This window comes from Shewanella sp. cp20 (assembly GCF_000832025.1).
Classification (GTDB): domain Bacteria; phylum Pseudomonadota; class Gammaproteobacteria; order Enterobacterales; family Shewanellaceae; genus Shewanella.
Window position 1 is genome coordinate 1 of record NZ_JPII01000027.1, and the last position, 57,671, is coordinate 57,671.

Genomic DNA, 57,671 nt, shown 5'->3' on the forward strand with positions numbered 1-57,671 from the left:
TATCTCCACATTTCGGCAACTTCGATGGGGATCTGTTGTAGCCACAACCGGCATTTGCAGCAAGTAAGTAAAAGTTTACTCTGACCCGACTATTCCTAAATACTGTAACCACGCATACGCTTTGTTTCTTGAACACCGATTAGAAATGGGCTTTTTAGACTCATGATTACTTCACCCCCCCCTAGTGAACTGTTTATTTATACAGTGTTATTTGGTATTTCCGAATATCAAGGAAAATAGTGAAATAATTTTGCGCGTTTTTACACGTACTAATCCGTATAATTCATTTTTATCAATCAGTTATGTGTTGACCACTTGAGATAATAGGTTTGGAAAACGCGCATGCGCGTTTTTGCAGATGGATTACTTATATGAAAAGCGGCAAAATGCTGATAAGTTCATTACATACAGATAGTTAACTGTGCGCGTTTTCACTGGTCCAACGAGGTAAACGCGCATGCGCACTAATAAGCTGTCATACGCAATCACATAGAATCGAGATCGTAGTACATCTATGAAAGTTACTTTAAAGAATATTAAGAAAATTAAAGAGTTGGAATTCAGAATACCAGACAGAGGGGTTTATCTTGTCACAGGGTTAAATGGTTCAGGAAAAACCAGCTTGCTAGCGGCTCTTTTCAGAATCGGCTCAAGACATGCATTCCAAAGATATTACAGAACAAGTACTTTTGAAAGCCGATTGGATTCGTTTGAGAATTCAAGAGTTATCTATGAAATAAATAATGAAGAAGTTAGCTATAAGTATGGTGGTCAAAGGTGGAGAGCTACACCGAGCAGAAATTCAGGACTATTCTCTCAATTCCCCTATGCGACAGTAAGATTTGTAGAAGCAAATGGAAACAGGGTAGAACCATTTGCTGATGAAATAAGATATAGATCTGTTAGATCCGCTCCTGCCGAAGTTACCGGCTTTATGTCATATGTTCTAAGTGACACTAAATGGGACAACCTCAAATATGTTAATACCCGCCGCGGAGTAGGAAGTGAAGCATATTTAATTCCTTACAGGAAAAACAACCAAACACATTACTACTCAGAAAAGAATTTTAGCTTAGGTGAGCTTTGCGTACTGAGATTAGCCTGTAGCCTTTCAAATATTGAAGATAACAGCCTAATCCTGATTGACGAGATTGAAATGGCTCTACATCCTCAAGCACAAGTGAGGCTACTTGAAAAGGTTGAAGAGATTTCACAGTCTAAAAGACTGACAACTCTTTTCTCCACACACTCTGCAACCTTAATTAAGAATATAAAAAGAAAGAACATAATTTTCTTGCAAGAAGAAACTCCAAGCAAATTCAAAAGTATAACCAATGTCTATCCTGCACGGGTTCTTGGCGAAATAGCATTTGATGATGAACCAAGTACTGATTTCATATTTCTTGTTGAGGATAAGCAAGCAAAAATCCTACTTGAACAAATGCTGGGGTTCTATAACTCAATAACAAATAATGAAAGTTCATTTCTACCGTTATATCGGGTTGTTCCTATAGGAGGCTTTGTCCAAGTCTTGGAATTATTAAATTCTTCATCACAAATATTCCCAGATCATGTCAAAAGATTTTCATTTTTAGATTTAGATGTTAAAACCGAGTCTCTTGCAACTGCTCAGAGAGAAAACAATCAGACTTTGCTCAGTCTCTTTAATCATTCCCAGGCTAAAGTTAAATATCTACCCTGCACCCCTGAGTGCGGTCTTGTTGAAATGATAGAAAATGCAGATGCACAACTAATAAGAACGATAAATGGGTTGTTTTCAGGGGCAGGAATTAACTTAAGAAGAATAATATCATCTCGCGAATACAATCTTCTAAACAAGCAGAATATAAGAGATAAAGCAAAAGATAGAATAAAACATATAGTTTCTTCTATAGAGGCTAGTACAGGGGTAGGGCAAACAGATATTTATCGCTCTCTCTATAAAACTTACTGTTTTGAGAAATACGGTAATTCAATACCAGAAATAAAGCGTTTATTTGGTCAGGTGTTCAATGCCAGGTAGCGTATAACAAGTGATTGTGGTGTTTAGTCAATATATTTATCCGTTTTTTACGCACCACAGCTCCTCGCTTTTAAGCATGGTATTCAAGATCACGATGAGCTTTCGCATGCAGGCGATCAGTGCTACTTTCGGCATTTTGCGATTGAAGTCGGATTCGTAACAGTTGGCTCGGTTCCGCTTCGCTTCACATTATAGCCAACAATTACTCACCGCTTAAGGCGGCGTTAGAAGGCAACGGATGATCTACGAACCTACTGTATCAATTGTTGAAACAGGTTTTGTCTCTGATCGAACAACGATCGTGGAGGAAGTGAAGCTTTCTGAGAATGGTCTAGAGATCACTGTGGATTCAAATAAATGGACTGTGAAAGTGCATTTTGATGCCATATATGGGTTTCGAGTATTAGATGAAGGTGACCTTGGCGAATTCTGGTCTGAATGTAACTTACTGAAAGGATGGTGTTTCAAAGTGCTTCGTGGTGGTTGGAGTGAACTTGAGAAAACGAGAGAGCATTTCGTATCAGGGAGGTTATATGATTCGCTTGAGTTCTTGATCATTGGTTTAAATGAGTGTGTATCTGTCTTAGCTAGTGACTCACCGACAATTTCAGTGATACAGCCTTCTAACAAGCAAATTCATCCGACGCCAAACAGCTGCTGATTAGGGCGTTGCGCCCGATCACTAATGATACTTATAAATGAAAAGTTGGGTCAGAGTTAAGTTTGTTCTAGCTAGTGAGGTTGCAGGTAGAAGCTACGACAATTCCCCATCGAAGTTGCCGAAATGCGTAGATGAAAATGCCGTATAGCCATCACGGATGATGGCTAAGGCTCGGGGGGACAGGGAGTCCCATCCGAGTCGTTAGGCGATTTTCATTGAAGCATGAGGAGCAACAACTTCGTCTGGGGCGCTGGGGGATTTCCAAAAGGGGAACAAGCGATTTTCCCCTTTTGGTCGGGTGTGGGTTGAAGACCCACGACTTTCATCTCCAAACGAAGTTTGGAAAATCAGTCTTCGGCCGTAAGGCCGCATTCTTAGCATCAGCCACCCAAACGAAGTTTGAACATCTCCCCTTGGCATCAGCCCTTCAAACGCAGCTTGAAACCCCCTCCCGGTCGTTAGACCGCATCTTAAACCATTGTTAACTGACAATGGCATCCCAAATCGCTAGAATAACCCCAGATTATTCCTATCCAGAGCCAACCCCAATGCATGTACATATCTTAGGGATCTGCGGCACCTTCATGGGTGGTCTCGCACTCCTTGCTCGCGCTAACGGTCACAAGGTCACGGGCAGCGATGCCAACGTCTATCCGCCTATGAGCACTCAGCTCGAAGAGCAGGGGATCGAGCTGATCCAGGGTTTCGACCCGAGTCAGCTGGGACAAAACGAGGACGATGCGCCGGATCTGGTGGTGATAGGCAACGCCATGAGTCGTGGCAATCCCTGTGTCGAGGCGGTGCTCAATCGTGGCCTGAGATACACCTCAGGGCCCCAGTTTCTGGCCGAACATATTCTGACCAACCGCTGGGTGTTGGCGGTGTCGGGCACCCATGGCAAGACATCGACCTCTAGCATGCTGGCGTGGATTCTAGAAGACTGTGGCTATGCCCCTGGCTTTCTGATCGGCGGCGTACCGCAAAACTTTGGCGTGTCGGCGCGCCTGGGCGACTCGCCGTTTTTCGTGGTGGAGGCCGACGAGTATGACAGCGCCTTCTTCGATAAGCGCTCCAAGTTTGTCCACTATCAGCCGCGCACCCTGGTGATCAATAACCTGGAGTTCGATCACGCCGATATCTTCGACGATCTAAAAGCGATCCAACGTCAGTTTAATCACCTAATACGCACGGTACCGGGTCAGGGCAAGATCATCTGGCCGTCGGCGAGTGATGCGGTGCGCGAGGTGATCGACATGGGCTGCTGGAGCGAGCAGGAAACCTTTAACCTAATGGCGGGGAGCCCAGGCTGGTACAGCGAGCTCTTGAGTGAGGATGGCCATAGATTCGAGCTGTTTTTCGATGGCGAGTCTCAGGGCGTGCTCGACTGGTCCCTTATCGGTCAGCACAACGTGGAGAACGCCACCATGGCGATCGCCGCTGCCCGTCACGTGGGGGTTAAGCCTGAGGCAGCTATCGAGGCGCTGAGTCGTTTCGCGCCGCCAAAGCGGCGCATGGAGCTGATTGGCATGGTCAATGACATTGCCGTGTACGATGACTTCGCCCATCACCCCACCGCGATTGCCACCACGCTACAGGGCTGCCGCGCCAAGGTGGGCGATGGCCGTATCCTGGTGGTGCTCGAGCCTCGCTCTAACACCATGAAGCGCGGCGTGCATAAGGATACCCTGGCGGGATCTATGGCGCTGGCCGATGCTGCCTACCTGTATCAGGCGGACAACATCGACTGGGACGTGGAGGCGGCGATGGCCCAGGCCGAGTTGCCCGTGACTGTGCTATACCAGATAGATGAACTGGCAGACACGGTCGCTGGCGTGGCTAAGCCGGGCGACACCATCATCGTCATGAGCAACGGCGGCTTCGGTGGCCTGCATGGCAAGTTGCTGGCTAAGCTGGAACAGAACAAGGCGTGAGTCTAGCCGGTTAGGCTTAGACTCGGGTCTTCAACGAAGAGAGTGATATGAATTATCCCAAGCGGGCCAAGGCGATCAGCCTGGCCTGGACCGGAGCCAGCGGGGCTCCATATGGACTTAAGTTATTGCAGTGTTTGCTGATGGCGGATTATCAGGTGTTTCTGATGATCTCCAGCGCGGCGCGTGTGGTGCTGGCTACCGAACACGGCTTGCAGCTTAGCGCTAATGGCGACAAGGCTAAGGAGCAACTGCTGGCGCTGTTTGCCGAGCAGGGGCTAAAGCCAACAGGTGAGCTGCATGTGCTGGGTAAAGAGGAGTGGTTCTCGCCACCTGCCTCTGGCTCGGCGGCGCCCAAACAGATGGTGATCTGCCCCTGCAGCACGGGCACCTTGGCGGCGGTGGCCACCGGCATGAGTAATAGCCTGCTGGAGCGCGCCGCCGATGTGGTGCTCAAGGAGCGTGGCCAGCTGATCTTAGTGCCCAGAGAAACCCCCTTTAGCAGCATACACTTAGAGCATATGCTGTCACTTTCGCGCCTGGGCGCCACCATAATGCCGGCGGCGCCGGGCTTTTATCATGATCCCAAATCGATTGAAGATCTGGTAGACTTCATGGTCGCTCGGATTTTAGACCATCTGGGTGTCGACCACGGGTTAACCAAGCGTTGGGGCTATGATAAGCACAGTGCCGACAACCGCGACAATTAAGACAATTTTGAGAAGAGTATGAAACACACTACCGAAGTGATGATCTCGGCAGATGAGATTGAGCAACAACTGGATATCCTGGCAGCGCAGATCAATGCCCACTACGCCAACAGCGAACGCCTGCTGATGGTTGGCCTGCTAAAAGGGTCTGTGGTCTTTATGGCCGACCTTTGCCGCCGCATCAAGGGTCACGTTGAGATCGATTTCATGTCGGTATCCAGCTACGGCAATGCCATGACCAGCTCGCGCGACGTGAAGATCCTGAAAGATGTGCAGTCGGATATCGAAGGCCGCGACGTGTTGATCGTCGAAGATCTGATCGACTCGGGCAACACACTGAACAAGGTGCGTGAGATGCTCATGCTGCGCGAGCCTAAGAGCCTGGCCCTCTGTACCTTGCTCGACAAGCCAGAGCGCCGCGAGGTTGATGTACCGGTAGACTTTATCGGCTTCACCATTCCCGATGAGTTTATCGTCGGCTATGGTATCGACTATGCCGAACAGTATCGTAACCTGCCTTACATAGCGAAAGTCGTACCCTTAGATTAATCGCGCCTTAGTTAAGATCTTAAACTCCTGCCCTGTGCGGGAGTTTTTATTTTTAAATGTGATAACGGAAGTGACTAATGACCAAAGAGCCATATGCTTTAGTTATCGACTCGCTCAGAAAAACCTACAAGGGCGGCGTCGAAGCGGTAAAGGGGATCAGCCTTAAGGTCGAGGCGGGGGATTTCTTTGCCCTGCTTGGGCCCAACGGTGCGGGTAAGTCCACCACCATAGGGGTGATCTGCTCCCTGGTGCAGAAGAGTGGCGGCAAGGTGAAGGTGTTCGAACACGATATCGACACCCAGCTGGAGCTGGCCAAGATGTCCATCGGCCTGGTGCCCCAGGAGTTCAACTTCAACCAGTTTGAGACGGTGCAGCAGATAGTGGTCAACCAGGCCGGCTATTTCGGCGTCTCCCGCGAGGTGGCCTTCGAGCGTGCCAAGAAGTACCTGAGCCAACTCGACCTATGGGATAAGCGTAACAGCCCGTCTCGCGCCCTCTCGGGCGGCATGAAGCGCCGTCTGATGATTGCCCGTGCCCTGATGCACGAACCCAAGCTGCTGATCCTGGATGAGCCTACCGCCGGGGTGGATATCGAACTCAGACGCTCCATGTGGACCTTCCTGACGGATCTCAACCGCCAGGGGGTGACCATCATCTTGACCACCCACTACCTGGAAGAGGCCGAGATGCTGTGCCGCAACATAGGCATCATCGACAAGGGCGAGCTGGTGGAGTGTACAAGCATGAAATCCCTGCTTAGCCGTCTCAACATGGAGACCTTCGTGTTCGACCTTAAGGCCGATATCCCTGAGCCGCCAAGCCTCGAGGGGATCACTTGCCGCCTGACCGACCCGCACACCTTAGAGGTGGATGTGGAGAAGGCCCATAGCATCAACAGCGTGTTTGCCCAGCTGAGCGAGCAGGGGATAGAGGTGTTGTCGATGCGTAACAAGGCTAACCGTCTGGAGGAGCTGTTTGTGGAGTTGGTGGAACAAGGTAAGGGAGGGGCTAAAGCATGAACATGAAGCAGGTCTATTTTACCGCCTTTAAGAGCATATTGATCAAGGAGGTGACGCGTTTCACCCGTATCTGGGTGCAGACCCTGGTGCCGCCGGCGATCTCTATGACCCTGTATTTTTTGATCTTCGGTAATCTGGTGGGTAAGCGCATCGGTGAGATGGGCGGCGTCAGCTACATGGAGTTTATCGCCCCCGGTCTCATCATGATGTCGGTGATAACCGCCTCCTATTCCAACGTGGCGTCATCCTTTTTCAGCGCCAAGTTTCAGCGCAACCTGGAGGAGCTGATCGTCGCGCCCGTGCCTCACTATGTGATGATTGCCGGTTACGTGGGCGGCGGCGTGGCTCGCGGCCTGTGTGTGGGTACCATAGTGACCCTGGTGGCGATGTTCTTCGTGGATATCAGCCTGCATCATGCCGGACTGGTGGCCCTGACCGTGCTGTTGACCTCTATCCTGTTCGCCCTTGGCGGCCTCATCAATGCGGTGTTTGCCAAGAGCTATGACGACATCAGCATAGTGCCCACCTTCGTGCTGACACCGCTGACCTACTTAGGCGGGGTCTTCTATTCGCTGACCCTGCTACCCAGCTTCTGGCAGGGGGTGTCGCAGCTTAACCCTGTGGTCTATATGATCAACGTGTTCCGCTATGGCTTCTTAGGGTATGCCGACATAGGCATTGGCCTGTCGATTGCCGTCATGGTGGGCTTCTGCGCCGGCCTCTGGCTGCTGGCCTATTACCTGATCAGCCGCGGCATAGGGCTAAGAACCTAATTATTTATTACGATTGGTATAAATCGCCTCACAAAAGTGGGGCTTTTTTTATGCCCGCGCGGCGCTACTGAGCTTCGAGGTAGCGCACCATATCGAACAGCTGAGTCAGGCTGTCTGCGCCTATCTTGGCGCTGCAGAAATGACCATTTTGGCAGGCGTAGTCGCTAACCCATTTGACGATCTCCGACAGGGGGACTTGTTCACCCGAGGGCAGTAAGTCGCCATTCTGGCAGCGATAACTCACGCCCTGGCTGTCGATAAGCAGCAGGGATTGGCCACGCAGATGCTCGCGCTCATCGAGCCAGGCTTGCTGGCTATCTAGCAGCATCAACTGCTTATCGTTGGCGAGCTTGAGCAGTAAGGGCCAGTGGATCATCAGATTTGGGTCTGCTCGGGGGCCATCTGAACCTCGGGATGGTTCTGGTCGCAGCCCAGGTGGAAGTAGGCGCCGGGCTTGTCCTCTATGCCGTGGGCTAGGCCGAAGGCGTAGCCTTTGACATAGATAAACAGGTACAGGGCGGCGTCTTTATCGTCGTCATAGGCGTTAAGTGTCTGTCGCAGCGCTTGGTTAACCTGGTCTTGGTCTATGGTAAAGCCCATGTCGATGGCGAGCTTGGCACATACCAGAGGCGCAATCACCTCGCTCTGCGTCGTCAGGTATTGGGCGTGGTCGATGAAGCTGTCGACATTGATCTCTCTGGGGTCATCGGCAGGCGTGAAGAAGGTTTGGCGCAGATAGAATCCCAGCAGAAGCAGGCCGATGATGAGCAGGCTCAACTGGGTCTTGTTCATGGTGGCCTCGCGACTTAAGTTAGTGCTGCATGACTGAGGTCAATGCGGCAAGGCTTTCATCAAAGCTTTACGGCTCATGTTAGTGTTGCACAACCTGGGGCGCGCCCCTGTCGGCCTGCTCCCTCTGCTCTTCCTGCTCCGGCGCCGTGATGCGCCGCTTATGTTGTTTTAGCATGAACATGGCGTCCTTGTTGAGCTTTATCAGGCCGTCGAAGTAGCTGTTCATCTCGTCGACTTTGGCGAGAAACTCGGGGTCGTCCTTGGCCTGTTTCTGCCAGTAGCGCTTGCGATCTAGCTTCTGTTTCTCGCTGGCCCTTAAGATCTCATAATAGCTGTTTTCCTGCTTGAGGCGGTAGACTTCCGCATCGATCAGCTGTAACAGCTTTTCCTGGGACAGGGTGCGCTTGTTGAGGAGCGCCTGCAGGGGGTCGAGCTTCTCCTTGGGCTTATCGCTGTCTATCTCAGTCGTGATGCCGAGTTGGTACTGGATATGGTGTTGCTTAAACTCTTTCGGACAGGAGGTCTGGCTGAAGACCACCTTATCGCCCTTGATACACTTATAGATGCTGCTGGCGTGACTCAGGCCGGGAAGCAGCAGGAGTGCGATGGCTAAGAGCAGTTTTCCCATGGAGCGATAATTCCTCTATCTGCGTCGAGTCTTGGGGTGGCGGCATCAATTGGGTGAGCGTCGCCGCGACGAGTGATTTCCCTGATTCCTTGTTCATGTCGGCAAGCCCTGGCTTCTATAGGCTCTGGCGAATACAGGCTATGGTTCATATCTTCAGCCTGTGTGCCACTGGCATGGACAGCTATTACTATGGCGCAACTCCTGGAATAACACCAGTATTTTGCATGACTTAGGTGGTTTTCACGGGTTTTTCAGAGGCGTAGAGATAAAAAACCGCGATGTGAGCGAATGTCACACCGCGGAGTTTGCTTGGGTGGGGTTATCTAAACCTTAAATCGGTTGCTGCTCCCCTAGCGGCTACACTCTTCCAGCAGGTAGGCCAGGTGGCGATAGGAGATGCCGCTGTGCTGGGTCAGACCCACTTCGCACATACGGTTGGCGTAGTAGCCCTCCTTGATGTCCACAGGGATCAGCTTCTTGATGTTGCGCAGGGCGCTGGCGTTGATCTCTGGCTTGTATAAGCCCTTCTCGCCGGCGTAACCACAACATTCAATTCCTTCCGGCAGCTTAACGCCATTACTACACGCATCGGCCAGGGCCTGCATCTTAGGCTCAAGCTTCATCTTGCGGGCGCTACAGCCCAGGTGGAGCGCCACATTAACCTTCTTGGTGAAGGTGAGCTTAGGCAAGATCTTGTCGTGCATAAATTCGACCAGATCGGTGATCTCCACCTTAGGGTTACCCGTCAGGGTACGGTAGGTACAAGAGAGGGCATCTACCACCACGGGCACCTTACCGTTGTCGCTCAGTGCGCTGAGGGCGTCGATCAGCTCATCACGCTTGGCATCGGCATTCTTGAAGTCACCCTTAGATTCCCACATCTGGCCGCAGCACAGGTGACGGGTATTATCCGGGGTCACTACATTGTAACCGGCGCGCTCCAGCAGGGTGACCACGACTTCAGGCAGGGTGCGGTTGTCGGGATCTTTCGGCGTCGGGCCGAAGGTGCGACCGCCACAGGCAGGGAAGTAGACTATTGTCTCCTTGTCTGGCGAGGCAGGGCTAGGCTTAGGCAGCTTGCCGCCCTTGGCAAAGTCCGGATTCCAGTAAGGCACCTCTTTAGACACCATGCGACCCACCTTCATCAGGCCGTTGGTGACGCTGTCGCCTGTGACCTTGTGGATGATGTTGAGCACGTCGAAGCCTGTGCTGATCACCTGGTTGACGGCGCCGAAGTGTTTGGCCTGGAAGTCCAACACCTTCTGCTCGGTCGTGGTGATGTAAGGGGTTCTCAGCTTACGTACCAGCTGACCCATGCTGTTGTCCACCGGACAGGCGATGGTACAGAGCTGACAGGCGGCGCAGGTGTCGACCACGTCATACTTGGCGGCGGCACGCATCTCTTCGGCGGCCTGCTTGTCGCCAGAGGCCTCCAGGCGCGCGATTTCACGCAGGGTGGCGATACGCTGACGCGGAGTAAAGTTAAGCGCCGAGGTCGGGCAGGTCTTCTCACAGAAGCCACACTCGATACATCTGTCCACATAGTCATCGACCACAGGGCAAGGCTTGATGTTCTTCACGTGCACGTTGGCATCGTCGTTGAGGATCACGCCTGGGTTAAGCAGGCCCTGGGGATCGAAGATCTGCTTGATGCGCTTCATCAGGGTGTAGGCATCGGCGCCCCATTCCATCTCGACGAAAGGCGCTACCGCGCGGCCTGTGCCGTGCTCGGCCTTCATGGAGCCGTCGTACTTGTCGATCACCATCTCGGCCACGTCTTGCATGAAGCCGTGGAAGCGCTCGATATCAGCCTGTGAGGCGAAGGTCGGTGTGATGATGAAGTGGAAGTTACCCGCCAGCGCATGGCCGTAGATCACCCCTTCTGGGTAGCCATGCTTGTGGAACAGCGCGGTCAGGTCGGTCGCCGCATTGGCCAGATGTTCCAGCTCGAAGGCCACGTCTTCGATGATCACCGAGGTGCCCTTTGGACGCTCACCGCCGATGATGGGGAAGAGGCCAGAGCGCATCGCCCAGTACTTGCTGTAGACCTCTGGGTCACGGCTGAAGCTGATAGGGCGCTCGGTTTCGATATGGGCCAGCTTGGCGATCACATCCTGGGTGTAGGCATCCAGGGTCGTCTCGTCGTTGGCGCGGGATTCGATCAGCAAGATGGCGGCGCCTTCCGGCAGCTCGCTCAACCAGTCTGGCATCCCTTTCTTGCCGGTCACCGCCTTGATAGACGCCCAGTCCAGCAGCTCGGCGGCCGCTACGCTGTCGCATTTGATCGGTGGAATGGCGCGGGCTGCATCTTCCATGTTGAAGAATACCGCCATGGCCGAGGCCTTGAACTTGGCCTCATCGACCGTGTTGTAGGTGACCTCTTCGACGAAGGCCAAGGTGCCCTCGGCGCCGACGATCAGGTGGTTGATCAGCTCGAAAGGATCCTCAAAGTCTACCAGGGCGTTAATGCTGTAGCCGGTGGTATTCTTGATGGAGTATTTCTTGCGAATACGGTCGGCCAGTACCGGATTGCTGCTGGTGAGCTGTGCCAGTTCGGTGAGCTCCTGCAGCAGTTGCTTGTGTGACGCGCGAAACGCTTCCTTTGAGCGCTCACAGCCAGTGTCCAGACGGGTACCGTCGGCAAACAGTAACTTGGCCGAAGCGATGGTCTGGTAGCTGTTTTGAGCCGTACCACAGCACATGCCCGAGGCGTTGTTAGACACGATGCCGCCAACCATGGCCGAGGCCAGGGTAGCCGGATCCGGCCCTATCTTCTTGTTGAACGGCTTGAGCGCCATGTTGGCATCGCTGCCGATGACGGCTGCGCCTAACGAAATTTGGTTGTGATCTTCGCTGACGGCGATCTTTCTAAAACCGTCGTGGCCGAGGATCAACAAGATGCCTTCGCCGATGGCCTGGCCTGACAGACTGGTGCCTGCGGCGCGGAAAGTGACCGGGGCGTTATGGGCGCGGGCGACCTCTAAGGTGTCGCGGGCATCTTCGAGGGTTTCGGCGTGGACCACTACCTCTGGCACGATACGGAAGTAGCTGGCGTCGGTTGACCAGGCGAAACGACGTACCGCATCGTCCGATACCGCTTCTACACCAAGTTTTGCACGTAAATCTGCGACTACTGCTGAATAATTAATCGACATAACATTACTCTTTTAATTGACCCACAAAAAGGCGGGTTCATCACGTCCGCCTTTCTCGAGTTATCTGTTATAGACCGCCCCACAGGGTAGCGATAGTGCCTGCAATCAAGGCATAACCGAGCGCAACGGGCATGGTTTTACGGATAATTTCTGATTCGCGGCCTGCCATACCCACCACGGTAGCGGCGGCGACCACGTTCATGACACACATCATGTTACCTGCGTTGGCACCTATGCCTTGTAGGGCCAGGACTAACGCGTGGTTCATGCCGATGTTGTCGGCCACACTGTACTGCAGGCCTGAGAACATCATGTTAGAGAAGGTAGCCGAGCCTGATAGGAAGGCACCGAAGATACCCACTATGGGTGACATCCAGGCCCAGATGGCGCCCATAGAACCGGCCAGCATGTCGGCCAGGGCAACAGGCATAGACTGTAGGCCCGCCTCGTTGGTGCCAGAGTTCAGGAAGATCTTCACCATAGGCACAGAGGCGCCCAGGGAGATGATGGTCGGCAGCATAGACTTGCAAGAGACGGTGATCGACTCCTTGATGGCTGGCGACTTCATCTTGAAGAGCACGAAGCCCAGGATACACACCAGCACGAAGAAGGCGCCAGGGGCATACAGGGTCGCGAAACCGGCTTTTAGCTCGGTACCCAGCAGGTTAGTCCAGCTGATGTTAAAGCTGGTGAGCCAGGACTTGAGCGGCGCCACGGTGCGAGACAGTACCAGTAGGCCGGCCATTATGATGTAAGGCGTCCAGGCGGCAACCTGAGAGAACTGTGCCTTGGTTTCAATCTTGGCCTGAGTCTGGTTGTCGTTTTCGGCGAAATCGTTCCAAGGGGTCTTAGGTAGCAGCAGACCCTTGCGCGCCACTGGGATCACCAGGGCCATACCGACTAGTGCACCGATAACCGATGGGAACTCAGGACCGGCGAAGTAGTTGATAAGCCAAGCGGGTACGGTAAAGGCGAGACCGGCGAACAGGGCAAACTTCCAAATTGCCAGACCCTCTTTGAAGGACTTGTTACGGCCGAAGAAGCCGGTGAGAACAGAAACCAGTACCAGTGGGATCAGGGTACCCGTGAGCAGATCGATAGTGATCATATGCAGGGCGATAAACTGGGCATAGTCGGCGAAGCTGGTGCCGTGCTGGGCAATCTGGTCGGCAGCCATGCTGACACCACCCTGCATCAGACCCTGTTCCATACCGAAGAGCACCGGCAGACCGATGGCGCCGAAGGAGACGCTGGTGGAGTCGGCGATCAGGGCAACCACAGCGGCGGCCACTGGCGGCACGCCTAGCAGTACCAGCAGCGGCGCGCCGATGGCGGCCGGGGTACCGAAACCGGCAGAGCCTTCGATAAACGAACCAAATAACCAACAGATGATGATCACCTGCACGCGGGCATCACCACTGATGTTGGTAAAGCCGGCGCGGATGGTGTCCATGGCACCCGAGTATTTCAGGGTGTTCAACAGGAACACGGCACCGAAGATGATGCTGAGTGGGGTCAGGGCCGAGAGTAGGCCTTCTACCACTGAGGCACCTAAGATGGTGGTATCCATCTGCCAGATAAAGACGGCGGCAAGGCCTGTCATTACCATGGAGATGGGCATGGCGCGAGATGCTGGCATCTTGAGTAGCACCAAAAATAGCATAACGCTGATTACAGGCGTCAAACTGGCGAGTAGTTGAAGTAGGGTCATGATTGCCTCTTACTGTCTTTACTTGGTTATTTTAGTTGTTGTTGATGCTGACTCGTCCGTTGCAGCATCTTGTGTTGTCGGAAGCTATTCCCAAATGGAATCCTTTCATCCTTGATGCGTAATAAACGCTAATTCACCAAATGCAAATATGATCTAGATCATTATGTGCCGATTATGTGAGATGGGGTTAGATGGGTGTGAACTTTGTCTGACCACTTAAACTGAAAGTGTGATCGATATCACTGGTCGGAGCGGGCTTTTATAACCTTTTGAAAGTTACATGACGTTTTTTAGCTGAAAATGGGATTTTACTAAGAGTTATTACTCTAATTTGGTCTCAAAAGTGGAAATATCTGATCGGATAATTTCAGTTTAGAATCTAATCAGTTAGTGGTGGAAATTTGGCTTTAGTGATCCAGATCACCTTGTGAAACCTCTGTTGGAGCCTGTCATTTTTGGTAAATAGGTATTACCAATTAATTTCAGTAGGTTAGCCAGAATGAATGCCGATTCGCTTGAAATGCATGTAAATGAATTGCAGGGGATCTGGATCCAGGTCACTTTATTGGCTTTCGCTCAAATAAGTAATTTTATTTCTGAAAATCATGGCATTTTCGGGCGGCAGGCCGATCGACTTTGGTGCATTACCAGGGACTTAGCTGGCAAGGTTTAGATCAAATTGCGATGTTTTAGGGCAAATCTCAGGATGAAAAATGCGCTAAATATGAAAAATCGCTTCCCCGTTGCTGAGTCGGAGAAGCGGTTTTTAGGCGCGAACGTCCCTAAGTTTAGGGACGCTCGAAGGTTAAGTTATCAATAAGGCGTGTGCTGCCCATAAAGGCGGCGGCCAAGATCACCAGCTGCTTGTCGTCGTCGCTGGCTTCGCGCAGATCGGCGGCGTTGCGCACCGACAGGTAATCAGGCTTAAACCCAGCCTGGTGCAACTGCTCCTGAGCCTGCTGCACTACATTAGGGATGGCTTGACCCTGGGCGATCGCCTCGGCCATCTCATCCAGGGTGCGCTTAAGCTGAGCCGCCTGCTGCTTCTGAGACTCGCTGAGGTAGCCATTGCGTGAACTCATGGCCAGGCCAGAGCTCTCACGAATGGTATCGATACCGACGATCTCGATAGGCAGAGACAGATCTTCCACCATGGCCTTGATCACCATCAGCTGCTGGAAGTCCTTCTTGCCGAACAGGGCCACGTCTGGCTGCACTATGTTGAACAGCTTACAGACTATGGTGGCGACGCCGCGAAAGTGCCCAGGGCGACTGGCGCCGCACAGCTCTTCCGACAGGCCCGGCACCTCGACAAAGGTCTGCTTATCCATCCCCTTGGGATAGATGATGGCTGGTGTCGGGGTAAACAACAGCTCGGCACCGGCGGCCTCGAGGGCGGCCTGATCGGCGGCCAAGGTGCGTGGATAGGCATCCAGATCTTCGTTCTGTCCAAACTGCATAGGGTTAACGAAGATGGAGACCACCACGTGATCGGCGCGTTTAAGCGCCTCGGTAACCAGGGTGATATGCCCCTGGTGCAGATTGCCCATGGTGGGCACGAATGCCACTGTCTCGCCGGCTTGTTTCCACTGACGCACCTGAGTGCGGATCGCGGCGATATCTTGGGTGGTGTACATGTTACAGCAACCTTTCTTAGCTAAATGTATGCTCGGCGGCGGGGAAGACGCCAGTGTCGACCTCTTCGATATAGGCGCGAATGGCGCTGCGGATCTCGCCAGTCTGGGCCAGATAGTTCTTCGAGAAGCGTGGGATGTAGCCGCTGGAGATCCCCAGTACGTCGTGCATCACCAAGATCTGACCGTCGGTGTCGGCGCCTGCGCCAATGCCGATAACCGGAATGGTGAGGGCCTCTGTGATGCTCTTTGCCAGCGCAGCCGGGATACATTCGACCACCAATAGCTGGGCACCGGCCGCCTCGATCGCCTTGGCTTCATCTATGATGCGCTGGGCGTTGTCGGCGTCACGGCCCTGTACCTTGAAGCCGCCGAAGACATGCACAGATTGCGGCGTGAGTCCCAGGTGGGCACATACGGGAATGCCGCGCTCGGTCAGCTTAGTGACGGTTTCCAGCAGCCAGTGGCCGCCTTCGAGTTTCACCATATTGGCGCCAGCCTGCATCAGGGCGGTGGCATTGGTCATCGCCTGCTCTGGGGTAGCGTAGCTCATGAAGGGCATGTCGGCGATCAGCAGTGAACGCTTGATGCCACGACGCACACAACGCGTGTGGTAGGCGATATCTTCGACTGTGACCGGCAGGGTGTCGTCGTGTCCTTGCAATACCATGCCTAACGAGTCGCCCACCAGTAGGACGTCGATCCCTTCGCTGTCGAAGGCGCCCGCAAAGCTGGCATCATAGGCGGTGAGTGCAGTGAACTTCTTACCTTCCTGCTTGAATTTCAGCAGGGTAGAGCTGGTTATCTTAGACATAATGCTGGTCTTAACTTTGATTTAAAAAAGGGTTCTGCCTGGGCAGTAGTGTGCTTTATAAGCTAACTGGGGCCTAAGTTCAATGATCCGGGCCGAGTTGTTGAACTTGCCTCTTAAGTTCCTCGGTGATCAGTGAGCTGAGTTGGGTTCCGCAGGGGAGAGTGAGCGTTGGTGCCAGATCTGACAGGGGAATTAATACGAAGCTACGGCTCTTCATGCCGTAGTGAGGCACCTTGAGGCGGGGGATATCCAGCTGCCAGTCGCCATAGAGGAGCAGGTCGAGATCTAAGGTTCTGGCCCCCCAGCGTACCTGGCGTACCCGGCCCTGCTCATTTTCGATCGCCTGCAGCGCATCGAGTAGCGCCAGCGGTGCGAGCGTGGTGGTAAAGCGGGCCACGGCGTTGAGGTAGTCGGGCTGGGGCACATCGCCCATGGGGGCGCTCTGGTAATAGGGGGAGACGCTCACCTGTCCGTCGCTTGCCAGGGCCTTCAGTGCCTGGCAGGCCTGATCCAGTTGGGCTTTAGGGGACGCGAGATTGGCCCCCAATGCGACATAGACGGTTAGCATTATTCGGCTTTCGGTGTCTTCTTTGGGCTGCGACGACGGCGGTTATTGCGGTTGCGGCTACCCTTGTTGGTGCTGCGGGCGATGACGCTGCGCTGCTCTTCGCTGCCCTCGACGAAGCTCTTCCACCAGGCGGCCGTCTTGGCCAGGTTACCACCTTCGGCTTCCGCCCTCAGCAATAGCAGATCATAGGCGGCGCGGAACTTAGGATGCTCGATAAACTTGAAGGCACGTGTGCCCTGGTTTCGCTCGAATCTCAGTTGCAGCTGCCAGATATCCTTGGCCGGGGTGCTGAAGCGACGGGGAATGCTGATGGTGCGGCACTGCTGCTCCATCACATCGCCCATGGCGGCGTAGAAGGCGTCGTATTGGCTCAGGCCACTCTCCAGGGCGATATCGTCGGCCCGTTGGCTGAGGGGGTACCAGAGCATGGCGGCGTAGAAGAAGGCCGGTGTGACCGACTTATCTTGCTGTACCCGCTCGTCTGTGTTGCGCATGATCGCCTTGATCATCTTGTGGCTCGGCCCCTTGGGATCTTCTTCCAGCAGGTTATCCACTAGGGGAAAGAGGGGGGCAAACAGGCCAAAGTCGCGCATCATGGCGAAGTTATTTTGTGCCTGACCGGCGAAGAAGAGTTTGAGTACCTCTTCATACATGCGGGCGGCGGGAATATCCTTCAGCAGGGGGGCCAGCTCGGGGATCGGCTCGGCCGCGGCCTTGTCTATGTTCATCCCCAGCTTAGTGGCGAAACGTACGGCGCGCAGCATACGCACGGGATCTTCGCGGTAGCGTTTCTGTGGGTCACCGATGAGGCGCAGGGTGCGAGACTCGAGATCTTGCAGGCCTCCGCCATAGCTGTGGATGGAGAAGTCGCTGATATCGTAATAGAGGGCGTTGACCGTGAAGTCGCGGCGCTCGGCGTCTTCATCTATGGTGCCGTAGACGTTGTCGCGCAGCAGGCGACCCTCGGCGTTGATCTTAGAGATCTTTTCGCCGCTGTCCACGTGATGGCCCCTCAGGGTCGCGACTTCGATGACGTCGCGGCCGAAGACGATATGGGCCAGACGGAATCTGCGTCCCACTAGGCGGCAGTTACGAAATAGCTTCTTAATCTCTTCCGGCGTGGCGTTGGTGACCACGTCGAAATCCTTGGGCTCTAGACCGAGGAGGATGTCGCGCACGCCGCCGCCCACCAAATAGGCCTTAAAGCCAGATTTGTGTAGACGATAGAGTACCTTAATAGCGTTTTCGCTAATGTGCTTGCGAGAGATTGCATGATGTTTACGTGCAACTATCTCCAGGCTTAGTCCCTCTGGTGTGGTTTCTGTGGTGTTTTGATTGTCTTCAAAAAGCTGCTTACAGAATTGACTAATACGGCGAAAAATAGGACACCTCGAACTTGGATCTTGAGTCAGGGTTAAAATTAGGCCGCTATCATAACTCAATTATGGGTTAAAGAGTATACCCGGACTTAGCCTGTCAAATCGGGTTTCGTGACGGCGGTTTGGTTTATGGCCTTAGCGGACTTAAGCGCCTGGCGGAAGTATGATCTCCTGCTGGCGCGGGATTCGGCTCAGGTCAAACTGGCTGACGGCCTGGGCCAGCATGGTCTCGACCCTGTCGGGGTCGCAGGGGGGCTGCCCGAGGAAGGCGAGCGCCGCATTGATGCTGGCCTGTGGCGCCTTAAGGTCGATGGCCGGGGCGTGATTCTGTTTCGAGAGTTTCATCCCAGGCTGGGCGCAGGCCAGCGGCAGGTGCAGCCACTTAGGCGTGTGTTCGCCAAAGAGGCTAAACAGAGTCGCCTGTCGGGCGCTGGAGGTGAGCAGGTCGGCGCCGCGCACCACCTCGGTAATGCCCTGAAAGGCATCGTCCATCACCACGGCCAGCTGGTAGGCGTAGAGGCCGTCGCGGCGCTTGATGATGAAGTCCTCTGCGGCAAACGCAGGTTCTACCTCTATTGCACCCAGTAGCTCATCGTTAAAGCGGGCGATGGCCAGGGTATTGCGAATACGTATGGCCCCCGGGTCGTGTTTCGGCGTGCGCTTCGCACAGCGGCCATCATAGGTGCCGCCCATCGCCTGGATCTGTTTGCGAGTGCATTGACAGTAGTAGGCCTTGTCCTGTGTCAGCAGGTTATCGAGGCGCGCCTGATAGGCCTCTAGGCGATCACTCTGATAGAGCACGGCGCCATCCCAATGCAGGCCATAGGCCTCTAGGGTCTTGAGGATGAGGTCGCTGGCGCCAGCTACCTCTCTGGGCGGGTCGATATCTTCGATACGCACCAGCCACTGACCCTGCTCGGCGCGGGCACGCAAATAGCTGCCAAGTGCGGCGATAAGGGAGCCAAAGTGCAGCGGCCCGGAGGGCGAGGGGGCGAAGCGGCCGATATAGGCCTTGTCGTCTAGCTTAGGGTGATTGGGGGAGAGGGTTGGGTCTGCTTGGGGGCTCACGGCAAAACCTTTGTTAACACTATCTATATCGCTGGTTGGGGCGACTGGATACAAAAAAGCGGGGCTAAGCCCCGCTTCTCGCCAGATTAACCGGCCATCTGTTTCTCTTTGATCTCGGCGAGCGTCTTACAGTCGATACAAAGGTCGGCCGTCGGACGGGCTTCGAGACGGCGGATACCGATTTCGATACCGCATGAATCACAGAAACCGAAATCGTCGTCTTCGATCTTCTGCAATGTCTTTTCAATCTTCTTGATCAGCTTACGCTCTCTGTCACGGGCGCGTAGTTCAAGACTGAACTCCTCTTCCTGAGCCGCACGGTCGACAGGGTCTGGGAAGTTAGCCGCTTCATCTTGCATATGATTCAGGGTGCGATCCACTTCTTCACGGAGCTGACTACGCCAAGCATCGAGAATCTTTTTGAAGTGACCCAGTTGAGCGGTATTCATATATTCCTCACCCGGTTTTTCCTGGTAAGGATCTACACCTGCGATAGCGAGCACGCCAAGTTTTTTAGTGCCTTCAGGCATAACGCATCTCCTGTTAATCATTTGCGTTGTAGGGCGTCTTTTATTAAAGGCCGATATCTATATCAGAATCTGATATACCACGCAAATTTTTTAAGCTGCCATGAGTTTATCTTTTGACTATGTCCTCTATTACGTATTAATTCAACTTTTACCGTCTATTTACAACTTGACAGGGCAGGATTTAATCAGCCTGGCGGCGCTGGGCGATAGTTCGCAGCGGTAGGCGAGAATTTCAACCCCCGCCTGGTGCGCCTGAGCGAGCAGATCGGCGTAGTCCGGATCGATGTGACGGGCGGCGGCCACGGAGGTAATGCCTGTGTGTTGCACCACAAATAGCAGCACCGCCCTGTGGCCTAGCTTGACCATCTCCATCAGCTCGCGCAGGTGTTTCTGACCACGTGTGGTCACCGCGTCCGGGAAATAGCCCTGACCCTGCTCTAATAAGGTACAACTTTTGACTTCTATATAGCAGGCGGGTTTGTCCTCGCTCTCCAGCAGGAGATCGATACGGCTGTTCTCGCTGCCATATTTGACCTCGCGCCGCAGGTTGTCGTAGCCGGTCAGTTCGCTTATCACTCCAGCTTCAATCGCCTCGGCCGCCAGGGCGTTGGCCCTTCCCGTGTTGATCCCTATGATGTGGCCCTCATTGGAGGCCGCCTGCTCCCAGGTGTGGGCATACTTACGTTTGGGATTATCTGAGGTCGAGAACCAGACGGGCTCGCCGGGAAACAGGCAATTGCGCATCGAGCCTGTGTTGGGGCAGTGGATGGTGATCTCCGAGCCGTCGCTGAGCTGTACGTCGGCGAGGAAGCGCTTATAGCGTCTGAGTAACTTTCCCTGTTCAAATGCGGGGGTAAAAATCATCTTTTTGACCTTGTTGTTCTGCTTATATGTCTTTGGCTACGTCTTGGCTGAGCTTGGGGTTGAGCTTGGGGTTGAGCTTGGGCCTGTCTTGGGCCGGTTTGGGGCTCTAGTGTCTGAGACAGCCTGTTGAGATACGCCGATGCTTAGCGCACGGATTCTACCTTATTAGGCGGCGCGCTGTCGCGGCGCGCTTTTAGGCTTAAGTGTGAGTAGGTTAGATAAAGCAGGGCGATTGGCGTTATACTTGGCTGCATTATTAGGCAGACCCACTAGGGCCTGTTGATCTTTTCCGTTTGTTTTTGCAGCTGTTTGAAGGTGATTTATACAAGGCAGAGCCTGTGTCGTGTAGTCTTCTACACAAACTGGCGATAACGCCGTAGAAATGGCCTACAAACGCTGCCCAACGGGTTCATCTAAACGCGCGCTGCACTTTATGAAAGGCTTCCTGCCTTTCACCGCAGGCGGTCAGCGACGCTGTTAGAAATCGTTCCAGACGATTTCTTTGTTGTTCGCCATTCACATAGAGTAACTATGCTTCATGGCTCTCGCCTCGTGCAAAACGCGTTTAGATTGAACAAAAATTAAACTTGAAAGATTAACAGGCCCTAGGGCCTAGCCACTCTCTGTACTGACAAGGAACAATTATGAGCGACGTGATGAAGATTTATCTGACCGAGGACGCCCCAGCGGCCCATTGGGGCAGCGCAGATGTGACCTTTACGGCGGGCCAAGCCAATATCCATCTGCAGGCGGGGGATCAGCTGCGCCAGGTGCAGCAGGCGGCACGTAAGCTGCGCGGTCAGGGGATCAACGAGGTGGCGCTCGAGGGCGAGCTGTGGGATCTTCACTCTCAGTGGGCCTTCGCCCAGGGATTTGCCACCGCCAAACAGATCGGCAAGATTGCCTGGTCCGGCGATGACGCCATCAAGAAGGTGCTGGATGACAGACGCGATAGCGCGGCCTTCGCCCGACAGTTGATCAACGAGACCCCAGAAAACCTGGCCCCGGTGACTCTGGCAAATCAGGCGGCCCAGTGGCTGACTAAAGTGGGCGGCGACAAGGTGAGCTACCGCATCATCGAAGGAGAAGCCCTGCTGGAAGAAAAGTGGATCGGTATTCACTCTGTCGGTCGTGGCAGCGAGCGTCCACCCGCGCTGCTCGAGCTGGATTATAACCCGCTGGGTGAAGACGCGCCCGTGTCTGCGGCGCTGGTCGGTAAGGGGATCACCTTCGACTCTGGCGGTTACAGCATCAAGGCCTCGGAAGGCATGCTGGGCATGAAGTGTGACATGGGCGGCGCGGCGACCGTGACCGCGGCCCTGGGACTGGCTATCAAGTCTGGCCTGAACAAGCGTATCAAGCTGTTCCTCTGTTGCGCCGAGAACCTGATCAGCGGCCGTGCCTACAAGCTGGGGGATATCCTCACCTATAAGAATGGTGTCTCGGTCGAGGTGGTAAACACGGATGCCGAGGGGCGTCTGGTGCTGGCCGATGGTCTGCAGGCTGCCTGTGAAACCGGTGCGCCTCTAGTGATCGATGCGGCGACCCTGACCGGCGCCGCGGTGATGGCGGTCGGCACGTCATACAACGCCATCTTCTCTCCTAGCCGAGAGCTGATCAGCCGCACCCAAGAGAAGGCGTCGGCCGTGGCCGAGCAGGTATGGCCGCTGCCACTGGAGCCTTGGCATAAAGAGATGTGTCCATCTGCCTATGCCGATACCGCTAATAGCCGCCCTGTTAAGGGTGGCGGAGCGGGTGGCGCCTCTAACGCCGCCGGTTTCCTCTGGCGTTTCGTGTCCGATGATACTCAGTGGCTGCACATGGATCTGGCCTCAGCCTTTGCCGATACGGCGAATGGCCTGTGGGCTGCCGGGGCAACCGCCCACGGCGTGCTGACTATCGCCGAGCTGTTGCAAGATTAAGCCCAAACCTTAGCTGCTACAGGAGTGAGCAAAGGTAAATTGAAAAAACGCGCCCCTGGCGCGTTTTTTTATGTCTAGGTGGGCCCCGTCTTATTCGGATTGGCGAAGTGGCCAGGAGGCCAATACCTTATATTGCACGCCCTGCTCGCTGCTTTGGGAGTGATAGAGATGCAGGGCGTTGCCGCTGAGGGTGAGGGAGGGCGCCTTGAACTCGGGTAGCACCTTGGCCTTGCGCATGAGGGTGATATGGGGCGTAAAGCTGTGCTCGCTGGTGTGCAGCCCCAGCTGCTGGGCCAGCCCTTGGCATAGATCGAACAGGCTGATGAGCCGGGGATCCCGCGCCACGCCCTTGAGACAGATAATCTTAGGCTTAAGCCAATGGTCCAGGGTGTTGAGAGTCACCTCGAATGTCGGCAGACGGCGTTGATGGGCGAGCCTGTCTAGGGTGTCGCATAGGGCCTCTTGTTGGTCCTCGCTGCACTGGCCGAGGAAGGCCAGGGTCATGTGCAGATTGTCTCTGGGAACTAGGCGTCCCTGCTTGTCTAAGCTCGCCTGTAGCCGGGTCAGCTGCGCCAGTTGTGCGGCATTGGGCGCGATGGCGAGAAAGAGTCGTTTCATTGGGTGTCCCCTGGTTGCCGATAAAGGTTAAAGTGTGTTACAAAAATGCTACGAGTCGAGCTTTCTACTGGCTTGATTTTTAAGCGACTTATTTTGCTGGTGTCGCTGTAAAAGCGAAATATAACCTATAGTCACTCACAGCTAGCCGTTACAACTTTAATCATAAGGTAATCCTATGATTTCTGACTATAATCAGTGTTTGTATCAGGTTAGCCAATCTAAGGACTAGATAGTATATGTCATCCGATACGCAACAGGGCCCCCTATCGCTAGAGCAGACGCTTGCTTACTTATGCGAACACGATCTGGAAGAGGAGCTGCAGCTTATCCTGCAGCAACTTGCCGCCAGCAATCAGTGTGATGGCCTGTTTCTGTTACGTATCGGCAAGGGACGTCTGCCCGTGCAGATCGAAGCCATGTACCAGTCCGACGCCTCTATTTTCAGTAAGCGCGACGCCGAGATGTTGCTCAGTCGGGTCGCCAATAACCGTCACCTGCATTCCTACACCTCCCTGCGCGAACCCGCCATAGTCGAAGATGTGGCCGCGATCATCGATGATGAGGACAGCCGTCTGCGCCTCAACCAGGCCAAGATCCGCAGCGTGTTACTCTTGCCGGTAGGCGGTGAGAGACACTATATCTTCGGCGCCTATCGTTATGACTGTGACGGTAAATGGCCCGAGGCTATTCGCCATAATCTGCTGCTGGCCGGCAGTATGCTGGGGCTGGCACAGGAGGCGGCACGTCAGCGTTTAAATGCCAAGAGCAACGAGCTGGTCTGTATCGAGCATCTCTATCGCCTGCCAATTCCCTGCGTGCATATCGGCGTGGATGACAGGGTGATTCGTTACAATCAGAGTGCGGCCGAGATGCTGCGTGTGGAGACGCTGCAGAAGGTGGAGAGCCTGGTGCCCAAGCGGGAGCAGAAGCGTCTGCTCGAGACCATGGCCCTGGTGAGAGATCAGCTGCTGGAGCAATCCAGCTGCGAGGTACCGCTGAAATATGCCCTGGACGATGACTTGTCCAAGGTGACATTTCTCTGCCTGTCCGGTGAGGATGGCCCCATTCTCATGCTGGTGGAGCCGGTGGGCGAGCCAGCAATGGAGAGCGAAGAGCGCAGCGTTTCGCTTAATTTCGACTCGCTGACCGGGCTGCCCAATCGCGCCTACTTCGAGGCCCTGTATGATCTGGCCAATCCCTGTCAGTGCGAGCGCTCTACCTTTGTCGGTTTCATCAACCTGGACAGGTTTCAGGTGGTCAATAATGTCAGCGGTCACAGGGCCGGCGATCAGCTCTTGTGCCAGCTCGCCGCCCGCCTGAGTCAGCTGGTGCGCAAGGAAGATGTTATCGCCCGTCTCAGCGGCGATGAATTTGGCATCTTGATGCCCAATATCGATGCGCAGAGTGCCGAGCAGGTCGCCGAGCGTATCTGTCATGCGATGGCTAACCATGAGTTTTGCTGGGAGGGGCGCCGCCATAGCGTGAGCGTCAGCATGGGGATGGCCCGCTGCGAGAGCGAGGTCGACTCTGTCTCGGATCTGTTGCGCCGTGCCGGTGCCGCCTGTCGTCTGGTCAAGGAGAAGGGCGGTAACGCCTGGTACTTCTATAGTGCCCAGGATCCCGTGGTCGAGAAACTCAATACCGAGATGAACGCCTCGGTGGATATCGTCGGTGCCCTGGCGAATGACAGGTTTGAACTCTTCTATCAGCCCATAGAGCCTCTGAATGTTAACGACGACGGGCTGCACTTTGAGATCTTGCTGCGCATGCGATCACCCGAGGGGGAGCTGATCCCGCCGGGGATCTTCCTGCCCGCCGCCGAGCGTTTTAACCTGGCGTCCAAGCTGGATCGCTGGGTGATCGATAAGCTGCTGCGTTGGGGCAGCGAACACCTGGCGCTATGGCAATCTCTCTCCATGGTGTCGGTGAACCTGTCGGCGCTCTCTATCAGCGACAGTGAGTTTATCAACTGGCTGGAGATGCGCCTGCTGGGCGAGCCCGAGCTGGTGAGTAAGCTCTGTTTCGAGATCACCGAGACGGCGGCGGTGAGCCAACTGGATCATGCCACCGGGCTAATCAATACGGTGAAGCCACTTGGCTGTAAGCTGGCGCTGGATGACTTTGGCTCAGGGTTCTCCAGCTTTGCCTATCTTAAGTTGCTCAATGTCGATTATGTGAAGATTGACGGCCAGTTCATTCAGCACCTGTGTGAGGATCGCGCCGACCAGGCCATCGTCTCCGCCATCTGTCAGCTCGGCCGTGACATGGAGTTTGAGATAGTGGCCGAGTTTGTCGAGTCGCTCGAAATCGCCAAACACCTGCTTAAACTGGGCGTCGAGTTTGGCCAGGGCTATGGCATAGCCTGTCCCGCGCCGCTGGCGACCCTGACCTCGGGTGAGGGACTGCACTGGTATCGCGAGCTGGAAGGTTAAGAGATGTTAACCTAAGGCAAGGCCTAAGCGGGGACTCCTCTGTTTAGCTTTGGCCTCATCTTTAGTAAACTGTCGCCAGTTTTTGCCGATTGAACACCGCCCTTGAATCAAGTAGCCCAACCTGTACCCAATGCTGTCCCTATCCAGTCACTCCTTGGCGAGATTAAGCAGGCGCTGGCAGATAACGCCCAGCTGATCCTGCAGGCGCCTACCGGCGCCGGTAAGTCGACCGCGCTGCCGCTGGCCATGCTAGATTGGCCTGAGATTGAGGGCAAGATCCTCATGCTCGAGCCAAGGCGTATCGCGGCCCGTAGCGTGGCGCATTTTATTGCGGCCAGGCGGGGTGAGGCCGTAGGTCAGTCTGTGGGTTTTCGGGTACGTGGCGAGTCGAGCGTTAGCGCCAAGACGCGTCTCGAGGTGGTGACCGAAGGGGTATTGACGCGGATGATCCAGCAAGACCCTGAGCTTAACGGTTATGGGCTTGTCATCTTCGATGAGATCCATGAGCGTCATCTCACCACAGATCTTGGCCTGGCACTGGCGCTGGAGGTGCAGGCCTCGTTTCGCGAAGATCTTAAAATTCTGGCGATGTCGGCCACCCTGGACGGTTTGCCGTTAAAAGCGCTGATGCCCGAGGCGGCGAGCCTGGTGAGTGAGGGGCGAAGCTTCCCGGTGAGTCTGAGTTACCGTCCTGCTGCCCATCAGGACTGGCTGCTGCACATGGCCAAGGTGATCGTCGAGGCGGTAGGCGAACATCAAGAGGGCTCCTTGCTGGCCTTTCTACCCGGACAGCGAGAGATAGCGCGGCTACAGACCCTGTTATCGGAACGGCTCGATGCTAAGCAATTTTTAATTACGCCGCTTTATGGCGCCCTGCCGCCGGCTCAGCAAGACAGCGCCATCGCGCCGCCACCGCCGGGGATGCGTAAGCTGGTGCTCGCCACCAACGTGGCCGAGTCGAGTCTGACCATTCAAGATATCCGCCTGGTGGTGGACGCGGGCTTTAAGCGTCAGGCCAGTTTCAATCCCAAGACGGCGGTGAGCCGCCTGTCACTCAAGCGAATCAGCCAGTCGTCGGCGGCGCAGCGCAGCGGCCGCGCAGGGCGTCTGAGTGAAGGCCACTGCATTCGCCTCTGGCCGCAGCAGGAGCATGAGCGTCTGCTCAAGGCCGATGAGCCCGAGATCCTCCACGGGGATCTGACCAATGCGGCCTTGGATGCCGCCTACTGGGGGGTTAACGCCCTGGGGGCTCTGCCGCTGATATCGCCTCCCTCCGAGGCCAATGAGACGGTGGCCTGGAACCTGTTGCAGGCCCTGGCGCTGGTGGATGGCGACAGGCGTATTACCGCCCATGGCCGCGCCGCCTATCGCCTCGGCTGCCATCCGCGCCTGGCGCACATGCTGCTGGCCGCCAGGGAGATGGACGGCATGGATGAGCCCTATTACCTGCCGCTCGCGGCGGTGCTGGCGGCGCTGCTGGAATCTCGCACCCTGGCGAGACGCGGCGCCGATATCAGCCGCTATCTCAACGATGCCAGGGGCGGTGAAACGGCCAAGTTAGCGCAGCAATATCTGACTAGGATGGATGCCGGCCGAGGCAAGGAGATAGCGAAAGCCATTAGCGAGAGTCGTGACCAGGATATCGCCACCCTGCTGGCGCTGGCCTTTCCCGATCGCATCGCCAAGGCGCGTGGTGCCAAGGGCTATCAGTTGGCCTGCGGCGCAGGCGTCGCCCTCAATGATGACGATGCATTGCAGGGTGAGCCCTGGCTGGTGGTGGCACAGTTTCAGGAGAGTGAAGGCCAGAGCAGCGGCCGGGTGCTGCTGGCGGCCAAGCTGGACGCGGCGCTGTTTGACGGGGCGCTGGCGAGCCTGGTGGAGTCGAAGGTGGAAACCGGCTGGGATGAGGAGAAGGCGCGCTTCTACGGGTTAACTCAAGCGCGTATCGGCGCTATCATATTGCGCGAGCGCCCCCTGGCTACCCTGGATGAAGAGACGATCAGGCAGGCTATCTATCAGCTGATCCGCACTAAGGGTCTCTCCTTACTGGGCTTTGATGATAAGGTGGAGCAGCTTCGCCTGCGCGTCGCCTTGGCAAGCCAGCTCGGCCTAGCGGGCGATTGGCCGGATCTGAGTGAGCAGGCCCTGCTCATGATGCTACCCGAGTGGCTCGGCCCCTATCTCGACGGCGTGCGCCGTCTGACCCAGCTCAAGGGACTGGATTTCTATACCTTGCTCCTGAATAGGATGGAGTGGGGGCAACAACAAGTGTTAAACGAGGCGCTGCCGAGCCATTGGCCGATGAAGACGGGCACTCGGGCGGCGATACGATATGAAAATTCGGGGCGAGCCCTGCTGAGTGTGCGCCTGCAGGAGGCGCTGGGCATGGCCGAGAGTCCCAGGCTGGCTCAGGGCAAGTTGACAGTGACCATGGAGCTTCTGTCTCCGGCCATGCGGCCACTGGCGCTGACTGCGGATCTGGCTAACTTCTGGGCGGGCCCCTATGTCGAGGTGAAGAAAGAGATGAAGGGGCGCTATCCCAAGCATCTGTGGCCGGACGATCCCGCCAACACCTTGCCGACTAAATTGACCAAGAAAAAGATGTCAGCAAAGGGGCTCTAGTCCCTTCGCTGTTTGACTGGAAATACGATGACGAATAAAGAGACACCAAAACCACGCAGGCCCCGCCAGTCTTCTACTCGAAAGCCGTCTACTGGCAAGTCGGCTAGTAGCAAGTCGGGCAAGAGCCAGTCGGCCAAGAGCAAGCGTGCCGCTGCGGCGAGGCCGGGTTGGGGACGCAGGATCTGGTCGTTAAGCTGGAAGCTTGGCCTGATCCTGATTGCCGCCATGACCATCTACAGTATCTATCTGGATCAGATCATCGCTCGCAAGTTTGAGGGGCAGAAGTGGCACCTGCCGGCGCAGGTATTCAGCCGCTCCATGGCCCTCTATCCCGGCGCCGCTGTGAGTCATGCTCAGCTGATCGCCGAGCTCAAGCTACTGGGCTACCGTAAGGTGGCCAACCCCCGCCAGGTGGGGGAATTTTCTGCCTCCATGACCAAGGTGGATCTCTGGCGTCGTCCCTTCCTGCATCCCCAAGGTTCGCAAGAGGCGCAGCGGGTGATGATCACCTTCGACAGCCAGGGGGTCGCCTCTGTGGCGCGAAGTAGCGATCACCGCGAGCTGGCGGTGTTCCACCTTGAGCCTGTGTTGTTGGATCGCATGATCACCGGCGACGGTGAAGACCGGCTGTTTGTGGCAACAGATAAGATCCCTCAGGCGATCGTCGATGCGCTGATCCTGGTGGAAGACAGGAGCTTCTACGAGCATCATGGGGTTAACCCCTTCGCCATCCTACGTGCGGCCATGGTCAACATCAGCGCCGGGCGGACGGTGCAAGGTGGTTCGACCCTGACCCAGCAGCTGGCGAAAAACTTCTTCCTCTCCAGTGAGCGCTCCATCATACGTAAGCTCAGAGAGGCCTTGATGGCGATCATTATCGATTTTCGCTACGACAAGGATGAGATCCTTGAGGCCTACCTCAACGAGGTCTATATGGGCCAGGATAAGTCTCGCGCCGTTCACGGCATGGGCCTGGCCTCCCAGTTCTATTTCGGTCGGCCGATCGCCGAGTTGACCCTGCCGCAGCAGGCCTTCCTGGTGGCAGCAATCAAGGGGCCTTCCTACTACAATCCTTGGCGTTATCCTGAGCGGGCTCAGGAGCGACGGGATCTGGTACTGCGCCTGTTGATGGAGTCGGGACAGCTGTCGGTGGCCCAGTACAAGGCAGCGGTGGAATCTCCCCTCGGTGTGCGTAAGGCGAGCAAGCCTGTACATCAGAAACTGCCGGCCTTCTTCGCCGTGGTGCGCGGCGAGTTGTCGCGCCGATTCGGCGACAGCCTGTTGCAGCAGTCGGGCATTAAGGTTTACACCACCCTGGATCCCCTGGCCCAGGAGGCGGCAGAACAGGCGGTGCGCTCGACCATGAAAAACCTGGAGCAGCGCGACAAGGCGCTGCAGGTGGGCATGGTGGTCACCGACAAATACTCTGCCGGTATCGCCGCCATGGTGGGCGATAAGGTGCCAAGTTATCAGGGCTTTAACCGTGCGGTGGAGATCCGTCGCCCCATAGGCTCGCTAATTAAACCATTCGTCTATGCCACGGCGCTGACACACGGAGACAAGTATACCCTGGCGACGCCGCTAAAGGATGAGCCCATCACTCTGACCAACTCCCATGGCAAGACCTGGTCGCCGCAGAACGTCAACAAGCAGTTCTCCGGCGAGGTGCCGCTGATGACCGCCTTCAAGAAGTCGATGAACGTGCCGACGGTCAACCTGGGGATGGCGATTGGCACAGATGCGGTGGCAACCACCTTGGCCAAGTCTGGCTGGAACGAGGCGATTCCCGAGTATCCTTCCATGCTGCTGGGGGCGGTTAACGGTTCGCCTTTGATGGTGGCCCAGGTGTATCAGACCCTGGCCGATAACGGTCGCTACCGTCAGCTGAGTGCGGTGACCCATGTGCTGGATGCCGATAATCAACCCTTGTCGGCCAGTCAGCGCGCGACGGTTCAGGCGATCCCCGTGGCCAGCGACTTCCTGGTGCAACATGCCATGACCCAGGTGGTGCAATCGGGCACTGCCGCCAGGTTAGGACAGGCCTTCCCGGGGGTGACCCTGGCGGGTAAGACGGGGACCAGTAACGATTCGCGTGACTCCTGGTTTGCCGGATTCGATGAGCGTAACGTGGCGGCCGTTTGGGTGGGGCTGGACGACAACGGCAAGACTAGCCTCTATGGCAGTAGCGGCGCCATGGCCGTGTACCAGGCCTTCCTCAAGCAGCGTGCCCCCATCGGCCTGAGACGCACGCCGGTAAGTGGTGTGGTGCCAGGGTATTTCGATGCCAAGACGGGTGTCGCCAAGGAGAAGGGCTGCAACAATGTGGTGGCGCTGCCGGCCTTGAGTGAGAGCTATCATCCGGCTAAGAACTGTGGCGATCCGCTGTCCTGGTGGCAGAAGCTGATGGGGGGCTAGGGCTCGATCAGGCTTTCCATGGTTAATAAATGGTTAACAAAAAAGCTCACCTTAGGTGAGCTTTTTTATTGTATTGCTGGATTGAGTCGCGCTATATGGCGCTCTCTGTCTTGTTGGCAGAGCTAGGGCCTGTTGACCTTTTGAGAACAAATTTTGTTCTAATTGAGCACGTTCAAATCGCGGCATGAGGCTTGTAGTATAGTTATTCTATATAAAAGCCGAGCAACAAAGAGTTGAACGTGCTCAAGACGAACCCTGCGGGCAGCGTCTGTATCATTTTTCTACTGCGTTATCGCTCATTGATGTAGCACACCACATTACAATCGCTCTGCCTTGTACAAAATCGATACAGAATGCTGCAAAAATGAACGCGAAAGATAAACAGGCCCTAGGGCCTGGTTACTTACGGCGTTTCTTAGGCTTGGCCTGTTGCCATAAATAGAGGCCGGAGATTGCCATGAAGATGAGGCAGAGGGCGACGAGATCCATCATCAGCGAGCCGGCTAGCCCGACGATGCGGCCGCTGTGCAGGTCTAGCAGCACACGCTCCCAAGTGAGGTGCATGGCGCGGGCGCTGAGTGATAACTCCTGGATGAGCGCGTGACTCTTGTTATCGGCAAGCGGCGCTTGCCAGTCGAGGGCCACCAGAGGCTTTGCCGCCTGCCACTCGATGAGATCGGCATCGCTCAGATAACTGCCCGAATCTGTGTCGAGCCATAGCTGCTGGCCGTCATCTGTGGGCAGTAGGCCCAGGGCTCTGAGATCTTGAGGCAGGCCGGTTGCCCGGCCCTGCTGTTCAAGCAAGGCACCGTCTTGGCCCAGCAGATAGAGGTGCTGGGTGTCGATGGCCACATAGTGCTCGCCATAGGCGAGGGCACCAAGCAGCGGCCCTTGGGCTTCTAGTACTGGCTTGCCTTTTAGCCAGAGTAGGTTATCGCTGGTGGCGAGCAGTGGCTGTGTTTCGAAGATGGCGACCCGGCCAGGCGCCTTGATGCCATAGTGATCCAGCAGCCAGCCTTGATGTACATGGGCGCTGTCTAGTGCGAAGTCGTTGCTGTGATTGATTAAGACGCCAGTGACGGCAACCATGACCACTAACAGGGCGCTGGCGATCCCTAAGCGTCTGTGCCAGGGGCGGAAGATCTTGGCGAGTTTCTGCCACAGGGGTTTACGATGGGGGTGGCGGGGCTTGTTTGTCATCTATGGCGTTCTTTATTGTGACTATTATCTGGCGCGCGGCCGAAAGCAGACTCATGAATGCCCGGCGCTGACAGCCTGTTGGATACGAAAAGAGCAGGGCTAGCCTGCTCGCTGGTCATCATATAACAGCCTTTGGGATAACGCCAACCTAGGCTTAGGGCTTGTTGACCTTGTCGTCCAGATAGAGGGCGATGCGTGATAGCTTGGTCAGGGCGCGTACCGACAGGGTGGCCCCTGTGATGCCATCTATCTTGCGATCCAGCTGATGTTCCTCGGTAAGCCTGGCCTGCTTAAATTGATCGGTGAAAAACTCGTGGCGTACCTCGTCGCCACGGCTCTCACGATAGACCAGCACCTTGGTCTGCACTATCGCCTTGTCTTTCACATGGATGCCGACCGTGATGGGGGACTCCTTGCCTATCTCTTCGAGGATCCACACTGTCTCGCCTTCATGCAGCCAGTAGCGCAGGCGCATCTTGTTGAATTTATGTGCCAGGATATCTTCGATCACCAGCTTGTCGCTATCCTCTAACCAGTAGACCTTGGCCTTGGGCATGGGGCCGGCAAAGGCCTGGCTGATAAAGTCTTCGCTGCTTTGGTAGACGCTGGCGGCCTGTACGCAGAAGGCGGTGAAGAGTGAGGCAATTATAAGTTTGATAGAGAGAGACTTCATTGGATGACCCGGTAGCAAGAGTGGATGAGGCCTGTGGTAATGAATCCGTTCAGCAGTTGTTTCATTGTGCTGTTAACTATGACTAAGACACCTCGTAAAGTGGCTTAGCCATAGGCAGTGCTCAATGGGAGCATTGAGCACTGCGGTATGGGCTAATGGCTTAGATGGGCCAGAGGCTTAGAACTGGTAGCCAACGCCTAGGTTGAAACCGTCGGCATCCTTAGCGCCACCAACTTTTTCGTAGTCGGCCTTGAAGACAACGTTTTCGTGCAACCAGTAGTTGATACCTACGTTAGTTTGCTCGACCTTAGTGTCGTCGCCGTTGCCTGCGTTGTTGTCATACTCGTTGTAGCGAGCGAAGACACCAAAGCTTTCGTTGAAACGGTAAGATGGCTCGATATACCAACCTGTCTGCTCATCACGGCCAAGTGCTTCAGCTTCTTTACCATCGATATCCCACTGAGCATACAGTGCCTTAACGGTGAAGTTCTCGATGTTGTAGATAGCGTGTGCAGTCAATAGGGTCGCAGAAGCGGTATCGACATCGCCACGGCCTTGAGTCAGATCTGATTGGTACTGCACGGTAGCAGCCAGCTCTAGACCTGGAACGGCAGTGTATTTAACACGTGCTGTGTAAGCCAGATCTTCTGCTTTTGCCTTAGAAACTTTCTGACGACCGCCACGGATCTTGTAGTCTTCGCCAACGTTCAGGCCAGAAGTGACCGCTGCATCGAAGGCTAGGCCTGGGGCTGCCTTAACGTTTAGGTTTAGACCTGCTTCCCACCAAGTGGCTGGCAGGATGTTTTTCTCAACCGGGTTACGCTCAACACCGTAGAATGCTGGTGGCTCGTGAGTTTCGTTGATGATACCTACTGGCATCAGGAACAGACCCGCCTTACCGGTCAGCATGTCGTTGAAATCGTGCTCGATGTAAGCCTGCTCTAGCTCTACTTCACCGTTCTGGCCGTCACCAGAGATAGAGTGCTCTAGCTCTACTTCAGAGAAGAAACGTGTGTTTGAAGTGAATTCGTGGCCGAAGAAAAGTACGAAACGGTGGAAATCGAACTCTTTCTTGTCTTTACCTGATTTGTTGTCAGTGATGTTGTTGTAGTGAAGCTCACCATAACCACCGATAGTCGTCGCGCTCTTAGCTGAGCTGCTTTCTTCAACGGCGTCGGCAGTTTTCTCTACACGCTGCTCGGTTTGCTCTAGACGCTTCTCAAGATCTTTCAGCACTTTCTGTTGCTGTTCGATCACTTTACGCAGTTCTTGAGTCTCATCTGAGGCGATAGCGGCTTGGCTAGCGAATGCGCTGACCAGTGCTGCGGCAATTAGCGTTTTCTTCATCATTTCTCTTCCCAGTTGTTGTATCAGGGTTATTAAGTTGCTGGCGATTCTATCAATTAGGTATCGTAATGCAAACTATTATCATTAAGTTTTTTGATTGAGATCAACAAATGTAAAGTCAAGGTAAAGTAGTTTGCACTTGCATGGTGCGGAGACGTTGTAATGGTGAATGCTTAAAACTCCTTAAATAACAGTTGGTTGTATTTCTCTTGGCGTATTTATCGTCTTGACATTCGCTGACAATGTTAACTTTAAAAAATTTATCTTTTTTGCAGCTTTAGTGGATTTAGGATGTAAATGGGCTGCGTTGGTGGCCATTTTGGCAGGTGAATAGGCGGGCCGATTTGGCTTGCTCGCCAATTTGATATGGCATCTTGAGCAAGAGAATCAGCTTTTAGCGGGGCTCGGTGAGGGCTCCTTCATCCTCTAATAAAGTCATCGGAGAAGTGTTTGGCGGGTTTTGCTATAGACTGTGCCTCCTTAAATTTTTAACTGACTGTTATAGTTAACTCTTACACCACCTGATTGACGAGCCGATATGTTTCTAAGTCCTTATTTTAATAAAGCACAGCAATTGGTCTCTGTGTCAGCCCAGCAGGCGAGCGAATTTGCCAAAGGGGTCGCACAGGACTTTAATCCCATCCACGATGTCGATGCCAAGAAGTTTTGCGTACCCGGAGATCTCCTGTTTGCCTTGGTGCTTGGACAATATGGGCTGAGCCAGAAGATGACATTTCGTTTCGAGGGCATGGTCGGCAGCGGTGTCAATCTGGTGTTTCCCGATGCGGTAGGCGACAGCTTTGCCATCTTGGATGATAAGGACAAGCAGTACCTGAGTGTGAGCCGCAGCGGCGAGACAACCCAGTGCGAGGTGCAGACAGAATCTTTTGTGCGCAGCTATGTGGCCTTCTCTGGCCTTAACTTTACTCACGTCTTAGTGCCCTTGATGAAGCAGCACGGCATGATGATCAACCCGGCGCGCCCCTTGGTGATCTATGAGAGCATGTCGTTCGATCTCAATACCTTAGATTTCGACAGCATCGCCCTTAGCCTGGTAGAGCAGACGCTTGAGATCGACGGCAAGCGCGGCGACGTGACCCTGAAGTTTGAGCTGCACTGCGGCGACACCCTGGTGGGCACGGGCGAGAAGACCCTAGTGCTTAGCGGCCTGCGTCCACTGGAAGATGCAAGCATGGATGAGATGGTGGCCCGCTATGAGGCGCGTCGCGTCAGCTATCAGCAGGCCGACTAGTCAGCTGGCATGCTGAATTGGGGTCGGCGCTGGCCGGCTCCTCATCTTGTCTCTTTTCCGATAGCGCTCGTAAATTTACCCCGTCGCCTTTCTTCCCTGTTTATTGCTCACCGCTATTTACCCTAGATATTTACCTTAGATATTTCCCCTTTCTTGCCGTGAGATTCGCCTGAAATCGGGTGTTACGCACGCTTTTTAAACGACTACCCCGCCCAAGTCTCGGGCCAGATTGCCAAGCAGGTGGCTTTGTTTTACTTTAGTGGGATTGTTTTGCTATTCCCCTTTGCTGCTCGCCCCGCTGGGCGGCCGACAAGCTCGTTTGGATAAGGAAAGAGATGCCAAGCTTAAATCGAATCGTGCTGATCAATACGCACCTCCCTGGCGTTGTGGAACTCGCCCTCGATGGACACACCAATATTTGTGGTACCAATGCCTCGGGCAAGACCACCTTGCAGCGTCTGGTGCCCGTGTTTTATGGCGAGTACCCCAGCCGCGTGGTGCCCTCGACCCGTGACAGCTTCGAGCGTTGGTATCTGCCCCATGATTCCAGCTATATCATCTATGAATACCGGCGAGACGACGGCCTGCTGACCCAGGCTGTACTGGCGTCGGCCGGAGACGGCAAGGGGGTCAACTACCGTTTCATCGGCAAGGGCTTCGAGCTGGAGGACTACGTAAAGTCGCAGCAGGGGGAGTCGATTCTGTGCCACAACATGGCCGAGCTTGGCCGCGAGATGAAACGCGCCGGTGTGGCGGTGACCAACCTGCTCAACACCCGCGAATACCGCGCCATCATTCAGAACGATCGTACCCTGCTCAGCACCGGCAGCAACCGCAGCGAATTGCGCGCCTACGCCCGTCAATTCTCCCTGTGTCAGCATGAACATACGCTGCGCCACATAGAGAAGCTGGCCAAGGCGGTGCACTCCAAAGAAGGCAAGATGGAGACCATCAAGTCGATGATCGCCGCCATCTTGGAGGAGGACGGGGTTAACCCGCCGAGTTCACGTCTCAACCCTCAGCGGGTAGAGGCCTGGATCCGCGAGAGCCAGTTAATTCAGGGCTTCGAGCAGATCCGTCCTGAATTTGACAAATTAGAGCAGGAATTTAATCAGTTACTGAGCGCCGAACAGCGCCTGGCCGGACTCAAGCGGGGTTATGGCAAGGATGAGGCCCAAGAGATAGAGCGTCAGGAGATCAATCAGCAGCGCTCGAAAGAGCTTGGTAACAAGCTGCGTCAGCTCGACGACGAGTGGAAGGAGCTGCGCGACGAACTCAACCTGGATCTCTCCGCCGCCAAGGGCGATGTCGCCAAGATAGAGCACGAGCTGGATATCATCGAAGATCAGCACGCAGGTTTTCTCGATGCCGACATAGAACAGGCCAAGTTGGACCTTAAGCAGCTGCCTAGCTGGCGCGCCAGCCTGGAGAACCTGACCGAACGTCATAAGCTGCAGACCGAGAAGCACCAAGATATCGAGGCGGCCTACAACGCCCGTCGCAGCAAGATTGGCGAAAACCTCAACCGCGAACTGGAACAGCTCGACAAGGAGCAGGATAAACATCGAGAAGCCAGAGACAAGCAGCAGGAGGCGGGCCGTGAAGAGTTGGCCGCCCTCGATGTGAGCTGGCGTGAGCAGATGGAGGCGGGTCGTGCCAAGCACAACGAGCAGGAATATCAGCTCAAGTTAACTGCGGCCGAGCTGCAGATGCAGATCAACAACGTCACCTACAGCGAAGAAGAAAAACTGAATCTGGCGGTGTTTGATGAGCGTATCTCCCGCGCCGACGAGGAGCAGGAGGCCTGCAACGCCATGGTGGATCGGCTCGCCGGAGAGGAGCGCAAGCTCAGGGCCAAGCGAGACCAGGCCAATGAGGGGCTGAGGCAGGCGGGCGTCAGGGTTATCGAGCGCCAGGGCGCGCTGGATGAGCTGCATCAGGTGCTCTTTCCTCAGTCTCATACCCTGCTCGAATATCTGCGCAAGGAGGTCGATGGCTGGGAGGAGAGCATAGGTAAGCTAATCAACCCGGAGCTGTTACATCGCAGCGATCTGCACCCGGCCAAATCCGCCGGTGGCGACAGCTTCTGCGGCGTCGATCTGGATCTCAAGGCATTGGCCACCCCCGAATATGCTGCCTCGGAGCAGGAGCTCAGGGGCCGCTATAGCGAGGCCGAGGAGGCGCTGGCCAGCGCCAAGCTGCTGCAGGCAGAGGCGGAGGAGGCCTTGGTGGCCATCAATGCCGAGCTGGATAAGCTTAACCGCGAGTTGACCTTTGCCAAGACGGCCTACAAGAACAGCCGTGACGACTTGCGCCGTCTGTTCGACGAGAAACGCGCCGAGCAGGAGAAGATCAATCAGGCACTCTCTGCCCGCAAGGCCGAGTCACAGAAGCGTCTCGCCCGTCTCGACAGCGAGATGAAACAGCTTAAGGCTCAGCATCAGGAGTGGCTCGAGGAACAAAACGAGCAGGCGCTCGAGGCGCGCATGGAGAAGAAGGCCTACTGGCAGGAAGTGGTTGGCGCGCTGGATGCCCAGCTCTCCCAGGTGAAGCAGAATATTAACGATCGCCGTCAGGCGGCCAAGGCGGAGCAGAAGGCCTGCGAGCAGTGGTATAAGGATGAGCTAAAGTCCCGCGGCGTGGATGAAGATAAGATCCTTAAGCTCAAGCAGGAGATCCGCGAGCTGGAGAGCAACATCAGCAAGGCGGAGCAGCGCCGCAGCGAGGTACTGCGCTTCGACGACTGGTATCAACACACCTGGCTGGCCCGTAAGCCTAAGCTGCAGACAGAGCTGAGTCAGGTCAAGATGGCGGTGACCGAGCTGACGCAACAGCTCACTACTAAGGCCAACGAGATTAAACATCAGCGCCAGCAATACGATAGTGAGCGTAAACAGTCTGACGCCATCCAGGTGGAGGCCTCGGAGAACCTGACCAAGCTGCGCGCCGTGATGCGCAAGCTGGCCGAGCTGAAACTGCCATCGAGCCAGGATGAGATGCAGGGTGGACTCACAGAGCGTCTGCGTCAGGGCGAAGAGTTGTTGCTGCGCCGGGATCAGCTGATGGGATCGGTGAAGCAGTATATCGAGCATTTCGACTCGGTGATCGCCAGCAAGTCGGGCTCCAGTCTGTCAGAGACCTGGGAGCGCGCCCGCGAGGAGTCGAGCTTCGTCAACGACAAGGGCATTCGCCTGCTGGATTATCGCAAGCTGGTGCCGCAGCTTGAGCAGCTGCTCAACGTCATGGTGCCACAGGCGATCATGGGGCTGAGGGAGCAGGGGCGTAACTTTGGTATCGATCTGACGGCCTTTTACGACGTGCTGGCCGATATCGACCGCCGCATCGCCTCCCAGAGCGCCCGCATCACCCGTGAGGTGGGCGAAGAGCTGTTCCTCGACGGCGTCAGCGAGTCCGCGGTGCGTATCCGCTCACGCATCAGCGAGCTGGAGTTCTGGCCCGAGCTGGAGGAGTTCGTTAAGGCGTTCAAACAGTGGAAGGCCGAAGGCTTTGCCGATCTGCCTGACGAGCACTACACCAGCAGCATGCGCCGCGCGTTGGATATTATCGGCCGCGCCGCCCTGACCGGTGGTATCGCCAAGCTGCTGGAAATCGAGCTGCGCCTGAAGGAGGGCAACAGCGATCTAGTGATCCGCACCGACCGTCAGCTTAACGAGTCGTCGAGCCATGGTATGGCCTATCTGATTTTGTGTAAGTTCCTGCTGGCCTTCACCCGCCTGCTGCGTGGCCGCGCCGATGTCACCATTCACTGGCCGATCGACGAGCTGGGTACCCTGCACCACGGCAACGTGAAGAAAATTTTCGATGCCTGTGAGAACAACAACATCTCGGTACTGGGCGCCTTCCCGAATCCTGAGTCAGAGGTGCTTAACCTGTTTGCCAACCGATACATCATCAACAAGCAAACCAAGAAACTACAGGTGGTTAAGCCACAGATTAACCCCATTGCCGATAAGCTGAGCCAGCGTTTTGCCAAGGAGGCTGTGTAAATGAGCACTAGCACACAAACCGTACTCGTGGGCCAGGGCGCCCTGATCGAAGCCTTGCTGCGCGGCGAGTTTATCTGCCGAACCAGTAACGAAGACGCCTGGCGCGCGCTTAAGTCGCAGACCACGCGTGACAGCGTTGAGCAATACCTGAATCAGATCAACCGCACCCTGGCCTCGGCAGGCGAGGGCGAGGTGTTCTTCTGTGGTTACCTGCAACTGGGGGACGATGAACGTAAGGTGATCTCCAGTCAGTTTCGCGATATCTGCCATGCGCTGATCCCACTGGTGGAGTGGCTGGTGCTGGTGCAAGAGGCCAGCGGTCAGGATGCCCCATTGTCTGAGGGCGCGGCGGTGCGTCTCAACGAGCTGCAGACCCGTATCGAAGATACGCCGGCGTTTCGTGAGCAGCTGGCTAAGATCAGCCACTATCGCCTGTTTGGCTCAAGTTCTACCCAGGTGGACGCGCAGATTAAGTTGGTGTTTAAGCGCCTGGTGGAGCTGGGCTATCTGCTGCGTCCCAACCAGGAGAAGCAGATCTATATCGCCACCGGTAAGCTGGACTATCTCTATGAGGTGATCCGTTTTATCGACGAAACCGAAGGACTCAGCCTGGAGGCCCAGGCGGAAACCGCAACCCAGAGGGACTTGATCTGATATGAGTAGCAACTTACATCAGGCGGGGGTCACGCTACTCAAGCAGCTGGGGCGTCATGCGGATCTCATCATGGATGTCTATCTGTCTGGCTCTGTGACCGAAGAGGGCGAACGCGCCGGTGCCATCGACAAGCTGCGCAAGGCCGACATCTTGTGGCAACCCGACGGCGAGCAGGGACTGAGGCTGAAACGCTCGGTGCGCGCCCTGCTCGAAGAGGTGCTGAGTGATGAGCGCAATCGTCAAATAGATGCCAACGTCGGCTCTTCGCTTGCCACCATCAAGACCCTGGCGGATCACTATAAGGAGGCTCGTCAGGCGGCCGATTACGGCGCCAGCGAGGCCTATCTGGCCGATCTCAGCGAGCAGGTCTACAGCTTTACCGAGGGGCTGAAGTACTCGATTCGTGTGCTCTGGAGCCGGATTAACAACGAATTCGGCTATGTTGGCACCATCAACGCCAAGATCCGTGAAAACGAACTGGCTCAGAGCCAGGTAACCGAACTGCTCAACGGCCTGGAGATGTTCCAGTTTAGCGAGCTGGGGGAGATTGCGGGGGATATCCGCGAGCTGCGTAAGCTGCTGGTGACTCGCTTGCAGGAGACCCTGAGTGATTGTACCCAGGAGCTGAGTGTGGTGCAGGGACGCCTGCTGGAGTTGCTTGGCCGTTTCCGTCAGATCCAGGGGCGTACTCGCCTGCTCAAGGGCTGGCTACTCTACACGGACATGCACCCAGACTATGAGGTGGCGGATCATGTGAGTCACAAGCAGCTGCCCACCCTGTTTAATCGCGCCGAGGCGATTCTGGCACCGGCGGCGGTGGATGTGACCAACACGGGTCAGGAAGCCGAGCTGTTGGCCATGGTGTCGCAGATCAAGAGCATCAGCCGCACGGGCCGTGATCTTTCGGTGCGTGACCATGATGTGCCTTTCGCGCTGGTGGAGGCGGAAGACTTCGATATTCCCGATAACCCGCTTAAGCTGGCGGTGGATGAGTATTTCTGCGCCGTGATCGACTCAGGACTCAGACAATCGGCGCTGGACTATCATAGGGCCAACGAGCTGAGCTGGGATACCGAGAGCTGGCTGTATCAGGTGATCTGTGGCTATGAAGGCCTACCCGAGGAGCACAGGCGCTATTTCGAGCTGGAGCCGATCGGCGAGCGTCATCCTGTCTATAGTGGCAACTTCATTATTCGTGACGTGGAGTTATGGCTGGCCTAAGTATTGGCCGTGCGCTATTGCTATCAGATACAGCCCTGGCTTATCTGGGGCCCATCTGTCGTTAAAAATCACTTAAAATCGTTAAATCAGTAGCTTATCTAAATACTGGTTTAGCGGTTTTCCCTTGTCTGTTCTCTTAGTTATCTACTGTAATTTCACCCATGACTAGTGGATCTCACTAGACTCTGGTTGTGAGCGCCGAGTGTCACTAATATCATCTAGTTTTCTGGTTTTTTATGTTGCCAGCAATGGTCCTGTTGGCGTGTTTCACTGGCTTGAGAGAGGCTTTTGTGAATGCCTTGTTGCTTTGTTGTGCTAACAGGTAAAACTTGTTATTTGGTCTTAAACCTGTAGCATCTGTATTCGTAGTTATAAATCAATATCTTGCATTGGTTCTGGCTTTGTTTTTGCCGTTTGTAGGCTGTTAACCTGCCCAGATTGTGATTGAAATTATCACTAGCATGATCCACTATCACTGACCAGTAACGGCAGAGCCAAGGCTCTCATCACTATCTCCACGCTAGATGGAGAAGATAAAGCGCACGATAGATGCGCAGTAAAACAAGGCAAGCATATGACTAAATCACTTTCAACGCGCATCTTTATCGGCCTCTTTTCTGGCCTGATTCTGGGTAGCATCATTCAATATTTCCTGGCCGATGTCGGGTTTTTCTCCGGCACCCTGGTCGAGGTTGCCTCCGGCCTAGGTACCATGTTCGTCAACATGATCATGATGATGGTAGTGCCCCTGGTCTTCGTCAGCATCGTCTGTGGCGTGCTGGAGCTGGACGACCTCAAGAGCTTTGGTCGTCTCGGTGGCAAGACCTTCGGTTTCTATATCATCAATACACTGGTGGCCATCTTCGCCGCCCTGACGGTCGCCCTGCTACTGAAGCCGGGACTCGGGGTCGACATGACTGGCGGTACGGGCGCCGAGATCACCGCCACCGAGCTGCCTAACCTGATGCAGTTGATCGTCAACATAGTGCCGAGCAATCCTATCGCCGCCTTCACCTCTGGTAACATGCTACAGGTGATCTTCATGGCGCTGCTGGTGGGTGGTGTCATCAAGGCGATGGACGGCGCCGTGCCGCTACTGCAGCAGGGCTTCATGGAAGGTAACAAGCTGATGATGAAGCTTATCAGCGTGGTGATGCAGCTGGCCCCGATTGGTGTGTTTGCCCTAATGTTTAAGCTGGGCGCTACCCTGGAGGCGAGCCTCTTCCTCAGCGTGATCGAATATCTGGTGGTGATCCTCAGCCTCCTGTTGCTGTGGATCTTCGTGGTCTATCCTTGGGCGGTAAGCCTGTTTACGCCGGTATCGGCCAAGAGCTTTCGTGCCAAGACCCAGGAGCAGATCCTCTTCTCCCTGTCGACCGCCAGTTCGAATGCCACCATTCCAGTGACCATGCGTACGCTTACCGAGAAGCTCGGCGTCAAGCGCGCCGTGGCCGGTTTCGGCGTGCCGCTGGGCGCGACCATGAACATGGGTGGCGTTTCTATCTATATCACCATCGCCATCTTCTTCGTGGCTAACTCCTTCGGCGCCCCTATCGCCATGGAGCAGCTGCCAGCACTGCTATTTAGCATCTTCCTGCTCTCGGTCGGCGCGGGTGGTGTACCCGGTGGCGGCATGGTGATGATTGGCGTGTTGATCCACCAGATGGGACTGCCCGTCGAGGCCTTCGTGATCGTCGCGGCCCTGGATCGACTGATCGACATGGTGCTCACCTCTTGTAACGTCGTGGGTGACGCCGCCGTGCTCACCATAGTGGATGCCACAGAGAACGCCCATGAAGAGGAGCAGGCTGTCGCTGTGCCTCGTACCAGTGAGGTTAGTTAAGGTTAACCTTACGGTTTCGTTTTATCGATAATTGGCTCGCCTCTGGCGGGCCTTTTTATTATTTGATTGTGAGGAAAGGGGTGCCAGCAAGCGTCATTCATCAGCGATGTTTATTAGCGCTTGATTAATTAAGTGTTTGTTAAAGATGTTGATTTTTTGTTTTATTTGGGTATTTTAGAGCGGTTGATATAGCACTTTATTACTAGAAAATGAGAAACGGCAATTAACCGTCGCTTGTAATAGACAGACGAAAGGGAATTCGATGAAACAATTCATGACCTTATTACTCATCATAGTGGTGAGTACCCTCTCTGGCTGTGCCCAAAGGCTGCAGTCCATTTCAAAAGATGTTGATAAAACCTTAGCTGAAAACAGTGGTTACCTGCTGATCGGTGTTGATACCAATTGGGGATTACACAGTATTCTTATCGGCGGTGATAACAAGCTGATGTTGACCGAGCGCGATCTTAAGTTTGGTAGTAATTACATATTGGTGGATGTGCCGGCCGGCCATTATCGAATCGAAGATGTCAAATTTGGGCGCTATGTCTATATGGAGCTTGAGGAGGGTTATTGGGATTTTGAAGTCCGGCCAAATCAGGTGAGCTATGTGGGGGACTTGAACATAGAAATTCAGGGATTGTGGGAGATCACGTCGGCAGAGATTATCCTCGAAAATCGTTCAACCAAGGCACTGCGCTTTCTCGAATCCTCTTTTCCTAACATTTTGCAGTCGCGTCAGGTGCGTTATTCAGGCCCTGGAAAAGATAACTTTCTCGAATTTGCAGAAGGCTTAAGCGAGTCGAAGGAGGCTGCACTATGAAGTATTTGATCGCCTTAGCACTGTTAATCATTAGCCTCTCGACTCATGCGCTGCCTATCCCGGCTTCGACGCTTTATCGCTCTCCCATGATGTCCCACGTGACATTTACGCCAAATGGCAAGCATATCTCTGCGCTTATCGTGGAGGAGGGCAAATCCTATATTTCACTTATCGATACTCGCGACAAGGAGTATCAACATATCGGCTCATTCGATAGCGATGAGCGATTGAGTGAATATAGTTGGATCAATGATGAGACGCTCTATATCCATTATGTAAAGCGTGGTGAATCTCGGCATGTGTTACTCAAGCTGTCAGAGAAGGAGGGAAAATTTACCTCTGAGTTGGTGCCGCTGCCAAACGATAGCTACCTGGTGGATCCGCTTGTTGATGAGCCAGGTTATGTGCTTTTCGCCAAGAATCGCTATGACGGACGACTCAGCTACCAACTCTATAAACTGACCCTGGCACAGCTGCTGGATAAAGATTTCGACAAGGGCAGTCTTGTCGAACAAAAGTTGAAAGATGTGGCTTTTTTTGGTTGGGACAATATACGCAAAGCCTTGTTTGCCGTGACCGTTGATATTGAGGCGATGAAGGGAGAGGTACTTTATCGAGAGTTGACAGATCGACGCTGGAAGCACCTGTTTGAGATCACAGATAAGAAGGTGCAATTTAGTCCCATTGGCTTTATTGGCGATGATAAGCTGGCGGTCTTGAGCAACGAAAATACAGATAAGATTGCGCTCTATGAGTTTGAAATTGCGAGCCAAAAGCTTGGTAAGCTTATCTATGAACACCCTAAGTATGATCTTGTCAGCGGACAGGTGAATAATGCCGGCAATGGCATAAGCTCGGTGACCTATGTTGAGAATGGCCAGCATGTTATCCAATTTCTCGATAGTGGCACCACAGAAGGCGACTCACTGATTAAGCATCATTTCAAGGGTAAAGAAGGGGTTGTTAGTGCCTACGCGCCTGATAACAAACACCAAGTATTATTTGTCTATGCCTCAAATGATCCTGGTAGCTACTATCTCTATGACCAAGAGGCTGACAAAGTTGAGTTGTTGACTGAGCTGAATCCCGAACTGATGGCCTTTGACTTGTCTGACACTCAGGTCTTTAGCGTAGAGAGTGTGCCCGGTGTTAACGTCGAAGGCTATCTCACCTTGCCAAATTCGCAGAGTCTTAATGGTGTCTTGCTTGTTATGCCCCATGGTGGACCTATCGGTATACGTGACTATAACTATTTCAACAACGATACACAGTATTTTGCCAGCCGTGGTTTTGCCGTATTAAGGGTGAACTTTCGCGGCTCTCAGGGATATGGCAAGTCTTTCTTAAATAGTGGTAAGGGCGAGTTTGGCAAGGCGATTGAGCAGGATATCACGGCTGCGGTTAATCATGTCAGGAAACAATATCCCTTCGAGAAGATGTGCGCCATGGGAGCGAGTTATGGTGGCTATTCTGCATTGATGTTAGCCATTAGCCACCCCAAGGATTATCAATGTGCCGTAGGTGCCTATGGTGTCTATGATCTTCCGCTCCTATTCAACGGTAGCAATTACAAGGTCCTTGAGGAATATCGCAAGACAGTGAGTGAAATTGTCGGTGAACTGAGTGACGACTTGTTGAAGTATTCCCCCGTCTATCTGGCCGATAAGATAGAAGCGCCAGTGCTGCTAATTGCCGGTAAAGAGGATCGTATCGCCGACTTTGAACACTCGCAACGTATGCAATATGTGCTCGAGAAACAAGGTAAGCGGGTTGAGCACCTTTATTATGACAAGACGGCGCACGGCCAGAATACTTGGTATTGGCAGCAACATGAAAATGCTTATGTGGCCGATTATTTTAAACGAACCTTGGCGCTGTCTGAATACCATGAGATGGCGGGCGTTAAACCTGAACTTGCACACCAGCTGGGCTATGACCTGGCTATCATTGCCGATGGCTATAACTTTGATAATAAAGTTGAAAATAGTCCTTCTCAGGCACTTGCCTATTATCATCAAGCCGCGTTAGCCGGCGATGGTCGCTCTGCTTATAACTATGGGATTAAGCTGGTGCAAAAGGGCAAGCAGTTGCTTAAAGAGACTCAAGGGAAGCAGACCACAGAGCTGATGGGGGTCGATGACAGTCAGGAAGGCACACGTCTGGTGGCGGATGGGATAAGCTGGGTAGAGATAGGTTCCTCCTTAGGTTATGCGTCGGCCAGTAATTGGCTCGGCTTGTTATACGATGAGGGCGAAGAGGTGACTCAGGATCTGGCCAAGGCGGTGGAGTTTTATAGCGCTGCGGTGGAACAGGGTTATGATGCGCGATCTCAACTGAGGATGGGGAAAATATACTGCCTTGCCAAGGATGAGTTGAGAGATGTGAAGCGCTGCACCGAACTGCTTGCGCTCTCTAAGTTGGCGGACTTGCCGAAGAAAGATCAGAAAAATGCCGTGACTGACGATTCGCGTAAGTTGCTGCATTGGATAATAAGCCAGCTTTATACTTACGGACATTTTGATGCCAAAGAGATTCAGCTCATCCAGGATTTGGTTAAACAGGAGTATGGCGTCTCGGATGTGCAAGTGATGTTAGAGGGTGTTGAAGCCGGTGCAATCGAATACAGCCGTTATTACAAAAAGTATAGGATTTACGAGAAGCGTAAGCGTTTTGATGCCTCACCCAGCCTGGTGTTAGGAATGGTCTTCGAAGTTGAGCCGCAAAAAGGCGTGGATCAACAGAGCAAGGTCGCCTTTATCGCCAAGTGGACTAAAGAGGACGATAAGGGACGCAAAGAGATAGTGCAGACGAACTTCTTGTGGGGAAGCCAGGAGGACACATGGAGTACGCGTATCTCGTTTGGCGACGATGAGCTGTTCAAGGGTAAATTGACAGTGGAATTATCTGATCTCAATAATAACTTGCTTGCGACTAAGACATTGGAGCTCCTTTAACTTATTCGCTTGAGAGTAAAAAGGGACGCTACGCGTCCCTTTTTTTATTGCTTTAGCTTCTAATCTCTCGATAGGCCACTTGCTCCAGTGCCCCTTGGTCCATTGCCACTTGGTCAGTGTCCCTTGGTCCATTGCCACTTGGTCAGTGTCCCTTGGTCAGGCGCCGACTGAGGGCGCTCTGGCTTATTCCCAGCATCTGCGCCGCCGCCGTCTGATTGTTGGCCGTGCGGCTCATGGCTTCGTCGATCAGGGCCTGGTTCATCTCGGCCAGCGTGGGTAGGGACTTGGGAAAGATGATGTGATCCCCTGGCGTAGCCGTGAGTGACTTATGCTCCTTTACCGCCTCCATAAAGGGTGAGATGTTGAGGGTGACGCCGTCGCTGCGACTGACGGCATCGAACACCATGCCCTTGAGCTCATTGAGGTTCCCAGGAAAGTCATAGTCCAGTAGCTTGGGCGCCAGATCCCTGGGTTGCTGCGGCGCACTAAGGGACATCTCCTCGGCGGCCTCGGCAATGAAGTGGTTGATCAACATGGCGATATCCAGTGGGCGCTCCGCCAGCCTAGGCAGCTTTATCTTGTGGGCGCGCAGGCGGTAGAGGAGATCGCTACGAAACTCGCCCGCCTTGTTCAGCGCAAGTAGATCATCCTGGGTGGAGACCACAAACTTACACTTGATGGGGAAACGACTGTCGCTGCCCTGGGGTGAGTAGCTTCTGCTCTCGATAAGCTCCAGCAGGATGATCTGGGCGCTCAGGGGCAGGGCGCCTATCTCGCTCAGGTAGAGGACGCCACTGCCTGCCTGATGGAGCAAGCCGGTCACCGCATCGAGCTCACCATTAGGCTTATGGCTCAGGCGGCCACAGAGCTTGAGCTCGAAGGTGTCGCTGTTGATGCCCGCCAGGTTGAGGCTGACAAAGGGCTGCTCTGGACTGAACAGCTGGTGACAGGAGTGGGCGAATTCGCTCTTGCCCGTGCCGCTCTCACCGTAGATCAGCAGCGGCTCAGGGCTGAAGGCGACGGCCTCGAGATAGCGAAACTGATCCAGCAGCGCAGGCTCGCAGGTAAGAATATTATTAAAGGCCTTGGGATTATCTAAGGTGCGGCTGAGAAAGCGCTCCTTGATATGCAGATAGTTGCGCTCTAGCCCTACCACCTCAAGTGCGCGGCGTACCGTATGGGCCAGGTCGCTGACATTGTCTGTCTTGATGAAGTAGTCGTAGGCGCCATGCTTGATGCAGCGTACCGCAGTATCCACCTCGTTGACGCCAGTGACTATGATCACCCGGGTATTGGGGTGTTCGGCGCGGATCATTCCAAGCAGCTCCTCGCCCGAATGAAATGGCATGGTGAGATCGAGTAGCACCAGGGCATAGTCGCCTACCTCTAGGCGGTTGAGCACCTGGCGGCTGTCGACACAGGTATCTATCTCTGCCTCGGGGACCAGACGGTTGAGGGTTACCGCCAGGGTGCGTAGCCAGGAGGCCTCGTCGTCGACCAATAGGATATTGCGTGCAAGTTTCATCTGTCGTTGCTACTCCTGAACCAAGGCAAAACTAAGTTGGATACGGGTACCCTTACCGGGTGTCGAGTGGATCTGCATCTGCCCTTGATGCTCCTTGATGATACGGCTGCAGACCGACAGGCCCAGGCCGCTGCCGCCCTCGGTGCGCCGGGTGGTGAAGAAGGGCTCAGTGATGCGCTTAAGGGTATTGCTGTCCATGCCGCAGCCATTGTCGTTGACATTGATGATGGCGCGCCCCTGGCTTATCTGGGTACTGATCTGAATGCTGCCCTCATGGGGCGGACAGGCATGGCAGGCGTTTTGGATAAGGTTGATTAACACCTGATGCAGCTGCTGGGCATCCCCCATAATTTTCGGGCTGGGCAGGTGCAGCAGCTTAGTGATCTGGCGTGTCTTGGTCTGGTTGGCGGTGAGACGCAGTGCCACCTCGACCACCTCGTTGAGGCACACCGGGGTATGTTCCTGGGTGAGATTAGGCAGGGCGTAGCGCTTGAGATCCTTGACGATACGGCTGATGCGCTTGGCGGCCTCTTCTATGGTGTCGCAGCTCACGCCCATCTCATCTATGGCCTGGCTGGGAGGCAGGCCGGCTACCTGCCAGAAGGGATTGTGCTGCTGATAGTAGTTGGCCGCGGGCCTTAAGTCTTTCATCGCCGCCGAGAATAGTGAGATGGCGTGCAGGATGAGCCCGGTTGGGTTGTTGATCTCGTGGGCGATGCCGGCAGAAAGCTCCCCAAGGGATGCCAGGCGACTGGCCTCTTCGTTGGCCTGACGCAGTTGATGCTGCTCCGTGCTCTCCTCGAGCAGGATCACCACCTGATCGTTGGCGATGGGGTGGATCTGCAGCTGCCAATATTGCTCCTGATACATCATATCGGCGATCAGTGATTTTTGCTGGGTGAGCACCTGTAGCACGGCGGGCCTGAGGTCGAACGCCTGGTTATCTATGTAGTGAAAGGCTTCCGAGATCAGCAGGTGCACATTGTTGTCGTTACTCCACAGCCGCTGTAGCTCGCGGTTGACTATGGTGACCCCGTGGGGAATTCCGTCCAGCACAGACTGGAATTGTTTGGAGATGTTGGAGATCTCCGCCTCGACCCGGCGGCGTTGAATAAGCTCGGCGTCCAGCGCCTTCTTGCGCCTGCGCAGGCTGGCACTGATAAAGCCTGTATAGATCATGCCGCTCGCCGAGACGATGGCGACCAAGATCGCCAGAGAAAACATACGCTTTTCTGTCGAGGTCAGGTCGACTTTCTCGCGGCCGGTACCAAACCACTTGTTGACCAGTCGGTCATATTCACCCGACAGCTTGAGCTGGCGCAGGGCGTCGTTGATCTCATGCATCAGCTGCGACTTCTTGCCGTTACAGACAAAGTTGAAGGCGCCGTAGATGAGGGCATCGCTGGAGCTGCGCACCGAAGGGTAGAGTGGCAGCAGGCGGCGGGCCACGAAGCTCTCGGCGATCACCACATCAACCTCGCCCTCGATCAGCTGCTTGAAGCCGGTTTCATACAGGTCGACATCGACGCGGTTAAATTTCTGCGGATAGCCTGAGAGATAGACATCGACGAAGGCACCTTTCTTGATGGCAACCCGTTTACCCACCAGATCTGTCCAGCTGTTGATCAGCGCCTTACCTTGCAGGGTATAGGCCTTGGCATGGGTGGCGTAGATGGGATCCGACTGGGCGAGCTTGCGATCCAGATTCACCGGGCTGACGACGGCGATGACATCTATGTCGCTGCCGGGATTGTGCACATCTTTTACCAGCTGCTGAAAGCTCTTGCGACGGATGATGATCCGCCTGTCGATCAGCTGGCCGATCCTGTGCATCAGCTCGATGTTGAAGCCTTGATCAACACCGTTGTTGCGCCACTCCAGCGGCGCGGTCTTAGAGTGGACGCCAAAGACGATACTCTCCTGTGTCAGTGCAGGAAAGCTGATAAATAGTAGGCAGATAAGTAAGCGTTTCATGCGGAAATGTTACATTTTTCCGATGCAATAAACTGTGCTGTATTACGCGAATTAGCGATTTCTTATCTAGTTGACATTTAGCGTGATCCCGATCTCCATGGGTTATGCATTTTTGCATATACCTCTTTGTGATTATGCATACTTGCATAGGGGATCTCGGGGCATGTGATTGAGGTGTCATTTCTGAGGGTTATTTAGGGTATCCGTTTGCCGCTTTGTCATCCCTGGTTAATCATTTATATCGAGCGATAGTGAAGGCCCTGGGTACTCATCAACACCTGTTAAGGCTTTCTTCTAAAGTTAAGTGTGAATCACTTTAATCTAAATATAATGTAAGTGCTTCTAAATTCAGCGGGTTAAGCCTGTAAGTTTAGAAGGGGGAGCAAAGATGAAAAAGATGAAACTTGCGGTTTGTCTAGCCACATTAATGGGCACAGCCGGATTCATGGGCAACGCCATGGCAGCCGATAACCTGGCTGACTTCCACGCCCAAAATCAAGAATGTGATAGCTGCCACCAACCCGATGGTGAGTTGTCAAACGACAGCCTGACCTATGAGAACGAGCAGTGTGTTTCTTGTCACGGTACCTTAGCTGAAGTGGCTGAAACCACTAAGCATGAACACTACAACGCCCACGATTCTCACTTCCCTGGCGATGTATCCTGTACCTCATGTCACAGCGCCCACGAAAAGTCTATGGTCTACTGTGATTCTTGCCATAGCTTCGATTTCAACATGCCATATGCCAAGAAGTGGGAGCGTCACGAGCCTACTATTGCCGAACTGGCGAAAGACAAGGCAGAACGTCAAGCGGCTCTTGCTAGCGCACCTCGCGATACCGTCGACGTAGTGGTTGTGGGTTCAGGCGGCGCAGGTTTCTCTGCCGCAGTATCGGCCCACGATAACGGTGCTAAAGTCATTCTGATCGAGAAAGAGCCGGTTATCGGTGGTAACGCTAAGCTAGCTGCCGGTGGTATGAACGCCGCTTGGACCGATCAGCAAAAAGCCAAGAAGATCGAAGATAGCCCAGAGCTGATGTACAAAGACACCATGAAAGGTGGCCGTAACATCAACGATCCTAAATTGGTTGAGATCCTCTCTTCTCACTCTAAAGGCTCTGTTGACTGGATGACCGCTATGGGAGCCGACCTGAACGACGTGGGTCGTATGGGTGGTGCATCGGTTAACCGTTCACACCGTCCAACTGGTGGTGCTGGTGTTGGTGCTCACGTTGTGCAAGTGCTTTACGATAACGCGGTTAAGCGCAACATCGACATTCGCATGAACACTCGCGGCATCGAGATCCTAAAAGACGACAGCGGCAAGGTGAAAGGTATCCTGGTTAAGGGTATGTACAAGGGTTACTACTGGGTGAAAGCCGATGCAGTGATTCTGGCTACCGGTGGTTTCGCTAAGAACAACGAGCGTGTATCTAAGCTAGATCCTAAGCTGAAAGGTTTCGTTTCTACCAACCAACCTGGTGCGGTAGGTGACGGTATCGATGTCGCGGCTAACGCTGGCGCAGCGATGAAAGATCTTGAATACATCCAGGCTCACCCAACCCTATCTGTTAAAGGTGGTGTGATGGTGACCGAGGCGGTTCGTGGTAACGGCGCTATCCTGGTTAACCGTGAAGGTAAGCGTTTCGTCAACGAGATCACCACTCGTGACAAGGCTGCCGCGGCTATCCTGCAGCAAACTGGTAAGTCTGCCTACCTGATCTTCGATGACTCAGTTCGTAAGTCTCTGAAGAAGATCGACAAGTATATCGGCCTGGGTGTAGCGCCTAGCGCAGATAGCCTGGAGAAACTAGGCAAGATGGAAGGTATCGACGGTAAAGCACTTACCGAAACCGTTGCACGCTACAACAGCTTCGTGACAGCCGGTAAAGATGCTGATTTCGAGCGTCCTAACCTGCCACGTGCACTAAACGAAGGTAACTATTATGCCATCGAAGTAACACCTGGTGTTCACCACACCATGGGTGGCGTGATGATCGATACCAAGGCTGAGGTAATGGATGCTAAGAAGCAGGTCATTCCAGGTCTATATGGTGCCGGTGAAGTGACTGGTGGCGTTCACGGTGCAAACCGTCTGGGTGGTAACGCTATCTCTGACATCATCACCTTCGGTCGCCTAGCGGGTGAAGAAGCAGCGAAATACTCTAAGAAGAACTAAATCTTCTTAACTAACCTAACTCATAGGTTACTAACATAGTTTAGCAACATCCCAAAGGTGGCTAGGAAGCCACCGCTAAAAAAGCCACGGTCTCCGCCGTGGCTTTTTTGTATAAGGTTATCAAACGCCGGTCCGGAAGGGATGCTCGACTACTTGATACGGTTTCATCTGCCCAGCATGGATGTTGGCGAGGCAATTGAAGGTCGCCCCGACATGATTATCTATCCCCTGCGGTGGGCTCAGCGAAATCATCCCTGATGTCGAAGGCTAAAAACGTGTTTACACTTGCAGCCAAATGTTTCTATTTAATAAGGAGTCGTAGTGGCCTCGCCCTTTCTCTAGGGAAGGTGCGAACAAGTCGTCGCACAGCTCTGGCTTTGATAGCAGCGACAGTTCAAGGCATTCAACTGAGGGCATGCCGAGGCCTGCTGAAGTTGAATAGCGCCGAAATGGTGTTGCTATCCAAGCCCCGCAGGGCGAGGCTTACTGCGGTATTTGCTGCGTTACAGTTCTTGCGAAGGACTAGGGCCATTTGCAAGAACTGTGCCTTGCATCTATCCACTTTAAGCACACGCAGAGCAAGCACGGGACTTATTCGCACCTTTCCTAAAATAAGTTCGGCTTTCCTTTTTTCTGTGTGACCAACTCTGATTTTGAAAAATCATGCCGTTATTTCTATATAATTCAAATTCTTATAGTTCATTGCAGCGAGAGGAGTTGGCTAAAATGATCTATATCCGGCATCCTCGCTAATAGGCGTTTGCGGCTATGAAATGAATTCTGGATGATTGCACTAAATCACGTAAAAATTTGATCAAGCGGGGAGCATTGGAGAGTCTTGTGCCTATGTGGTTTATGGGGTCACATGAATCATAGTGTTAGAATGAAAACTGTAGTAAAAGTGAGAATAGCTTTAGTCTTCCTTGTCTCTATAGTGGTTTGTACTGGTGTCGTTTTCGGTTTCAAAGAATTTGGCGCTTCGCCAACCACTGTTGGTGGGACGGTTTTTGCTACGAAGGTTATTAACTCTGTTTATAAGTCACAAGCAAAAGAGCGTTATGCCCCTTTCTATCAGTATCAGGTTTATTTCAAGAACAAGTCAGGTTCTGTGCGAAAGGCTGGTAGTCTGCAGCAAGTCTCTGAAGGTGATATGGTGTGCATTGAAGCGATAGAGAAGGAGGGCTCTATTGTTGGTTATCGAGTTATTGGTAAGCAAGGCTGCATGTAACAAGCACTGTGTATGAAATCGAAAGTTTGGTAGGCTCATCTTCTCTTTAGTTTGTTTGGAAAAATTGTGATTGCGGGAGAGTCTTGCATACTCAAGCGTTAGTTTTGCCTGTGAATTAGCTGTGCCGACACGGGTGCTGTTCATCGATAAGGAAAGGAAGCCTAAGGTTATGGAAAGTGTTGTTGAAGTGCTAGAGCGTGAAGGGTTTTACGTTCGTCAAAAGAATAGCAAAGTTTTAGTAAAGCTAGATGGTCTCGCTAACCCTGTCACTGTCACCAAGGATATTGCGAAGGACGAGTATAAGCCTGGCAGCAACGATTGGGGCATGTCGTTATCCGCTTTTTTGGTTTTGGTGCTCGGGCTTTATGGATATCAACACCAGAGTGGCAGCTTGATTAATGCCGTTTTTATTGCCGGAGCCCTGTGGCTGTTTGTCGTCGTGCTGCTTACCGAGCTTAAAATGACAAAATTGCGTACTGTTGTGGGTAGGCTCAATCGAGAAAGCCGCAGTTAACCAGTGACTATCGCAATACCACAGTAGCCACAGTTCTAGACAAAAATTAGTGTCAGGGGGTAAACATGGATGTCAGTAAGAAGCAGTTAAATGCTGCGGCGCGAGAAAATATTATTTCAGCTCAGCAAGCTGAAGCTCTGTATCAGTTCTTAGCCGCTCAACCTAGTGCCAACCCCAAATTTACCTTTACCCATGTGCTCTATTACTTGGGTGGGCTTATCGCCATCGGCGCAATGACACTTTTCATGAACTTAGGTTGGGAGTCCTTCGGCGGCGCAGGCATTTTTTTTATCTCGATGTTCTATGCGGTTGTTGGTTTAACCTTGACCAACAGGTTTTCGGCAAGAGGCCTCATCATCCCAGCTGGCATATGTGCCACCTTTGTCGTCTGTCTAACCCCTCTAGCGATTTATGGCTTGCAACAATGGTTAGGTGTATGGCCAGATGAGAGTGCCTACAGGGATTACCACAGAGTTATAAAATGGCACTGGTTATACATGGAATTTGGGACATTAGCCGTCGGCGTCATCACCGCCTGGCGATATAAGTATCCCTTTTTGATCATGCCTATCGCGGTCACCCTCTGGTATATGACGATGGATCTGACGGTGGTGATCTCGGGTGATGATATAACATGGGAGCTTAGAGCCTTAGTCTCAATGTATTTAGGCCTGTTAATGATAGGGCTCGCCTTTTGGGTCGATATTAGGTCTCACCATAAGGCTGACTATGGCTTTTGGATCTACATTTTTGGGGTTATCGCCTTTTGGTGTGGCTTAACTTTCCAGCACTCTGACAGTGAACTATCAAAGTTCATCTATTTCTGCATTAATCTGTTGATGATTGGGGTTGGCGCGCTATTAGTTCGAAGAGTGTTCGTGGTATTTGGCGCCCTTGGCAGTTGCGGCTATCTGAGTTACTTGGCTTACGACGTCTTTAAGGATAACTGGCTGTTCCCGATTGCATTATCTTTAATTGGTCTCGGGGTGGTTTATCTCGGTGTGCTTTGGCAGAAGCATGAAAAAGCCATTACCGAAAAATCTAGATCATTACTGCCGGCGCCACTTAGGGAACTGCTGGAGTCAAAGTCGTGAATTGGCTTTTAACATGCGTGCTATGAGGCAATAAAAAAGTCGCCAACTGGCGACTTTTTTACTTTTTAAAGAAGCAGACTAGCTTACAGGCTTGGCTCTTCGCTGTAATCCTGACCATGGTATTCCAGGCAGGCATCGACTTCGTTGGCCGAGCCTAAGATCACCGCGACGCGCTGGTGGATCTCGCTTGGCTGAATGTCCATGATGGTTTCATAGCCGGTAGAGGCCTTGCCGCCCGCCTGCTCAACCAGGAAGGACATAGGATTCGCCTCATACATCAGGCGCAGCTTGTATGGCTTCTCGGGGTTCTTGTTGTCGGTTGGGTAGGTAAACAGGCCGCCGCGTGACAGTACGCGGTGCACGTCGCCAACCATGGCGGCTATCCAGCGCATGTTGAATGACTTCTCGCGTGGACCGATTTTGCCAAGCAGCAGGTCGGCGATATAGGTCTGCATCGGTGCTTCCCAGAAACGCTGGTTTGACATGTTGATGGCAAATTCGCTTGTGTCCTTGCTGATGGACATGGCTTCATTGGTCAACAGGTACTCGTTAGTCTCAGGGTTAAGGGTAAATAACTGTACTCCTTGGCCAGTCGTCAGTGCCAGCATGGTCGATGGGCCGTATAGCACATAACCTGCGGCGACCTGTTGGCGCCCCGGTTGTAGGAAGCTCTGCTCGCTCAGCTCACCCTGAGGAGCCGGCAGTACTGAGAAGATGGTACCCACCAGTGAATTGATGTCGATGTTTGACGAACCATCTAACGGGTCGAAACAAACTAGGAAATCGCCACTCTGACCTACCTCGACGATATGATCTTCCTCTTCAGATGCCAGACCACGTACCGTGCTGTCGGCGGTTAAGGCTTCTTTGAGCATGTCGTTGGTGATCACATCGAGCTTCTTCTGGGTTTCGCCTTGAACGTTTTCCTGTTCGGTGGCGCCCAGCACGCCTGCAAGGGCGCCGTGACGCACCGCGTGGCTGATGGCTTTGGAGGTATCGGCCAGCGTGGTTAACAGCTGGGCTAGCGGAGCTTGAATTCCTTGTGAACTAAGGTGTTGTGCCAGAGTTTGCATGTTATTTCCTATGACAAATGGGAGCTAGGCTCGCACTGGAGGTCAGATCTTGTTTATCTTGTTATGCGGGCGATTCTACCCCAGATGAATCATTTTTTCAGCGGCAATTTAGGTCGGCTGGATCGCGGTTTTCGTTTTGGGTCACTTTAGGGCACAATGGCAGCCTGCAATTTGACCTAACTGTTTTCTATCCGGACATAATGATGACTAAAAAATGGATAAGTTCAGCCTTAATGGCGGTGCCTATGTTTTTATCTCATGCGGTAAGTGCGTCACAACCCCAACTTGTACAGCCACTTGGCGGCAACGAGCCCCTTACTATCGAAAGGCTCTATGCCTCTCCAGCGTTGGCGGGGAGTAGCCCTAGGGGATTAAAGCTGTCGCCTGACGGTAAGCGGGTGACCTATCTGGTGGGGCGTGCTGAAGATCAACACTTCTATGATCTCTGGCAGATGGAGGTGGCAACGGGTAAACAGAGCCTGCTGCTCGATGCCGATAAGTTAAAAAGTGCCGAACTGTCCGACGAGGAGAAGGCGCGGCGTGAGCGTCAGCGCATCTATGGTCAGGGGATCATGGAATATTTCTGGTCTGATGATAGCCAGGCCTTGCTCATTCCAGCCTCGGGGGCGCTCTATTACTACTCTTTGAGTGGCAACAAGGTGACGCCGCTACCGGTAGGTGAGGGCTTTACCACGGATGCCAAGCTGTCGCCTAAGGGGCATTATGTCTCTTTCGTTAGAGATCAAAACCTCTATGTATTCGATCTGAAAACCCAGAAGCTCACCGCCATGACCACAGACGGGGGCGGCGCCATCAAGAACGGCATGGCCGAGTTTGTCGCCCAGGAAGAGATGGACAGAATGACGGGCTACTGGTGGGCGCCGGATGAGTCGGCCATCGCCTTTACCCGTATCGACGAGTCGGGTGTAGAGCTGGTGACCCGCAACGAGATCTATGCCGACGGTATCAAGCTGACCGAGCAGCGTTACCCTTACGCGGGTAAGAACAACGTGGTCATCGACTTGGGCGTGGTGACGCTGGCCGATAAAAAGGTGCGCTGGGTCGACTTGGGGGAAGATAAGGATATCTACCTGCCGAGAGTGAAATGGTTGCCAGACAGCCTGCAGCTCTCTTTCCAGTGGCAGAGCCGGGATCAGAAAACCTTAGATCTGCGTATTGTCGATCTACGTAGCCAGGATGCCCCCATGACCATGATCCGTGAGGAGAGTGACGCCTGGGTGAACCTGAATAACGACCTGTATTTCCTCAAAAAATCACCGCAGATGCTGTGGGC

43 protein-coding genes (1 of these 43 running past the window's edge) are annotated in these 57,671 nt (G+C 54.0%); 24 read left to right on the forward strand and 19 right to left on the reverse strand.

Annotated features, from left to right (window positions below; all coding sequences use genetic code 11):
* Positions 1 to 514 precede the first annotated feature (514 nt).
* The 7 genes from DB48_RS09615 (at position 515) to DB48_RS09650 (ending at position 7,663) form a co-directional block, all read left to right on the forward strand.
* Positions 515 to 2,023, forward strand: coding sequence for an AAA family ATPase (locus tag DB48_RS09615; RefSeq protein ID WP_041510082.1), 1,509 nt, complete (start codon positions 515 to 517; stop codon positions 2,021 to 2,023).
* A gap of 238 nt (positions 2,024 to 2,261) precedes the next feature.
* Positions 2,262 to 2,684 (forward strand): hypothetical protein, encoded by a 423-nt coding sequence (locus DB48_RS09620; protein WP_052813741.1) that lies wholly within the window; start codon positions 2,262 to 2,264, stop codon positions 2,682 to 2,684.
* A 548-nt stretch (positions 2,685 to 3,232) separates the two neighbouring features.
* Positions 3,233 to 4,615 carry a UDP-N-acetylmuramate:L-alanyl-gamma-D-glutamyl-meso-diaminopimelate ligase gene (gene mpl, locus DB48_RS09630; protein WP_041510084.1) on the forward strand — a complete coding sequence of 461 codons (1,383 nt, stop codon included), beginning with the start codon at positions 3,233 to 3,235 and terminating at the stop codon, positions 4,613 to 4,615.
* A gap of 47 nt (positions 4,616 to 4,662) precedes the next feature.
* Positions 4,663 to 5,322 (forward strand): flavin prenyltransferase UbiX, encoded by a 660-nt coding sequence (locus tag DB48_RS09635; RefSeq protein ID WP_041510085.1) that lies wholly within the window; start codon positions 4,663 to 4,665, stop codon positions 5,320 to 5,322.
* Positions 5,323 to 5,340: 18 nt separating this feature from the next.
* Positions 5,341 to 5,871, forward strand: a complete 531-nt coding sequence (gene hpt, locus DB48_RS09640; protein WP_041510086.1) for a hypoxanthine phosphoribosyltransferase — start codon at positions 5,341 to 5,343, stop codon at positions 5,869 to 5,871.
* A gap of 77 nt (positions 5,872 to 5,948) precedes the next feature.
* On the forward strand, positions 5,949 to 6,890 hold the full coding sequence (locus DB48_RS09645) for an ABC transporter ATP-binding protein (RefSeq protein ID WP_041510087.1): 942 nt from the start codon (positions 5,949 to 5,951) through the stop codon (positions 6,888 to 6,890).
* Positions 6,891 to 6,892: 2 nt separating this feature from the next.
* Positions 6,893 to 7,663: an ABC transporter permease gene (locus tag DB48_RS09650; RefSeq protein WP_041510088.1), complete on the forward strand. Its 771-nt coding sequence runs from the start codon at positions 6,893 to 6,895 to the stop codon at positions 7,661 to 7,663.
* 64 nt (positions 7,664 to 7,727) lie between these two features.
* Here the strand turns inward: DB48_RS09650 and DB48_RS09655 are convergent, their stop codons facing one another.
* From DB48_RS09655 to DB48_RS09675, 5 genes are all read right to left on the reverse strand, one after another.
* Entirely contained in the window at positions 7,728 to 8,039 is a 312-nt protein-coding gene (locus DB48_RS09655; protein WP_041510089.1) for a DUF4144 family protein, read from the reverse strand.
* The gene (locus tag DB48_RS09660; RefSeq protein ID WP_041510090.1) at positions 8,039 to 8,455 is read right to left on the reverse strand and encodes a hypothetical protein; all 417 of its coding nucleotides are present in this window, start codon (positions 8,453 to 8,455) and stop codon (positions 8,039 to 8,041) included. The genes DB48_RS09655 and DB48_RS09660 overlap by 1 nt, the downstream gene beginning before the upstream one ends.
* A gap of 79 nt (positions 8,456 to 8,534) precedes the next feature.
* Positions 8,535 to 9,083 (reverse strand): hypothetical protein, encoded by a 549-nt coding sequence (locus DB48_RS09665; RefSeq protein ID WP_041510091.1) that lies wholly within the window; start codon positions 9,081 to 9,083, stop codon positions 8,535 to 8,537.
* Between the two features lie 350 nt (positions 9,084 to 9,433).
* Positions 9,434 to 12,238 (reverse strand): FAD-binding and (Fe-S)-binding domain-containing protein, encoded by a 2,805-nt coding sequence (locus tag DB48_RS09670; protein WP_041510092.1) that lies wholly within the window; start codon positions 12,236 to 12,238, stop codon positions 9,434 to 9,436.
* Positions 12,239 to 12,305: 67 nt separating this feature from the next.
* Positions 12,306 to 13,949: an L-lactate permease gene (locus DB48_RS09675; protein ID WP_052813742.1), complete on the reverse strand. Its 1,644-nt coding sequence runs from the start codon at positions 13,947 to 13,949 to the stop codon at positions 12,306 to 12,308.
* A 499-nt stretch (positions 13,950 to 14,448) separates the two neighbouring features.
* On the opposite strand from DB48_RS09675, the gene DB48_RS20230 reads away from it, so the two are divergent.
* Positions 14,449 to 14,622 (forward strand): hypothetical protein, encoded by a 174-nt coding sequence (locus tag DB48_RS20230; protein ID WP_160290148.1) that lies wholly within the window; start codon positions 14,449 to 14,451, stop codon positions 14,620 to 14,622.
* A 115-nt stretch (positions 14,623 to 14,737) separates the two neighbouring features.
* On the opposite strand, the gene panC is transcribed toward DB48_RS20230, so the two are convergent.
* From panC to sfsA, 7 genes are all read right to left on the reverse strand, one after another.
* Entirely contained in the window at positions 14,738 to 15,586 is an 849-nt protein-coding gene (panC, locus tag DB48_RS09680) for a pantoate--beta-alanine ligase (protein WP_041510093.1), read from the reverse strand.
* A gap of 16 nt (positions 15,587 to 15,602) precedes the next feature.
* Positions 15,603 to 16,397 (reverse strand): 3-methyl-2-oxobutanoate hydroxymethyltransferase, encoded by a 795-nt coding sequence (gene panB, locus DB48_RS09685; RefSeq protein WP_041510094.1) that lies wholly within the window; start codon positions 16,395 to 16,397, stop codon positions 15,603 to 15,605.
* 79 nt (positions 16,398 to 16,476) lie between these two features.
* Entirely contained in the window at positions 16,477 to 16,965 is a 489-nt protein-coding gene (folK, locus tag DB48_RS09690) for a 2-amino-4-hydroxy-6-hydroxymethyldihydropteridine diphosphokinase (protein ID WP_041510095.1), read from the reverse strand.
* Positions 16,965 to 18,407, reverse strand: coding sequence for a polynucleotide adenylyltransferase PcnB (gene pcnB, locus DB48_RS09695; protein WP_052813743.1), 1,443 nt, complete (start codon positions 18,405 to 18,407; stop codon positions 16,965 to 16,967). Before pcnB ends, folK begins: the two co-directional genes overlap by 1 nt.
* 81 nt (positions 18,408 to 18,488) lie before the next feature.
* Positions 18,489 to 19,412, reverse strand: a complete 924-nt coding sequence (gluQRS, locus tag DB48_RS09700) for a tRNA glutamyl-Q(34) synthetase GluQRS (RefSeq protein WP_041510189.1) — start codon at positions 19,410 to 19,412, stop codon at positions 18,489 to 18,491.
* Positions 19,413 to 19,498: 86 nt separating this feature from the next.
* Entirely contained in the window at positions 19,499 to 19,942 is a 444-nt protein-coding gene (gene dksA / locus DB48_RS09705; protein ID WP_011866925.1) for an RNA polymerase-binding protein DksA, read from the reverse strand.
* A 159-nt stretch (positions 19,943 to 20,101) separates the two neighbouring features.
* Entirely contained in the window at positions 20,102 to 20,806 is a 705-nt protein-coding gene (sfsA, locus tag DB48_RS09710) for a DNA/RNA nuclease SfsA (RefSeq protein ID WP_041510096.1), read from the reverse strand.
* Positions 20,807 to 21,450: 644 nt separating this feature from the next.
* Here sfsA and pepB point away from each other — a divergent pair.
* Positions 21,451 to 22,728 (forward strand): aminopeptidase PepB, encoded by a 1,278-nt coding sequence (pepB, locus tag DB48_RS09715; RefSeq protein WP_041510097.1) that lies wholly within the window; start codon positions 21,451 to 21,453, stop codon positions 22,726 to 22,728.
* Positions 22,729 to 22,818: 90 nt separating this feature from the next.
* On the opposite strand, the gene thpR is transcribed toward pepB, so the two are convergent.
* Complete coding sequence (gene thpR, locus DB48_RS09720; RefSeq protein WP_041510098.1) at positions 22,819 to 23,346, reverse strand: RNA 2',3'-cyclic phosphodiesterase; 528 nt, start codon at positions 23,344 to 23,346, stop codon at positions 22,819 to 22,821.
* A 236-nt stretch (positions 23,347 to 23,582) separates the two neighbouring features.
* Between thpR and DB48_RS09725 the strand changes: the two genes are divergently transcribed.
* From DB48_RS09725 to mrcB, 3 genes are all read left to right on the forward strand, one after another.
* On the forward strand, positions 23,583 to 25,778 hold the full coding sequence (locus DB48_RS09725) for a putative bifunctional diguanylate cyclase/phosphodiesterase (protein WP_041510099.1): 2,196 nt from the start codon (positions 23,583 to 23,585) through the stop codon (positions 25,776 to 25,778).
* A 102-nt stretch (positions 25,779 to 25,880) separates the two neighbouring features.
* A complete protein-coding gene (hrpB, locus tag DB48_RS09730; RefSeq protein WP_041510100.1) occupies positions 25,881 to 28,400 on the forward strand; it encodes an ATP-dependent helicase HrpB in 2,520 nt (839 codons plus the stop codon).
* Positions 28,401 to 28,427: 27 nt separating this feature from the next.
* Entirely contained in the window at positions 28,428 to 30,815 is a 2,388-nt protein-coding gene (gene mrcB, locus DB48_RS09735) for a penicillin-binding protein 1B (protein WP_041510101.1), read from the forward strand.
* Between the two features lie 399 nt (positions 30,816 to 31,214).
* Here mrcB and DB48_RS09740 read toward each other — a convergent pair whose 3' ends face one another.
* The 3 genes from DB48_RS09740 to DB48_RS09750 form a co-directional block, all read right to left on the reverse strand.
* On the reverse strand, positions 31,215 to 32,015 hold the full coding sequence (locus DB48_RS09740; RefSeq protein ID WP_041510102.1) for a PepSY-associated TM helix domain-containing protein: 801 nt from the start codon (positions 32,013 to 32,015) through the stop codon (positions 31,215 to 31,217).
* 154 nt (positions 32,016 to 32,169) lie between these two features.
* Entirely contained in the window at positions 32,170 to 32,688 is a 519-nt protein-coding gene (locus DB48_RS09745) for an FMN-binding protein (protein ID WP_041510103.1), read from the reverse strand.
* Positions 32,689 to 32,865: 177 nt separating this feature from the next.
* The gene (locus DB48_RS09750; protein ID WP_041510104.1) at positions 32,866 to 34,035 is read right to left on the reverse strand and encodes a porin; all 1,170 of its coding nucleotides are present in this window, start codon (positions 34,033 to 34,035) and stop codon (positions 32,866 to 32,868) included.
* 538 nt (positions 34,036 to 34,573) lie between these two features.
* Between DB48_RS09750 and DB48_RS09755 the strand changes: the two genes are divergently transcribed.
* From DB48_RS09755 to DB48_RS09785, 7 genes are all read left to right on the forward strand, one after another.
* The gene (locus tag DB48_RS09755; RefSeq protein ID WP_041510105.1) at positions 34,574 to 35,287 is read left to right on the forward strand and encodes a DUF3581 domain-containing protein; all 714 of its coding nucleotides are present in this window, start codon (positions 34,574 to 34,576) and stop codon (positions 35,285 to 35,287) included.
* A 335-nt stretch (positions 35,288 to 35,622) separates the two neighbouring features.
* Positions 35,623 to 39,294: an ATP-binding protein gene (locus tag DB48_RS09760; RefSeq protein ID WP_041510106.1), complete on the forward strand. Its 3,672-nt coding sequence runs from the start codon at positions 35,623 to 35,625 to the stop codon at positions 39,292 to 39,294.
* Positions 39,295 to 39,948 (forward strand): condensin complex protein MksE, encoded by a 654-nt coding sequence (locus DB48_RS09765; protein ID WP_041510107.1) that lies wholly within the window; start codon positions 39,295 to 39,297, stop codon positions 39,946 to 39,948. It abuts the gene before it with no gap.
* 1 nt (position 39,949) lies between these two features.
* A complete protein-coding gene (locus tag DB48_RS09770; protein WP_041510108.1) occupies positions 39,950 to 41,170 on the forward strand; it encodes a hypothetical protein in 1,221 nt (406 codons plus the stop codon).
* A gap of 574 nt (positions 41,171 to 41,744) precedes the next feature.
* Positions 41,745 to 43,013: a dicarboxylate/amino acid:cation symporter gene (locus DB48_RS09775; RefSeq protein WP_041510109.1), complete on the forward strand. Its 1,269-nt coding sequence runs from the start codon at positions 41,745 to 41,747 to the stop codon at positions 43,011 to 43,013.
* A 262-nt stretch (positions 43,014 to 43,275) separates the two neighbouring features.
* Entirely contained in the window at positions 43,276 to 43,836 is a 561-nt protein-coding gene (locus tag DB48_RS09780; RefSeq protein WP_041510110.1) for a hypothetical protein, read from the forward strand.
* A complete protein-coding gene (locus DB48_RS09785) occupies positions 43,833 to 46,790 on the forward strand; it encodes a prolyl oligopeptidase family serine peptidase (protein WP_041510111.1) in 2,958 nt (985 codons plus the stop codon). The genes DB48_RS09780 and DB48_RS09785 overlap by 4 nt, the downstream gene beginning before the upstream one ends.
* Before the next feature lie 142 nt (positions 46,791 to 46,932).
* Here DB48_RS09785 and DB48_RS09790 read toward each other — a convergent pair whose 3' ends face one another.
* Entirely contained in the window at positions 46,933 to 48,315 is a 1,383-nt protein-coding gene (locus DB48_RS09790; protein WP_041510112.1) for a sigma-54-dependent transcriptional regulator, read from the reverse strand.
* A 9-nt stretch (positions 48,316 to 48,324) separates the two neighbouring features.
* A complete protein-coding gene (locus tag DB48_RS09795) occupies positions 48,325 to 50,289 on the reverse strand; it encodes an ATP-binding protein (RefSeq protein WP_041510113.1) in 1,965 nt (654 codons plus the stop codon).
* 388 nt (positions 50,290 to 50,677) lie between these two features.
* On the opposite strand from DB48_RS09795, the gene DB48_RS09800 reads away from it, so the two are divergent.
* The 4 genes from DB48_RS09800 to DB48_RS09815 all read left to right on the forward strand — a co-directional run bounded on the left by DB48_RS09800 (position 50,678) and on the right by DB48_RS09815 (position 55,304).
* Positions 50,678 to 52,468, forward strand: coding sequence for a flavocytochrome c (locus DB48_RS09800; protein WP_041510114.1), 1,791 nt, complete (start codon positions 50,678 to 50,680; stop codon positions 52,466 to 52,468).
* Between the two features lie 883 nt (positions 52,469 to 53,351).
* Positions 53,352 to 53,696 carry a hypothetical protein gene (locus tag DB48_RS09805; protein ID WP_152619132.1) on the forward strand — a complete coding sequence of 115 codons (345 nt, stop codon included), beginning with the start codon at positions 53,352 to 53,354 and terminating at the stop codon, positions 53,694 to 53,696.
* Positions 53,697 to 53,865: 169 nt separating this feature from the next.
* Complete coding sequence (locus tag DB48_RS09810) at positions 53,866 to 54,210, forward strand: hypothetical protein (protein WP_041510116.1); 345 nt, start codon at positions 53,866 to 53,868, stop codon at positions 54,208 to 54,210.
* A 65-nt stretch (positions 54,211 to 54,275) separates the two neighbouring features.
* On the forward strand, positions 54,276 to 55,304 hold the full coding sequence (locus tag DB48_RS09815; protein ID WP_041510117.1) for a hypothetical protein: 1,029 nt from the start codon (positions 54,276 to 54,278) through the stop codon (positions 55,302 to 55,304).
* Positions 55,305 to 55,387: 83 nt separating this feature from the next.
* On the opposite strand, the gene DB48_RS09820 is transcribed toward DB48_RS09815, so the two are convergent.
* Entirely contained in the window at positions 55,388 to 56,377 is a 990-nt protein-coding gene (locus tag DB48_RS09820; RefSeq protein ID WP_041510118.1) for a class 1 fructose-bisphosphatase, read from the reverse strand.
* A 203-nt stretch (positions 56,378 to 56,580) separates the two neighbouring features.
* On the opposite strand from DB48_RS09820, the gene DB48_RS09825 reads away from it, so the two are divergent.
* On the forward strand, positions 56,581 to 57,671 hold the start of the coding sequence (locus tag DB48_RS09825; protein ID WP_041510190.1) for a S9 family peptidase. 1,162 nt of this gene lie beyond the right edge of the window; 1,091 of the gene's 2,253 nt are visible here — the first part of the coding sequence; it begins with the start codon at positions 56,581 to 56,583; the stop codon falls past the right edge of the window.

Coding starts and splice junctions, on each gene's coding strand:
- sfsA (WP_041510096.1), bottom strand. CDS start 20,806: ATGATTTTTACCCCCGCATTTGAACAGGGAAAGTTACTCAGACGCTAT.
- DB48_RS09810 (WP_041510116.1), top strand. CDS start 53,866: ATGGAAAGTGTTGTTGAAGTGCTAGAGCGTGAAGGGTTTTACGTTCGT.
- DB48_RS09675 (WP_052813742.1), bottom strand. CDS start 13,949: ATGACCCTACTTCAACTACTCGCCAGTTTGACGCCTGTAATCAGCGTT.
- DB48_RS09785 (WP_041510111.1), top strand. CDS start 43,833: ATGAAGTATTTGATCGCCTTAGCACTGTTAATCATTAGCCTCTCGACT.
- DB48_RS09725 (WP_041510099.1), top strand. CDS start 23,583: ATGTCATCCGATACGCAACAGGGCCCCCTATCGCTAGAGCAGACGCTT.
- thpR (WP_041510098.1), bottom strand. CDS start 23,346: ATGAAACGACTCTTTCTCGCCATCGCGCCCAATGCCGCACAACTGGCG.
- DB48_RS09805 (WP_152619132.1), top strand. CDS start 53,352: ATGAAAACTGTAGTAAAAGTGAGAATAGCTTTAGTCTTCCTTGTCTCT.
- mpl (WP_041510084.1), top strand. CDS start 3,233: ATGCATGTACATATCTTAGGGATCTGCGGCACCTTCATGGGTGGTCTC.
- DB48_RS09815 (WP_041510117.1), top strand. CDS start 54,276: ATGGATGTCAGTAAGAAGCAGTTAAATGCTGCGGCGCGAGAAAATATT.
- DB48_RS09795 (WP_041510113.1), bottom strand. CDS start 50,289: ATGAAACGCTTACTTATCTGCCTACTATTTATCAGCTTTCCTGCACTG.
- DB48_RS09775 (WP_041510109.1), top strand. CDS start 41,745: ATGACTAAATCACTTTCAACGCGCATCTTTATCGGCCTCTTTTCTGGC.
- DB48_RS09765 (WP_041510107.1), top strand. CDS start 39,295: ATGAGCACTAGCACACAAACCGTACTCGTGGGCCAGGGCGCCCTGATC.
- DB48_RS09760 (WP_041510106.1), top strand. CDS start 35,623: ATGCCAAGCTTAAATCGAATCGTGCTGATCAATACGCACCTCCCTGGC.
- DB48_RS09670 (WP_041510092.1), bottom strand. CDS start 12,238: ATGTCGATTAATTATTCAGCAGTAGTCGCAGATTTACGTGCAAAACTT.
- DB48_RS20230 (WP_160290148.1), top strand. CDS start 14,449: ATGAATGCCGATTCGCTTGAAATGCATGTAAATGAATTGCAGGGGATC.
- hpt (WP_041510086.1), top strand. CDS start 5,341: ATGAAACACACTACCGAAGTGATGATCTCGGCAGATGAGATTGAGCAA.
- DB48_RS09655 (WP_041510089.1), bottom strand. CDS start 8,039: ATGATCCACTGGCCCTTACTGCTCAAGCTCGCCAACGATAAGCAGTTG.
- DB48_RS09635 (WP_041510085.1), top strand. CDS start 4,663: ATGAATTATCCCAAGCGGGCCAAGGCGATCAGCCTGGCCTGGACCGGA.
- DB48_RS09665 (WP_041510091.1), bottom strand. CDS start 9,083: ATGGGAAAACTGCTCTTAGCCATCGCACTCCTGCTGCTTCCCGGCCTG.
- DB48_RS09790 (WP_041510112.1), bottom strand. CDS start 48,315: ATGAAACTTGCACGCAATATCCTATTGGTCGACGACGAGGCCTCCTGG.
- DB48_RS09750 (WP_041510104.1), bottom strand. CDS start 34,035: ATGAAGAAAACGCTAATTGCCGCAGCACTGGTCAGCGCATTCGCTAGC.
- DB48_RS09770 (WP_041510108.1), top strand. CDS start 39,950: ATGAGTAGCAACTTACATCAGGCGGGGGTCACGCTACTCAAGCAGCTG.
- mrcB (WP_041510101.1), top strand. CDS start 28,428: ATGACGAATAAAGAGACACCAAAACCACGCAGGCCCCGCCAGTCTTCT.
- DB48_RS09740 (WP_041510102.1), bottom strand. CDS start 32,015: ATGACAAACAAGCCCCGCCACCCCCATCGTAAACCCCTGTGGCAGAAA.
- DB48_RS09780 (WP_041510110.1), top strand. CDS start 43,276: ATGAAACAATTCATGACCTTATTACTCATCATAGTGGTGAGTACCCTC.
- dksA (WP_011866925.1), bottom strand. CDS start 19,942: ATGCCTGAAGGCACTAAAAAACTTGGCGTGCTCGCTATCGCAGGTGTA.
- DB48_RS09745 (WP_041510103.1), bottom strand. CDS start 32,688: ATGAAGTCTCTCTCTATCAAACTTATAATTGCCTCACTCTTCACCGCC.
- DB48_RS09645 (WP_041510087.1), top strand. CDS start 5,949: ATGACCAAAGAGCCATATGCTTTAGTTATCGACTCGCTCAGAAAAACC.
- DB48_RS09820 (WP_041510118.1), bottom strand. CDS start 56,377: ATGCAAACTCTGGCACAACACCTTAGTTCACAAGGAATTCAAGCTCCG.
- DB48_RS09660 (WP_041510090.1), bottom strand. CDS start 8,455: ATGAACAAGACCCAGTTGAGCCTGCTCATCATCGGCCTGCTTCTGCTG.
- panC (WP_041510093.1), bottom strand. CDS start 15,586: ATGTACACCACCCAAGATATCGCCGCGATCCGCACTCAGGTGCGTCAG.
- pepB (WP_041510097.1), top strand. CDS start 21,451: ATGAGCGACGTGATGAAGATTTATCTGACCGAGGACGCCCCAGCGGCC.
- panB (WP_041510094.1), bottom strand. CDS start 16,397: ATGTCTAAGATAACCAGCTCTACCCTGCTGAAATTCAAGCAGGAAGGT.
- DB48_RS09755 (WP_041510105.1), top strand. CDS start 34,574: ATGTTTCTAAGTCCTTATTTTAATAAAGCACAGCAATTGGTCTCTGTG.
- DB48_RS09615 (WP_041510082.1), top strand. CDS start 515: ATGAAAGTTACTTTAAAGAATATTAAGAAAATTAAAGAGTTGGAATTC.
- DB48_RS09800 (WP_041510114.1), top strand. CDS start 50,678: ATGAAAAAGATGAAACTTGCGGTTTGTCTAGCCACATTAATGGGCACA.
- DB48_RS09650 (WP_041510088.1), top strand. CDS start 6,893: ATGAAGCAGGTCTATTTTACCGCCTTTAAGAGCATATTGATCAAGGAG.
- folK (WP_041510095.1), bottom strand. CDS start 16,965: ATGCTAACCGTCTATGTCGCATTGGGGGCCAATCTCGCGTCCCCTAAA.
- DB48_RS09620 (WP_052813741.1), top strand. CDS start 2,262: ATGATCTACGAACCTACTGTATCAATTGTTGAAACAGGTTTTGTCTCT.